Origin of the sequence: Anaeromyxobacter dehalogenans 2CP-1, assembly GCF_000022145.1 — a bacterium.
Lineage (GTDB): Bacteria > Myxococcota > Myxococcia > Myxococcales > Anaeromyxobacteraceae > Anaeromyxobacter > Anaeromyxobacter dehalogenans.
Map to the genome: position 1 here is coordinate 2,447,394 of NC_011891.1, position 57,265 is coordinate 2,504,658.

Consider the following 57,265-nt stretch of genomic DNA (forward strand, 5'->3'; position numbering starts at 1 on the left):
AGATGCGCAGGACGTTCGACGAGCGGCGCAAGCACATCGTCGGCCGCCTGAACGCCATCGACGGCGTCCGCTGCTTCGACCCGGGCGGCTCGTTCTACGCGTTCCCCTACGTCGGCGAGCTGCTGAAGCGGACCGCCCCCGGCGCGAGCGCGCCGCTCGGCACCGACGACAAGCTCATCGACCTGCTCCTCGAGAAGCACCTGGTGGCCGCGGTCCCGGGCTCCGCCTTCGGCGCGCCCGGCTACATGCGCCTGTCGTTCGCGACCTCCATGGAGCAGATCGACAAGGGCTGCGACCGCATCGCGGAGATGGCGAAGAGCCTGAAGTAGCTCCGGACACACAACGGGCGCCCCGCCGGCCTCCGGGCCGTGCGGGGCGTCGCGCTTTCGGGGGGGGATGGCAGGAATCCGGACCCGCCGAACGAGGGGGCGTGTGCTAGCCTGCCGGCCATGGACGCGCCTCGGGAGGTGTGGGGAGACCTCGCGACCACCGCCTTCGTGGAGTCGAGCCTGCTGTTCCGGTCGCTCGACCCGGACGCGCTCCGGGATCTCGTCCAGCTCGCCCGCGCGGTGGACGCCGCGGCAGGCGAGACGGTCTCCGCCGAGGGCGACGACGGCTTCTATCTGATGATGGACGGCCGGGCGGAGGTGCTCGCCGGCGGCGAGGCCCTTGGCCAGCTGGAGCGGGGCGCCTGCTTCGGCGAGGGGCGGGTGCTCGGGGGCGCCCGGCCCGCCGCCCTGGTGGCGCGCACCGCGGTGACGGCGGTCGCGTTCCCGGCGCCCATGGTGGCCGCGATGGCGGAGCGCTTCCCGCGCCTCCGCAAGCTGCTGGAGGCGGCCCGCGCCGCCCGCGAGAAGGCGGCCCACGGGGCCTAGCTGGCCTTCCTGGCGGGCGGCCGGGCGGGTGCGGCGCGGGCGCGCGGCGGGGTCCCATCGGCGGCGCGGTGTGTGCTAGGTTCCGCGTCCCATGGCGCGCCGTACGGACATCAAGAAGATCATGATCGTGGGCTCCGGGCCGATCGTCATCGGCCAGGCCTGCGAGTTCGACTACTCGGGCACCCAGGCGTGCAAGGCCTTGAAGGAGGAGGGGTACGAGGTCGTGCTCCTCAACTCCAACCCGGCCACCATCATGACCGACCCGGGGTTCGCCGACCGCACCTACGTCGAGCCCATCACGCCGGAGACCGCCGAGCTGATCCTGGCGCGCGAGAAGCCGGACGTGCTGCTCCCCACGCTGGGCGGCCAGACGGCGCTCAACCTGGCGGTGGCGCTGGCCCGCAACGGCGCGCTGGCGCGGCACGGGGTCGAGCTCATCGGCGCCTCGCTCGAGGCCATCGAGAAGGCCGAGGACCGGCTCCTGTTCAAGGAGGCGATGGAGCGCGTCGGGGTGGAGCTGCCCAAGAGCGGCTACGCCACGAGCTGGGAGGAGGCGCGGGCCATCGCCCGCGACATCGGCTTCCCCATCATCATCCGCCCGAGCTTCACCATGGGCGGGGAGGGCGGCGGCGTCGCCTACAACCTCGAGGAGTTCGAGCCGCTGGCGCGGCGCGCGCTCACGCTCTCCCCGACGCACACGATCCTGTGCGAGGAGTCGATCATCGGGTGGAAGGAGTACGAGCTCGAGGTGATGCGCGACCGGAAGGACAACGTCGTCATCATCTGCTCGATCGAGAACTTCGACCCGATGGGCGTGCACACCGGCGACTCGATCACGGTCGCGCCGGCCCAGACGCTCACCGACAAGGAGTACCAGCGGATGCGCGAGGCGGGCCTGCGCATCATCCGCGAGATCGGGGTCGAGACCGGCGGGTCGAACATCCAGTTCGGCGTCCACCCGAAGACCGGCCGCATGGTGGTCATCGAGATGAACCCGCGCGTGTCGCGGTCGTCCGCGCTCGCGTCCAAGGCCACCGGCTTCCCCATCGCCAAGATCGCGGCGAAGCTCGCGGTGGGCTACACGCTCGACGAGATCAAGAACGACATCACCCGCTACACGCCGGCCTCCTTCGAGCCGACCATCGACTACGTGGTCACGAAGGTGCCGCGCTTCGCGTTCGAGAAGTTCCGCGGCGCCGACGACACCCTGACCACGCAGATGAAGTCGGTGGGCGAGGTCATGGCCATCGGCCGGACGTTCCAGGAGTCGCTGCAGAAGGCCATCCGCGGCCTGGAGATCGACCGCTGCGGCCTGGAGTCGCCGCTCGGCAAGGTGCCGGGCGACGCCTACGCGCCCGACGAGCTGGAGCGCGTCCGCGCCGAGGCGCGCGTGCCGCGCGCGCACCGGCTGTTCTGGCTGGCGGAGTGCTTCCGCGCCGGGCTGGGCGTGGACGAGGTGCACGCGATCACGCACGTCGATCCGTGGTTCCTGCGCGAGGTGGAGGAGATCGTCGCCACCGAGCGGACGCTGGCCCGGGGCGTCCCCGCCAGCGCCGACGCGTTCCGCGCGGTGAAGCGGATGGGGTTCTCGGACCGGCGCATCGCGCAGCTCGCCGGCCGCAAGGAGGCGGAGGTCCGCGACGCGCGCCACGCGCTCGGCGTCCGCCCGGTGTTCAAGCGGGTGGACACCTGCGCGGCCGAGTTCGAGGCCTACACGCCCTACCTCTACTCCACGTACGAGGAGGAGTGCGAGGCGGCGCCGACCGACCGTCCCAAGGTGATGATCCTGGGCGGCGGGCCGAACCGCATCGGGCAGGGCATCGAGTTCGACTACTGCTGCGTGCACGCGTCGTTCGCGCTGTCGAAGGCCGGGTTCGAGACCATCATGGTCAACTGCAACCCGGAGACGGTCTCCACCGACTACGACACCTCCGATCGCCTCTACTTCGAGCCGCTCACGCTCGAGGACGTGCTCGAGATCGTGCACGTGGAGAAGCCGAAGGGGCTCATCGTCCAGTACGGCGGCCAGACGCCGCTCAAGCTGGCGGTGCCGCTGCACGCGCTCGGCGTGCCCATCTTCGGCACCGCCCCCGACGCCATCGACCGCGCCGAGGACCGCGAGCGCTTCGCCGCGCTCATCGAGAAGCTCGGGCTGCGCCAGCCGCGCAACGGGGTGGCCCGCAGCGCCGACGAGGCGTTCGCGGTGGCGCACCGCATCGGCTACCCGGCCATGGTCCGCCCGTCCTACGTGCTGGGCGGCCGCGCCATGGAGGTCGTCTACGACGACCGCGACCTCGAGACCTACCTGCGCGAGGCGGTGCAGGCCTCCAACGAGCGCCCGGTGCTCATCGACCGCTTCCTCAAGGACGCGGCCGAGGTGGACGTGGACGTGGTCTCGGACGGCCGCGACGTCACCGTGGGCGGGGTGATGGAGCACATCGAGGAGGCCGGCATCCACTCCGGCGACTCGGCCTGCGCGCTCCCGCCGTACAGCCTGCGCCCCGAGCACGTCGCCGAGATCGAGCGCCAGTCGGTGGCCATGGCGCGCGAGCTGGGCGTCATCGGCCTCATGAACGTGCAGTTCGCCATCCAGGGCGACGACATCTACGTCCTCGAGGTGAACCCGCGCGCGAGCCGCACCGTGCCGTTCGTGGGCAAGGCCACCGGCCTGCCGCTCGCGAAGGCGGGCGCGCTCTGCATGGTGGGCAAGACGCTGGCGGAGGCGGGCGTGGCGGGCCCGCGGCGGCCGCGGCACACCTCGGTGAAAGAGGCGGTGTTCCCGTTCGCGCGCTTCCGCGGGGTGGACACGGTCCTCGGCCCGGAGATGAAGTCCACCGGCGAGGTGATGGGCGTCTCCGACGACTTCTACCGCGCGTTCTTCAAGGCGCAGGCGGCCGCGGGCAACGCGCTGCCGGTCGCCGGGGAGGGGCGCCGCGCGTTCGTGTCGGTGCGCGACGCGGACAAGCCCGCGGTGGTGGACATCGTGCGGCGCCTCGCGAAGCTCGGGTTCGAGGTGCTCGCGACCACCGGCACGGCGGCGTTCCTGGCCGGGCACGGCATCGAGACCACCCGCGTGCGCAAGGTGAACGAGGGCCGGCCGTCGATCGTGGACCGCATCATCGACGGCGACGTGCACTTCGTGGTGAACACCACCGCCGGCAAGCAGGAGATCGCGGACAGCTACTCGATCCGCCGCGAGACGCTGATGAAGGGGCTGCCGTACTTCACCACGCTCACCGGCGCGCGCGCGGCGGTCGGCGCGATGGAGGCCGCGCGGGGCGGCGCGCCCTCGGTGCGCACCATCCAGGAGTACCACGGGGGCTGACGGCGAGGCCGGGCCCGGCCGATGGGACGTTGACAGCGCCTCCGAGGCGCTCTAGTGAAGGAAGAGGAACGCGGCCGCTCCGGGCATCCCCGGGGTCGGCCGTCCTCGTTTTTCGGGAAGGTGAAACGATGCAACGCGTCCCCATGACCAAGGGCGGCCTCGTCCGGCTGAAGGATGAGCTGAGGCGGCTCAAGAGCGTCGAGCGTCCCAAGATCGTGAAGGAGATCGCGGAGGCGCGCGCGCACGGGGATCTCTCCGAGAACGCCGAGTACCACGCGGCCAAGGAGAAGCAGAGCCACATCGAGGGCCGGATCGCGCAGGTGGAGCACTGGATCGCCAGCGCCGAGGTCATCGACGTGACCAAGCACGCCGGCGACCGCGTGGTGTTCGGCGCGACCGTCTCGCTCGAGGACGCCGAGTCCGGCGACCAGGTGACGTACCGCATCGTGGGCGAGCTGGAGGCCGACCTGAAGCAGGGCAAGATCTCGGTCACGAGCCCGATCGCGCGCGCGCTCATCGGGCGCAGCGAGGGCGACACGGTGGTGGTGCGCTCGCCCGGCGGCGAGAAGGAGTACGAGATCCAGTCGGTCGCGTTCGTGGAGGAGGAGCTGCCGACGGAGTCCGAGTAGTCGGACCCGGCTGGTAGCCTCGCCGCCGTGGAGCGCAAGCAGGGCGGCCCGGCGGATCCGCGCCAGGAGGGAGACCTCCCCGGCGCCGCCGCCGCGCGCGCGCTCGAGGCGCTGCTGCCGCCGCTCCGCTTCGCGGTGAAGGACGGCTTCGCCGGCGCGCCCCGGCTCACCGGCTTCGGCGAGACGGTGCGCGGCGCGGTCGCGCGCGCCCGCGCGGCCGGGGCCGGCGACTCGCCCGCACTGCGCCGGCTGGAGCTGGAGGCGGAGGGCTTCGACGCGCTCCCGCTCGCCGCGCGGCGCAAGGCGCTGGCGCGCATCGCCGCCGATGTCGCGGCGCTCATCCCGGTTCCCGAGGAGCTGCGCGCGCTGGCGCGGGCCGCGCGCGTCGAGGCCGAGGCGCGCCCCGGCGGCACGCCCCCGCCCGCCGCGCAGGCGGCGTCTCCGGCGCCGCCCCAGCCGCGCGCGGCGCCGCCCCGCCCGCGCGCGGCGCAGGGATCCGTCGCGCGCCCGGGACGGCAAGCCGCGCCGCCGCCCGCCGCGAGCGCCCCGCCGCCGGTGGACGCGCCCGCCCCGCGCGTCCCGCTCGCGCCGGATCCGCCCTGGCACGCGCTCCCCGAGGCGCGCACGCCGGAGGAGCGCGCCGCCCGCCGCCGCCGCCTCGCCACGCGCCTCGCCGACCTGCCGCGGGTCCACCCGGCGCCGCGGGCGCTGCTGGAGGAGCGCGGGCGCGAGACGGTGGAGGCGGCGCTGGAGCTGTGGCCGCGCGCGTACCAGGACCGCACCGCGCTGCGCCGCATCTCCGAGCTGCGGGTGGGGGACGAGGCGGCCGTGCTCGGGACCGTGAGCCACGTGCGCGTCCAGCGCATGCGCAGCGGGAAGCCCCTCCTCAAGGTCGGCGTGCAGGAGGGCGGCTCCGCGCTGGAGCTCGTGTTCTTCAACCCGCCGCCGTGGCGCCTGAAGCAGTTCGCGGCGGGCGAGTCGCTGCTCTGCTCGGGCAAGGTCACCGAGGGCTTCGGCGCGCGGCGCCAGATGAGCCAGCCGGAGGTGGAGAAGGTCCAGGCCGGCGACTCCGCCAACTTCGGGCGCATCGTGCCCGTCTACCCGGGCCCGGCCGACTACCAGCACCCGGCGCTGCGCAAGCTGATGAAGCGCCTGGTGGACGAGCTCGTGCCCGCGGCGGTGGACGACGTGCCCGCGGAGATCCGCGCCCGCCGCGGCCTGGTCGGCCGCGCCGAGGCGCTGCGCGAGGCCCACTTCCCGCCGGCCGGCACCGACCCGCTCCACGCGGCAGAGCGGGTGACGCCGGCCTTCCGGCGGCTCGTGTTCGAGGAGCTGTTCTTCCTGCAGCTCGCGCTCGCCATGCGGCGGCGCGGGGTCCGGGCCGAGGCGGGGATCGCGTTCGACGCCTCGCCGGCGGCGCTGGCCCGCGCGGTCGAGCCGCTGCCCTTCCGGCTCACCGGCGCGCAGGAGCGCGCGCTCGCCGAGATCGCCCGGGACATGGCCGACGCCGAGCCCATGAACCGGCTGCTGCAGGGCGACGTCGGCAGCGGCAAGACCGCGGTCGCGTTCGCCGCGATGATGCTGGCGGTCCAGTCCGGCTGGCAGGCGGCGCTCATGGTGCCGACCGAGATCCTGGCCGAGCAGCACGCGCGCACGCTGTCGCGCTGGCTGGAGGGGCGCGGGGTCGAGGTGGCGCTGGTGGGCGCGAGCGCGCGCGGCAAGGGGCAGCGCGAGGCGCGGGCGGCGGTGGCGGAGGGCAGGGCGCGCATCGCGGTGGGGACGCACGCGCTGCTGGAGCAGGCGGTCGGGTTCGAGCGGCTCGGCCTGGTGGTGGTGGACGAGCAGCACCGCTTCGGCGTGATGCAGCGGGCCTCGCTCATCTCCAAGGGGCGCCGCCCGGACGTGCTGGTCATGACCGCGACGCCCATCCCCCGCACCCTGGCGCTCGCGTTCTACGGCGACCTCGACCAGTCCAAGATCTCCGAGCTGCCGCCGGGCCGCACCCCGGTGACCACGCGGCTGTTCGGCGACTCGCAGCGCAAGGCGGCCTACGCGCTCGCGCGCGGCGAGCTCGAGGCGGGCCGGCAGGTGTACGTGGTGTACCCGCTGGTGGAGGAGTCGGAGAAGACCGACCTCGCCGACGCCACCACCGGCGCGGCCGACCTGGGGAAGGTGTTCCCCGGCCACGAGATCGGGCTGCTGCACGGGCGGATGAAGCCTGAGGAGAAGCAGCGGGTCATGGACCGCTTCCGCGCCGGCGAGGTCCACGTGCTGGTCGCGACCACCGTCATCGAGGTGGGCGTGGACGTGCCCAACGCGAGCGTCATGATCGTCGAGCACGCCGAGCGCTTCGGCCTCTCGCAGCTGCACCAGCTCCGGGGGCGGGTGGGGCGCGGCGCGGCGAAGAGCCACTGCCTGCTGCTCGCGCACTTCCGCCGGGCCGGCGACGACGCGCGCGAGCGGCTGCGGGCCATGGAGGAGACGCAGGACGGGTTCGAGATCGCGCGGGTGGACCTGCGCATCCGCGGCCCCGGCGAGCTGCTCGGGACCCGGCAGTCCGGGCAGAAGCTGCTCGACGTCGCCGACCTCTACCGCGACGAGGCCATCCTGGAGGAGGCGCGGGAGGAGGCGTTCGGCCTGGTGGAGCGCGACGGCGACCTGGCCCGCCCCGAGCACGCCGCGGCGCGCGAGGCGCTCGCCGGCCGCTGGGCCGGGCGGCTCTCGCTGGCGCAGGTGGGCTAGCGCCGCGGCCGCCCCCGGCGGGCTCGCCCCGGCGGACGGCGGCGGCGCGCCACCTCGCGGGCGCGGCGCGGGAGTGCCTAGCATCGGGCGTGAGCACGGAGCTCGCCGCCTGGCTCGGCCACATGGGCATCCGCGACCGGCGCGTCCTCGACGCGATCGCGGCGCTCGACCGCGCGCGCTTCGTGTCCCGCGACCTCTCGGCCGAGGCCTACGCCGATCGGCCGCTCCCCATCGGCTTCGGCCAGACCATCTCGCAGCCGTACGTGGTGGCGTTCATGACCGAGGCGCTCGAGCTCGAGGGCGGCGAGCGCGTGCTGGAGGTCGGCACCGGCTCCGGTTACCAGACCGCGCTGCTGGCGCGGCTCGCCGGCGAGGTGTGGTCGGTCGAGATCGTCCCCGGGCTGGCGGCGCGGGCGCGTGCGCTGCTGCTCGAGGAGCTCGGCCTCGCGAACGTCCACCTGCGCGAGGGCGACGGCGCGCTGGGGTGGCCGGAGGCGGCGCCGTTCGAGCGCATCCTCGTCACCGCCGCCGCGCCGCGCGTCCCGCCGGCGCTCCGGGCGCAGCTCGCGCCGGGCGGACGGATGGTGCTGCCGGTGGGTGAGGCGGAGTCGGAGCAGGTGCTCCGCGTGGTCGAGCGCGGCGCGGACGGGATCGAGGAGAGCGAGGACGTCCTCCCCGTCCGCTTCGTCCCGCTCACGCACCTCCCGCCTGCGGTATGATCCCCGCGCATGATCGTCTGCCCCGTGTGCGACCACCCCCAGGCGCTCGGCTCCGAGTGCGAGGTCTGCGGCAAGCGCCTCGCTCTCCACGGCGTGCCGGGCGACGAGGTGTCCCCGATCGACGGGCTCGAGCCGACGCGGTTCGCGGCCGTGCAGGCGCCGGGCGAGGCCGTGCCCGGGCTGGAGCCGACGCGGGTGGGCGAGGCTGCGTTCGAGCCGGCCCCGCCGGACGGGCTGGCGGAGGCGCTGGAGCCGACGCTCGCCGCGCCGGTCGAGGTGGACGTGGCCCCGACGCCGGACGTGGAGCGGACCGGGGTGGAGCTCCCCGCCACGGAGCGCACGCCGCTGCCGGTGTTCGTGACCTGCCGCTACTGCCGGACGCCGGCGATGCCCGGGGAGCGGCTCTGCGGCCGGTGCGGGATGCGCCTGCCGCTCGCCGGCGCCACGCCCGCCGAGGCCGGTCCCGCGGGCTGGCGCTGCGGCTGCGGCGCGTGGGTGGTCTCCGGGCCATGTCCCGCTTGCGGGGCACGCGCGCCCGTCACGGCGGGGTAGCTCGGCGCTTGCCATTCGGCGCGCGTCCCGGCAAATTGGCGGGTCCCGCCATGAAGACCTTCAACGACCCCGAGGCCTTTGCGCGCGTCAAGCGCCTGCCGCCGTACGTCTTCACCGTCACCGATCGCCTGCGCGACGAGGCCATCGCGCGCGGGGTGGACGTGGTGGACTTCTCCATGGGCAACCCGGACGGCGCCACGCCGGACCGGATCGTGGAGCGGCTGCGCAGCGCCGTGGGGGACCCGAAGCTGCACCGGTACCTGAACCCGCGCGGCCAGCCGGAGCTGCGCGCGGCGGTGTCGCGCTGGTGGAAGCGGCGCCAGGGCGTCGAGGTCGATCCCGAGCGCGAGGTGCTCGTCACCATCGGCTCGAAGGAGGGCATCGGGCACGCCCTCATCGCCATGCTCGCCGAGGGCGACACGGTCCTCGCGCCCGCGCCGACCTATCCCATCCACGCGTTCGGCGCGGTGCTGGCGGGCGCCGAGTCCTTGCCGGTGGCGGTCGGCCCGGGCGTGGACTTCTTCGAGTCGCTGGTGGCCGCGGCGGAGCGCGCCGAGAAGCGGCCGAAGGGCCTGGTGGTGAACTTCCCCGCGAACCCGACCGCGGCGGTGGCCACCCAGGAGCTGTTCGAGAAGATCGTCCGGTTCGCCGAGGCGCGGGACATGTTCATCGTGTCCGACCTGGCCTACTGCGACATCGTCTTCGACGGCCCGAAGGCGCCGTCGATGCTGGCCGTGCCGGGCGCGCGCGACCGCACCCTCGAGTTCATGTCGCTGTCGAAGAGCTACAACATGCCGGGCTGGCGCGTGGGCTTCTGCGCGGGCAACCCGGCGCTGGTGGCCGCGGCGGCGCGGGTGAAGAGCTACCTCGACTACGGCCTGTTCGGCGCCGTGCAGGCCGCCGCGATCACCGCGCTCGACGAGTGCGACGACGAGGTGGTGAAGATCCGCGAGAAGTACCGGGTCCGCCGCGACGCGCTCGTCCGCCACTTCGGCGCGGCCGGGTGGCAGGTGCCGGCGCCGGCCGCCTCGATGTTCGCGTGGGCGCCCATCCCCGAGCCGTTCCGCCAGCTCGGCTCGCTGGAGTTCTGCAAGCGGCTCATCGACGAGGCCGGCGTCGCGGTCGCCCCGGGCATCGGCTTCGGGCCGACCGGCGAGGGCAGCGTCCGCATCGCGCTCATCGTGGACGAGCCGCGCGTGCAGCTCGCCGCCGAGCGGATCGAGAAGTTCCTCAAGAAGGGCCCGGGCGGGCGGTAGCGATGGCCGCGCCCGCGTTCTCGTCCTGGTTCCGCTGCGCGGACGGTTGCGACTTCCGCGCCGAGCTCACCGAGGTGGTCTACGAGTGCCCGCGCTGCGGCGGGCTGCTCGAGGTCGAGCACGACCGCGCCGCGCTCGCGACCCGGAGCGCCGCCGAGTGGAAGGCGCTGTTCGACGGGCGCTTCAAGCTGGGCGCCTGGCCGTACGGCTCGGGGGTATGGGGCAAGAAGGAGTGGGTCTACCCCGGCATCGCCGACGCCAACGTCGTCTCGATGTTCGAGGGCGGCAGCCCGCTGCTCCGCATCGATCGCTACGCCCGCGAACTCGGCCTCGACGACGTGTGGCTGAAGGAGTGCGGGGTCACGCACACCGGGTCGTTCAAGGACCTGGGCATGACCGTGCTCGTCTCCGCGGTGAAGGAGATGCGGGCCCGCGGCGCCGCCGTGCGCGCGGTCGCCTGCGCCTCCACCGGCGACACCTCGGCCGCGCTCTCCGCCTACTGCGCCGCCGCCGGCATCCCCAGCGTGGTGCTGCTGCCGCGCGGCAAGATCTCCACCGCGCAGCTCGTCCAGCCCATCTCGAACGGCGCGCTGGTGCTCGAGCTCGACACCGACTTCGACGGCTGCATGCAGGTGGTGAAGCAGCTCAGCCGCACCAAGGACATCTACCTCGCGAACTCGATGAACTCGCTGCGCATCGAGGGGCAGAAGACCGCCTCCATCGAGATCGCGCAGCAGCTCGGCTGGACCTCGCCGGACTGGATCGTGATCCCGGGCGGCAACCTGGGGAACGCGAGCGCGGTCGGGAAGGGCTTCCTGCTCATGAAGGAGCTGGGCGTGGTGGACCGGCTCCCGCGCCTGGTGGTCGCGCAGGCGGAGCACGCGAACCCGCTCTGGCGGGCCACCACCGGCGCCGGGGTGAAGCCCACCGCCGCGGTCGAGGTCGCGCCGCTCGCCGCCCGGAAGACGCTCGCCTCCGCCATCCAGATCGGCGCCCCGGTGTCGGCGCGCCGCGCGCTGCGCGCGCTGGAGGCGCTCGACGGCGTGGTCGAGCAGGCCAGCGAGCAGGAGCTCGCCGACGCGGCCGCGCGCGCGGACCGGGCCGGCATGTTCACCTGTCCGCACACCGGCGTGGCGCTCGCCGCGCTCGAGAAGCTCGCCGCGCGCGGGGTGGTGAAGCGGGGCGAGCGGGTGGTGGTGATCTCCACCGCGCACGGCCTCAAGTTCTCGGACTTCAAGGTCGGCTACCACGACCAGACCTTGCCCGGGATCCGCGCCGGGCTGCGCAATCCGGCCGTCCAGCTCCCCGCCACGCTCGGCGCGGTCCAGGACGCGATTGCCGGCCGCTTCGGGCGAGGGTAGAACGCGGCCCATGAGCACCCCCACGCCCACCCATCCCGGCGCCGAGACCGGCGCGCTCCGCGCCGAGCACGACGCGCTCGCGAAGCGACTCGAGGTGCGCCGCTCCATCGACGTGGCCCGGCGCGGGGCCTACGAGATCTTCGCCGGGCTCATCGGCGTGGGCGCGTCCATCGCGCTCGCCTGGGATCGCTGGGGCAAGCTCAAGCCCGGCATGGTCCGCAAGGTGGCGAAGGGCCCGCCGGTGTTCCTGTACCTCGCGGTCGCGGCGGCGGTGGTGCTGCTCGTGCTCGCCGTCCGCTCCTTCCTGCGCGCTCGCCGCCTCATGCGCGAGGAGGACGCGCTGTACGCGCGGTTCCGCGCGCTGCGCGAGACGCTGAGGCTGGATCCGTGAGCGCGGCGGGGGGCGGCGGACGCGGACGTCCGGCCGCTCGCGGCCGCTTCGTCGTCCTCGAGGGGCTCGACGGCGCCGGGACCACCACGCAGGCGCGGCTGCTCGGCGAGCGGCTCCGCGCGGACGGCCGCACCGCCCACGTCACCGCCGAGCCGTCCGGGGGGCCGGTGGGCGCGCTCGTTCGCCAGGTGCTGACGCGCCGCGTGACCGGCGTCGCGGGCGCGGACTTCGACCCGCACGCGCTCGCGCTGCTGTTCGCGGCGGATCGCCGCGATCACCGGGCCGTCGAGATCGACCCGAAGCTGGCCGCGGGGATCGACGTCGTCTCCGACCGCTACACGCTGTCGTCGCTCGCCTACCAGGGCGCGGCGCTCGGGGAGATGGAGTGGGTCCGCCAGGTGAACGGGGCGGCGGGCCCGCCGGACGCGACGCTGTTCCTCCGGGTGCGGCCCGAGGTCGCGCTGCGGCGCCGGCGCGCCGCGTCGCTCGACCGCGAGATCTACGAGGTGGGCGCGTTCCAGCGGAAGGTGGCCGCCGAGTACGATCGCGCCATCGCGCTGTTGCGCCAGGCGGGCGAGAGCGTGATCGAGATCGACGGTGAGCGCCCGGTGGAGGCCGTGGCCGCCGCGGTGTGGGCGGCCGTCTCGACCCTGTAGCCGGCTGGCGTCCGCGCGCGGGACGGGTTACGGGAGGGGGCGATGCCCCGCACGCCCACCGCCGCCCTCGTCGTCGTCGGCAACGAGGTCCTCTCCGCCAAGGTCCAGGACGAGAACGGGCCGTTCACCGCGCGCCGGCTCCGGGAGCTGGGCGTGGAGCTGGTCACCATCCGGACCGTGCGCGACCGGGTGGACGAGGTCTCCGCCGCGGTCCTGGCCCTGTGCCGGCAGGTGGACTGGGTGTTCACCTCGGGTGGGGTGGGGCCGACGCACGACGACATCACCGTCCGCGCGGTGGCGGAGGCGCTCGGCAGGCCCATGCACCGCTCGCCGGCGCTGGTCGAGACCATCCGCGCGCTGCACCGGCGCGGCCACCCGGGCGCCGAGCCGCCCGAGGCGGCGCTGCGCATGGCCGACGTGCCCGAGGGGACGCGGCTGCTCGGGGACGAGGGCTACCCGACGCTCGCGCTCGAGAACGTGGTGATGCTGCCGGGCGTGCCGCAGTTCTACCGGCACCAGTTCGAGCGCATCGCGCACCTGCTCCAGGCGCCGCCGTTCCGCCTCGCCTGCGTGTACCTGTCGGCGGGCGAGGGCGAGATCGCGCCCGCGCTCGACGCGGTGGCGGCGGCGCACCCGGCGGTCGAGATCGGCAGCTACCCGCGCTTCGACGCCGGGGCCGACCACCGGGTGAAGGTCACGCTGGAGGCGAAGGACGCGGCCCGGGTGGAGGCGGCCCTGCGCGCGCTGCTGGCGGCGCTGCCGGCGGGCTCCGTCCTGCGGACCGAGGGCCCGTGAAGGCCCCGGCCTACAGCTCGTACTTGTCGATCTTGCCGGCGCCCTGGAGGATCTCCAGCGCGCCCTTGGTGGCCTTCTCCTTGTCCGTGCCCTGGAGCTTCACCACCAGTGGGGCGGCCGGACCGGCCTGCGTCGGGGGCGGGTAGACCGTCACCGCCCAGGTGTCGCCGAGATCCTTGTCCACGTGTACCCGGCATTCCGTGCTTCCGATGAACGCGCGTGCCATGCTGAGTCGCTCCGAGAGGTCGTCGGGAGCCGGGAACATAGCCCAAACGAGCCCCATGAGAAAGCCGACCGTTCTGCTCCTCGTCCTCGCCGCATGCTCGTCCGGACCTCGCCTCCCGCACGTCACGCCGAGTGAGACCGAGGTCGAGGTGCGCGGCGCCGTGAAGGGCGGCCCGTACCCGCTCGGCCGAGCCGAGCTGGCGGCGCTGCCGCAGCGGACGGTGCACGGCCTCGACCCGGAGTCGGGCCGGGCGGCGACCTGGGAGGGCACCGCGCTCGCGGCGCTGGTGAGCGACCGCGTGGAGCGGACCCGGGGCGCGGACGTGGTGATCGTTCGGACCCGGGACCGCCGCGCCATCCCCATCCCGCTCACGCTGATCCGGCAGCTCCAGCCGGTGCTGGCGGATCGCGCCGACGGCCAGCCGCTCCCGGAGCGCGTCATCGCCTGGCCCACGTTCGACCAGCGCGGCCTCGAGACCGACCCGCGCGCCCGGCTGTGGTGGGCGCGGGGCGTGGTGGCGCTCGAGCTCGCGAACTCGTTCACCACCTACGGCCGCGCCCTGGCGGTCCCGGACGGCGCCCCGGACGGCGCGCGCCTCGGCGCGGATCGCTTCGGCGCGCGCTGCATCGGCTGCCACCGCGTGCGCAAGGCGGGCGGCGAGGCGGGGCCGAACCTCTCGCGGCTCACCGATCGGATGACCGCGGACGCGCTCTATGCGCGGATGCGGACGGGCCACCCGGGCTGGTCGGACGGGCCCGAGGATCCCGGCCCGTCGGCGGCGCGGCAGGTGTGGAGCTTCCTGCGGGCGGTGGCCGCGTTCGAGGGCGCCAGCGACGAGCCCGCGGCGGCCGAGAAGGATCCGGTGGAGGAGGAGCGCCGGCGGGCCCGATCGTCCCGGCCCTAGACCGCCCAGATGTAGCCGATGCGGACGCCGACCAGCTCGGCGATCTGCTTCGCGACCTGGCGCCCATCGCGCCCCGCGACCCACCGCGGCAGCACCACGTGGAACTCGCCGCCGGCCAGCTCGGCGGCGGAGGAGAAGAGCTGCCAGCGGCTCGCCACCTCCTCGAGCGCCACCGGGCCGGGCGAGAGGACGTCGAGGAACACCGGCTTCGGCGCCTCGCAGAACAGGCTCGGGCGGTGATCGCGCATGGCGCCGTGGATCACGTCGGGCGTGTCCCAGCCCGGCAGATCGGCGCGGACGCCGGCGTAGCCCGCGAGCGGGAGCGTCTCCGCCATCAGCCGGATGAACGCCTCCTTCTGCACATCGACCACCGGCTCGACGGTCTGCTCCAGCATGGCGGATCCCCCGTCCGGACGGCCGGCCGCCGGAGACGCGCGACCACCGCCCGGATCACACTCTGGGGCCGCGCGTCGCGGGGGGCATCCCCCGCCGCCGGGCGAGCGCACGAACCGCGGTGACGCACCCGTGACAGCGGCCCGCCAAGCTCCGGGGCTCATGCCGCGCGACCCCGACCGCATCGACTGGCTGCCCTCGCTCCCGTTCTTCGCCGCGCACCTCGTGGCGCTGGCCACCCCGTGGCTGGCGCCGCTCGAGTGGCGCTGGGGCGCGCTCGCGGCCGGGCTGTACGCGCTGCGCATGTTCGCGGTGACGGCCGGGTATCACCGGTACTTCTCGCACCGCAGCTACCGGACCTCGCGCGCGTTCCAGCTCCTGCTCGCGGTGCTCGGCGCGAGCGCGGCGCAGAAGGGCCCGCTCTGGTGGGCCGCCCACCACCGCGACCACCACCGCCACTCCGACGGGCCGGAGGACGTCCACTCGCCGCTGGAGCGGGGGTTCTGGTGGAGCCACGTGGGCTGGATCCTCTCCCGCCGCCACCACGAGACGAAGCTCGACCGCGTGCGCGACCTCGCGCGCTTCCCGGAGCTGCGGTGGATCGACCGCCACCACCTGGTGCCGCCGGCGGCGCTCGCCATCGGGCTGTTCCTGGCGGGCGGGCTGCCGGCGCTGCTGTGGGGGTTCTTCGTCTCCACCGTCGCGCTCTGGCACGGCACGTTCGTCATCAACTCGCTCGCGCACGTGTTCGGCCGCCGCCGCTACGCCACCGACGACGGCTCGCGCAACAGCCTGGTCCTCGCGCTCGTGACGCTGGGCGAGGGGTGGCACAACAACCACCACTTCTACGCGGCCAGCGCGCGGCAGGGCTTCTTCTGGTGGGAGATCGATCTGTCCTGGTACGCGCTGCGCGCGCTCGCGGCGGTGCGCCTGGTCCAGGACCTGAAGGTCCCGCCGCCGCAGGTCCGCCTGGCGCACCTCCGCACGGCCATCCCGCCCGCCGCGGCGCGCGCCGAGGCGCTCTGACTCTGCCCGCCGCACCGCGCTAGAGGAACACCGAGCCGCGCGCGGACACGTCCTCGTCCAGCATGCCCTGCAGCGTCGCGCGGACCGTCTCCGCCAGCTCGCCCACCCGCGCCGGGTCCTCCGCGTCGGCCGGCGAGCGGCCGGCCAGCGGGATGGGCGGGCCGAAGCGGAGCGACCAGCGCGAGGGCAGGGGCAGCAGCGCCGCGGGCGCCAGCCGGAGCAGCGGGCTCGCCGTGAGCAGCGGCAGCCCCAGCCGGTCCGCCAGCCAGCCGGTGCGCGAGATGCCGGGCGCCGCCTCCTCGCTGCCGACGATGGCGCAGGGGACGAGCGTCGCGCCGGCACGCAGCGCCACCTTGACGAAGCCGCCGCGGCCGAACCGCTGCAGGCGGTAGCGCTCGCCCCAGGGCTTGCGGGCGCCGGCGCTGCCCTCCGGGAACACGCCCAGCGCGCCGCCCTCCTGCAGGATGCGCCCCGCCGCCTCGGGCGTGGCGCGCACGGCGCCCAGCCGCACCGCCAGGCCGCCCATCACCGGCAGGTCGCACTCACGGTCATCGAGCAGCGGGCGGAGCTCCCGCCGCGCGGGGTGATCGCGGCGGAGCGCGTGCCGCAGGACCAGCGCGTCCCACGGGACGACGCCGGCGTGGTTCGCGACCACCATGACCGGCCCGGTCGCCGGGACGTGCTCCGCGTCGCGCACGGTGGTGCGCCACCAGGTGGCGTACAGCAGCTCGACCAGCGGCTCGGCCCGCTCCACCAGCCGCGGGTCCATCCCGTGGCGGTCGAGCCGCTCGGGCGGCTCGAGCAGCCGCGCCAGGTCCAGCGCCGCGCCCAGCTTCGCCGCCACCACGGGGGCGAGCCGCGCCACCGCCTCGGTCACCTCGCGGCGCGCCCCGGCCAGCCCGGCGCGTGCGGCGAGATCGCCCACGCGCGCCTCCAGGCCGTCGAGCGCCGAGTCGAGCCGCCGCTCCACGTCGGCGAGCCGCGCCTGCGCGCCGGTGCGGTCGGCCGGGAGCGTCCGGGTGCGGTCCGGCGCGCGGGCCGGCGCCTCGGGCGCCGGGGGCGAGGCGGCGGCGGCCGCGGACCACGGGGGGGCCGGCGAGGGCGCCGGCGCGACCGCGGCGACGGCGGGCGCGGGCGGCGGCCCGGACGAAGGAGCCGGGGAGGGCGGCGAAGCGGGCGGCGCGGCGGGCGGGCGCGGCGCCGCACCCCGGGTGAACGGGTCGTTGCCGAGCACCGGTCGCGGAGCCGGCCGCGCGGCGCCGGGCAGGCGCGCGGCCCCGCGCCGACCCGCGGCCTTCTTCTTGCCGGTCCCTCCCGCCATCGCGTCCACATAGACGCACGCGGCGGCAGGCGTCAAACGTTCGCTGGGGGGAGCCGCCGCGTCGGATCGCCGTGGTACGAACGGGCGCCATGCCGCGCATCCACGTCCTCCCGCCCGGGCTCGTCAACCAGATCGCCGCGGGCGAGGTGGTCGAGCGGCCGGCCTCGATCGTCAAGGAGCTGGTCGAGAACGCGCTCGACGCCGGCGCCACCTCCGTCGGCGTGGACGTGGAGGAGGGCGGGCTCGCGCTGGTCCGGGTGGCGGACGACGGGTCGGGCATGGACCGCGACGATGCGCTGCTCGCGCTCGAGCGCCACGCGACCAGCAAGCTGCGCGACGCCGAGGGGCTCGCCGCCATCGGGACCATGGGCTTCCGGGGCGAGGCGGTGCCGGCCATCGCGTCGGTCTCGCGCTTCCGCCTCGACACCTCGGCCGGCGAGGACGGCGCCGGCACGCGGGTGGAGATCGAGGGGGGCGTGCTGGGCGAGGTGGCGCCGGTGGCCCGGCCGCGCGGCACCACCGTCGAGGTCCGGGACCTGTTCTTCAACACGCCGGCCCGCCGCAAGTTCATGCGCGCGGCCTCCACCGAGGCGGGGCACGTCTCCGAGGCGGTGATCCGGCTGGCGCTGGCGCGGCCGGACGTGGGGTTCACGCTCCGCTCCGCCGGACGGCTGGTGCTGGGCGCGCGCGCGGGCGGCGGCCTGGCCGACCGGGCCGGGCAGGCGCTGGGGCGGGAGGCGCACCGGCACCTGCTCCCGGTGGACGCCCGCCGCGGCGAGGTGCGCGTCCACGGGCTCATCTGCTCGCCGGACCACTCCGAGGCCACCGGGCGGGCGCTCTACCTGTTCGTGAACGGGCGCTACGTGCGCGATCGCGCCGCCGCCCACGCCGTGCTGCGCGCGTTCGCCGGCACGCTGCCGCCCGGGCGGCATCCCGCCGGCGTCCTGTTCGTGGAGCTGCCGCTCCACCGCGTGGACGTGAACGTGCACCCGCAGAAGCTCGAGGTCCGGTTCGCGGAGGGGCGCGAGGTGTTCGACGCGCTGTTCCACACCGTGGCCGGCGCCCTCCGCACCGCGCCCTGGCTGCGCGCGCGCCCGCAGCCGGGCGACGGCGTTCCGGCGGGGAACGGCGGCGGGCCGGCCCCGGTGCCGGTGGCCGGCGAGGAGGCCGCCGAGGTGCTGGCCTGGGCGCGCGCGGCGCGGCCGCCGGAGGGGAGCGGGGCGACGCTCGTCCAGCCCGCCCCGGGCGCCTGGGCGACCGGCCGGCTCGCGTTCCCGGTCGCGCCCGCGCCCGGCGCCGGGCCGGAGGCGGGCCCGCGGCCGGAGGGATACTTCGCCGCGCTGCGCTACGTCGGGCAGCATGCGCGGACGTACCTGCTCTGCGAGGCGCCCGGCGGGACGTTGGTGGTGATCGACCAGCACGCCAGCCACGAGCGGATGCTGTTCCACCGGCTTCGGGAGGCGTTCCGGGCGCGCCGCATCCCGGTGCAGCCGTTCCTGCTGCCGCAGGTGGTGACGCTCCCGCCCGCCGCGGCGCGCGCCCTGGAGGCCGGGCTCGCGGAGCTGGGCCGGCTCGGGTTCGACGCGGAGCCGTTCGGCGGCGAGGCGTTCGCCGTGAAGGGCGCGCCGGCAGCGCTCGCCGGGGTGGACCTCACCGCGCTGCTCACCGATCTCGGCAGCCAGCTCGCGGAGGTGGAGCGCGGCAGCGCGGTGGACGATGCGTTCCACGACCTGCTCGCCACCATGGCTTGCCACGCGGCGGTGCGCGCCAACCAGGACGTCTCGCCGGAGGAGGCGCGCGCGCTCCTCGACGGGCTCGACGCCATCGACTTCAAGGCGCGCTGCCCGCACGGCCGGCCGGTGGTCTTCGAGCTCTCGCTCGCGGACCTCGAGCGTCGCGTCGGCCGCCGCTAGGCGCCGCAGGATCCGGAGGGTCGAGGAAGAGGGCTGCTCTCGGCGCGGCTGAAGTCGGATCCGAGGTGAACGAGCGAACCGCGCCGAGAGCGTCCCAGCGGTGAACCGCGCGATCGGAACCTGGAAAGGGGGGGGTATCCAGGCACCGCCGCAGCGTTACCGCGCGCTCCTTACGCAATCGCCGTGCCCCGGAACGGGTATCCAGAAGTCGATGAATTCAGGCGACTTTACCGGGCTGGCGCCGTCCCTGCGGGCGGACGGACCTTTCAAATGTGCAGTACGAATTGCACGAATGAAATGGATGGGGTCCGGATCGGGTGCGGCAGCATCCCTTGCGCTCGAGGGCTGAAGAAAGCTCCGTCTCGCGCGAGGTGTGCGCCGACGCGCATGTGCGATCGCCTGTAACGGCGGGACAATCCGCGCGCGCGGTCTCGGCACTGCGGATGCAAACATCGGCGGGCGTGCAGGGCACCATCACAGGCAAGGACGTGATCCGTCACTCCTTCACCATCCTCCGGCTCTGGGGGCCGACGGTGTACCTGCGGTGCCTCCGTGCCATGGTGAGCGGGCGCCAGTGCACGTTCCTCGGCGTGGTCGCCGGTGAGCCGCCGCACGCGCCGCCGGCCGCCTAGCGGACCCTCGCGCCCTCGCGCTGCACCACGGGGCGCGCGCTGGCGCGAAGGTTCTCGGGCTGCGCGGGGTCCCGCGCTCGCGCGGAAGAACCGGGTGGACGCCCCCCCGTCCCTTTGGCAGAGTCCGGCGCGTGCCGCCCCCGCGTGATCCGCGCTACCGCCCGTTCCGGCTGGCCCTCTGGGCGCTCTACTTCACCGTCATCGCGGTCGCGCTGGCGGTGGTCCTCACCAGCATCGTGCGGAACCTGCGCGGGCCGCACCGCCCCGCCGCCACCGGCGCGCTCCCCACCCGCGCGGCCCTGCGCGTGTGCGTGACCGAGCTCGAGGCGCTGCACGCCGAGCAGAACCACCGGGCCTGGCGCCTCGCGGACGAGGTGGGCGAGGGCGACGCGATCGCGCGCTGGGAGATCTGGGCGCGCGAGTGGGAGCAGCGGGTGGACGACCTCGCGGATCGCTGCCGGCTGGACGCCCGCGACCCCGACCCGCAGGGCTTCGGCGGGCGCGAGGAGCTGGCGCAGGCCCGCGAGGCGGTCCTGCAGGTGCACCGGGCCTACCGGGCCCAGGTGAACCGGTTCGCGCAGGAGGAGGCGGACCTGGCCCGGCGCGCCGCGCAGGCGCTGCGCCAGGCGCAGGAGGCGGTCTCGAGGCCGCCGGAGCGCGGCTAGCTCGCGGGGCAGCCGTCCGTCCCCGGCACCAGCAGGAACGTCCAGCGGTACACCTGCGTCTCGAAGCCCGACGCGGCGCTCCGGTTCGGCAGCGCGGCCTCGTCGGCCGGCGCGAAGAAGTTGTTCGACACCACCAGCTCCACCACGTGGACCGCGCCGGCGGTCCGCGGCGCGTGCTGGTAGGGCAGGAACGTGAACGGCGACGGATCGCGGGTGAGGACGGTCTGGTCCGCGCTCGCCGGCACCGACTCCTGCCGCACCCACGAGGCGCCGCCCTGCGTCGGCTGGTAGTCCACGAACCAGCGGACCTCGACCTGCTCGAGCGTGTTCGAGTCGAGGAGCTGCGCGGCGAGCTCGTAGCGCGGCTCGGCGCCGGCGCAGTCCGCGGGCACGGTCACGAGCGGCACGCCCGCCGCGGCCACGCCGTTCACGGTGATGCCGTCGGCCAGGATGCGGGGCGGCGTGATGGTGCCGCCCTTGGGGTAGTCGGGGAGCGGCTGCGGGAGCGGGCAGCCGGCCAGCGCGAGCGCGAGCGCGCCCAGGGCCGCGGGCAGGAGGGGACGGTTCACGCCTCGGTCTCCTCGTCGTCGGGCGGCAGGACCTGGCCGCGCCGCTCGGCCTCGAGCTTCTCGAGGTGGCGGAACACGGTGCGCGGGTCCACGCCCAGGTCCTTCGCGGTCTTGGTGCGGTTCCCGGCGTTCCGCTCCAGCACCTCGTTGATGTACCGCTTCTGGAACTCCTCCTTCGCCTGGGCGAGCGGGAGGATGGGCTCGAGGATCTCCGGGCGGAGATCGAGGTCCTCCGCCGAGACCAGCGCGCGGTCGGCCAGCACCACCGCCTTCTTCACCCGGTTCTCGAGCTCGCGGATGTTGCCCGGCCACGCGTACTTGCGCATGGCCACGAGCGCGCCGGGGGTGAACCCGCGCACGCGCGCGCCGAACTCCTTCGCGTACTTCTGCAGGAAGTACTTGCCGATGACCACCACGTCCTCGCCGCGATCGCGGAGCGGGGGCAGGTGGATGGCGACCACGTTCAGCCGGTAGTACAGGTCCTCGCGGAACGTGCCCTTGCGGATCTCGTCCTCGAGCACGCGGTTCGTGGCGGCCACCACCCGCAGGTCCACCGCCTCCGGGCGGTTGTCGCCCACCTTGGTGACGGCGCGATCCTGCAGCGCCCGCAGGATCTTCACCTGCAGCGCGAGCGGCATGTCGCCGATCTCGTCGAGGAACAGCGTGCCGCCGTGGGCCGCCTGGAACTTGCCGATGCGGGTGGCCACCGCCCCGGTGAACGCGCCCTTCACGTGGCCGAACAGCTCGGACTCGAGCAGCGCCTCCGGGATGGCGCCGCAGTTCACCGCCACGAACGGCCCGGTGGCGCGCGTGGAGCGCCGGTGGATCTCGCGGGCCACCACCTCCTTGCCGGTGCCGGTCTCGCCGGACACCAGCACCGAGATGTCGGTCCCGGCCACCTTGTCGATGCGCCGGTAGACCTCGCGCATCGAGGCGCCGGCGCCGATGAGGTCGCCGTACTGCCGCGACGCCACCGCCTCCTTGAGGGAGAGGTTCTCGCGGCGCAGCGAGTCGAGCAGCATGGCGTTCTGCACCAGCAGCGACGCCTGCGCGGCGAACGGCGCGAGCAGCTCGAGGGCGCGCTCGTCGAACAGCGAGACCACGTTGTCGTTGCCGAGGTAGATGACGCCGAAGACCTCGCCCTTCTGCATGAGCGGGGCGCACATCACCGAGCAGAGCTTCAGGTTCACCACCGACGTCGAGCCCGACCACTCCGAGTCGTGCAGCGCGTCGGCCACCACCAGCGCGCGGCGGGTCTCCACCACGCGCCGGATGATCGAGTCGGAGACCCGCTCGACCGCGCCCTCGATGGTCTCGCGGGCCACGTTGCGCGCGGCGCGGACGCTCATCTCCCCGTCCTCGAGCAGGATCAGGAACCCCTTGTCGGCGTGGGTGACCTCGAGCAGCGCGTCCATCAGTTCGTCGAGCAGCCGGTTCAGGTCGGTCGCCCCGAGGAGCCGCTCGGAGAAGCGCACCAGCGTCTCGAGCGCCTGCAGCCGCTGGCCGGCGATGGGCCGGGCCGACGGCAGCGGCGTGCGCGCCACGGCCTCGAAGGTGAGCTCGGTGCCCGCCACCCGGATCCGGTCGCCCGGCCCCAGGCGCCAGGCGCCCCGCCGCTTCCCGTTCACCGTCATGTCGGAGCGGTCGTGGGCGGCGGCGTTGTAGTCCTTCCCGTCGAAGTGGATGTGCAGCGCGGTGGCGGGCAGCGCCGGGTCCTCCACCGGCACGTCGTTCTCCGGATCACGGCCCACGCTGGTGATGCGCTTCACCAGCGCGACCTCGCGCTCGGAGCCGTCCGGTCCTCTCACGATGAGCGTGGCCACGGGTCCCCTAGTACCTCCACTCGAGCTTCAGCGACGCGCCGGCCGGCTCGCCGCCCGGCCCCATCTCCGTCTCGACGATGGGGACGAAGTGGCGATGGGCGTCCCACACGCCGTAGCCGTAGAGCGCCCAGAACATGGCGGCCGAGACGTACTTCACCACCTCGACGTTCCGGAGCACCCGGCGGTCGGAGTCGCTGTAGGGCGGGTTGGAGCAGCCGGGCTGGCCGGAGGTGCAGGTGCGGGTCCGGTCGTCGGCGAGCTGGTTGTGGATGACGATGGCCGCGATGTTCACCGCGCCGAGCGCGATCTGGCCGGCCGCGATGGCGGTGCCCTTGGCCCGGTCGCCGTTCTGGAACTGCCCGGCGCCGAACGGCATCCAGTTGAACAGGTAGAGCCGCTCCTGCACCCGCACCACCTTCGTCGGCGGCCCGGTGCGCGCCTGCTCCTCGGTGAGCAGCCGCCGCTTGGCCTCGTCGGCCAGCCGCTGCTGCTCGCGGAGCGCCCGGCGCCGCTCGCGCAGTGGCGCCAGCGCCGGCTCGTGCTCCTTCTTGACGCGGTCGAAGAACTCCACGATGGCGGGCGGCACCAGGAACGGGTCGAGCGCGTAGTCCGGATCGTGCGAGAGCAGGTTCACGAACGCGGCCCGCGCCGCGGGGAGGTCGCCCAGGTTGAACTCGGAGATGCCGAGCATCCGGTACGCCTCGACGGCCTCGTCGTCGGTGAGCGCCGGGTCGCCCGCCAGCATCTGGCGGAGCGCCCCGGCGGCGTCGCCGTACGCACCGAACTCGAAGCGGTCCTTGGCCCGCTTCAGCTCCGGGGGCGCGAGCAGCGAGAGCGCCAGCAGCAGGGGGATCGCGTTCACGGGGACTCCTGGGCCTGGGTCGCCGCCACGGTCACCTCGCCGCCGGCGCGCAGCTTCACGTCGAGCGTGCGGGCGGGCGCGCCCGCCAGGTCGAGCAGGATGCGGGCGGGCGCCTCGTAGGGGCTCTCGCCGCCGGCCGGGACCGCGACCAGGAACGGGGCCCGCTGCGACTCGCCGGCGGTGCCCACCAGCCGGCCGTCCAGGTAGACGCGGGTGGCGGGATCGCCTTCGACCCGGAGCCTGGCCGGGCGCGGCTCGAGCGGCACGCGCAGCTCGCCCTGGCGCGCGGCCTCCTCGGCGGAGATGCGCCGCACGAACGGCGAGCAGCAGGCGTGCTCGACCTGGATGACGTGCGGGCCGGGCGGAAGCTCGAAGCGGACGAGCTGCTGGTCGTGCGCGACCTCGACGCCGTCGAGGAGCGCGCGCTGCGCGTAGGGGCGGACGTGGACCGTGAACGGGACGGCGGCGGCCGCCGGGTGCGGCGCAGCGACGGCCGGGGTGGGGGCGCCGGTCGCGGGGGAGCCCTGGGGGCCGGCGGGCGCGCGTGCCGGGGCGGCGGGGGCCTCGCGGGCGGGCGCCGGGGCGGGCGCGGGATCCGGCGAGGCGCGGACCACGGCCGGGGGCGGGCGCGGGGGTGGGGGCGCGAGGGCGGCCCGCAGCCGCGGTCCGACGGTGAGCGCGAGGGCGCCCGCCGCGGCCAGCACCGCCAGCACCCCGCCGGCCACCGCGGCGGCCCGGCGGAGGCGGCGGCGCCGCGCCAGGCGCGCCAGCTTGGCCGGGACCTCGGCGTTGCCCGGGTCGATGGCGAGCACGCGGTCGTAGTAGGCCAGCGCGCGCGCGGCCGCGCCCTCCGCGGCGGCGGCGTCGCCGAGCGCGACGAGCGCGGCGGCGGCGCGGGCCGGGAAGGCGGCCTTCGCCGCGGCGGGGTCGCGCAGGAACGCGAGGAGCGCCTCGTCGGGCCGGTCGATCCCGACCTCGGCGAGGAGCCGGTCCAGCGCGTCGCGCACCTCGACCATGGTGGCCGGGCGCTTCGCCGGGTCGACCTGCAGGCAGCGCCGGATCAGCGCGGCGAGCGCGCCGGGCACGCGCGGGTCGGCCTGGCGCGGGTCCTCGAAGTCGCCCTCCAGGACGCGGCGCAGGATGGCGGTCGGGTTCGAGGCGGCGAACGGCAGCTTGCCGGTGGCGAGCCAGTACAGGATGGTGCCGAGCGAGAAGACGTCGCTGCGCGCGTCGGCGTCGTGCCCCTCCACGATCTCCGGCGCCATGTGGTGCGGCGAGCCCACCAGCGCGCCGGTCATGGTCATGCGCTCGTCGGACGCGAGGATCCGGGCGATGCCGAAGTCGGCGAGCTTCACCGAGGGCGGCTCGTCCTCGTGGACCAGCACGTTCTCGGGCTTGAGGTCGCGGTGGATGACCCCGGCCGCGTGCGCGTGCGCGAGCGCGTCGGCGAGCGTGCGCCCCACCAGCATGCCGAGCTCGGGGAAGCCGAAGCCGACGCCGGCCGCCCAGGCGCGCAGCGTGCGGCCGCGCACGAACTCGGTGACGAGGTAGCTCTCGACCGCCGCGTCGCCGGCGTAGTCGTAGATCTCGACGATGGCGGGGTGCGACAGGCGCGCGACCGCGCGCGCCTCGCGCGAGAAGCGGGCGCGCGAGTCCGGCGCCGACGCCAGGTGCGGGTGGAGCAGCTTCACCGCCACCTCGCGGTCGAGCGCGGTGTCGCGGCCGCGGTACACCACGGCCATCCCGCCGCTCCCCACCTGCTCGAGGAGCTCGTACCGGCCCAGCATCCGGATCACCGCGGCGCCCCCCCGACGGTGGGGGAGCGCCGGTCCGGGCGGAGCGGGAGCGCGTTGCCTGCGACCACGTGCATCTGAGAGGGTTCCTGGGCGCCCGCCGCGAGCGCCGGATCACGACATCCGTGGCGGGGTGAGGGGCGCCACTATGACACGGCCGCCCGGGCCCGGCCACAAGTCGTCCACCGCGGTCAGGGGCGGGTGGGACGTGCCCCCCTACCAGGCGGGCAGGGCACCCGCCCCTGAGCCGGGGAGCAGGTGATCCGACACCAGCGCGCGCACGGTCTCCGGCATGGCCGCGGTCGAGATCGGGTGGCGCGGGCGCCAGCCGAGGGCCTCGATGCGCGAGGTGTCGTAGTAGTGGTCCGCGCTCATCCAGTGGAGCGCCTCGCGCTCGATGCGCGGGACGAGCGCCGGCCCCACGCCGGTGCGGGACGAGAGCCGCCCCCATCCGCGCGCCAGCCGCCCGTTGACGCGGGCGAGCAGCGCGCGATCCGGCACGTGGCGCACCAGCCAGAGCAGCGCCGAGGTGAGCCGCGGGGCGGTCGGCAGGATGCGGCCCGGCTCGTAGCCGAGGGCGGTGAGCGCGGCGGCGAGGTGCTCGGCGAGCGGCAGCGGCGCCTCGTCGGCCACGTTGAAGGCGCGGCCCCGCACCGCCTCCGCGTCCGGGTGGTCGAGCACGTGGACCACCGCTCGCGCGAGGTCGTCGAGGTGGAGCAGGTGCGCCACCGGCCCGCGGCGGATGATGGGCACGCGCCGCCGCCGCTGGTTGAAGAGCGCCACCAGCGCGAGCACGCGCAGCGGGCCGCCGCGCAGCGACGGACCGTAGAGCACCGTGGGGCGGAGCACCGTGAGCGGTGCCCCCTTGCGGAAGGCGGCCCAGCTCGCCTGCTCCGCCGCCCAGCGGACCCGCTCGTGCGCGGTGCGCGGCGCCTTCAGCTCGCCCTCGCGGCAGGGCAGGTTGCGGGGGCGTCCGTACACGCCGGCGGTGGAGACGTGGACCAGCCGCCCGGCGCCGGCACGGCGCGCCAGCTCGGCGGCGGCGCGCGCGGCGCCGGCCTCCACCGCGATGCGGGCGGGCTCGGGCAGGTCGCGGGGGGTCCGCACGCCGAGGTGCACCACCGCGCGGGCCGGCGCCTCGCCCGCGGCGCCGAAGCCCTCGGCGGAGAGCGCCACGGGGCGCGGGCTCCAGCCGGCGCGCGCGAGCTCGGCCGCGACCGCGTCGGCCACGGCGCCGCCGGAGCCCGTGATGAGCGCCACCCCCGCCATGCCGCGAGTGTAGCAGGCGCCCGGGGCGGACCGCGCCGCCCCGAGCGCCGTGGCCCCGTCGAAGCATGCCCGGGGGCCTGCCGGCGGGGACCTGGACCTAGACCCGGATCTCGTCCGGCTTCTTGGCGGGAGGCGTCGGCGTCGCCCCGGGCTTCTTCTCGCCCTCGGGCTCGGGCGCCGCCGGCGGCTTGCGGCCGACCGGGTTCTCCTCCAGCGCCGCCGCCAGCACCTCGTCCATGTGCGCCGCGAAGACGAACTCGACCTCCTTGCGCGCCTGCTCGGGCACGTCCAGCAGGTCCTTCTCGTTGCGGGCCGGGATGATGATCCGCTTGATGCCGGCCCGGTGCGCGGCGAGCACCTTCTCCTTGATGCCGCCCACCGGGAGCACCAGGCCGCGCAGCGTGACCTCGCCGGTCATGGCGACGTCGGAGCGCACCCGGATGCCGGTGAGCAACGACACGAGCGCGGTGAGGATGGTCACGCCGGCGCTGGGACCGTCCTTCGGGATCGCGCCCGCCGGGAAGTGGATGTGCAGGTCGGTCTTCTCGAGGAAGTTGACCGGGATGCCGAGCGAGTCGGACTTCGAGCGCAGGTACGAGAGCGCGGCCTGCGCCGACTCCTTCATCACGTCGCCGAGCTGGCCGGTGAGGGTCAGCGCCCCCTTGCCCGGCATCTTGGTGGCCTCGATGAACAGGATGTCGCCGCCCGCGGCGGTCCAGGCGAGGCCGGTCGCGACGCCCGCGATCTCGGTCCGCTCGGCGGTCTCGTTGTAGAACTTCTCCGGCCCGAGGATCTCGAGGACGTCGGCCTCCTCGATGGCGCGCTTGGCGGCGGCGCCGATCTTGCCGCTCGCCACCTCCACCGCGATGGCGCGGCACACGTCGGCGATGCGCCGCTCGAGGTTCCGGACGCCGGCCTCGCGCGTGTACGCCATGATGATCTTGATGAGCGCCTTCTCGGTGATGGCGATGGCGTCGGCGCTGAGCCCGTGCTCCCTGAGCTGCTTCGGGATCAGGTGGTTCTGCGCGATGTGCACCTTCTCCTCGAACGTGTACCCCGGCAGCTCCAGGATCTCCATGCGGTCCTTGAGCGGGCCGGGGATGGGATCGAGCAGGTTCGCGGTGCCGATGAACATCACCTTCGACAGATCGTAGGACAGGTCGAGGTAGTGGTCGGAGAACGCGTGGTTCTGCTCGGGGTCGAGCACCTCGAGCAGGGCCGCCGAGGGATCGCCCCGGAAGTCCGCCCCGAGCTTGTCGATCTCGTCGAGCATCATCACCGGGTTCACCGTCCCGGCCTTCTTCATCGACTGGATGATGCGGCCGGGGAGGGCGCCCACGTAGGTGCGCCGGTGCCCGCGGATCTCGGCCTCGTCGCGGACGCCGCCCAGCGAGAGCCGCACGAACTTGCGGCCGGTGGCGCGCGCGATCGACTGGCCGAGGGAGGTCTTGCCGACGCCCGGCGGGCCCACGAAGCACAGGATCGGCCCGCGCATGTCGTTCTTCAGCTTGCGGACCGCCAGGTACTCGAGGATGCGCTTCTTGATCTTCTCCAGCGCGTAGTGGTCGGAGTCGAGGATCTGCCGCGCGTTCTCGATGTCGAGGTTGTCGTCGGTGCGCTTGGCCCAGGGCAGGTCGGCGATCCAGTCGAGGTAGGTGCGGGCGACCGTGTACTCGGAGCTGGCGGTCGGGATCGACTTCAGCCGGTTCAGCTCCTTCTGCGCGACCTTCTCGACCTCGGGCGGGAGCCCGGCCTTCTTCAGGCGCTCCTGCAGCTCGTCGAGCTCCTCCTCCTCCTCGCCCAGCTCGCCCAGCTCCTCCTTGATGGCCTTGAGCTGCTGGCGCAGGTAGTACTCGCGCTGCGTCTTCGACATCTCGCCCTTCACGGCGGAGTCGATCTTGTTCGAGAGCTTGAGGATCTCGCGCTTGCGGTTGAGCAGCTCGAGCACGAGCTTCATGCGCGCCTTGAGCTCGACGGTCTCGAGGACCTGCTGCTTCTCCTCGATGGGCACGTCCACGTTCGCCGCGATGAGATCGGCGAGGTGGCCCGGGTGCGTGATGGACTCGACCAGCTCGGTCGCGGCCGCCGGGAGCTCGGGCATGAGCTCGATGACCTCGCGCGCCAGCTTCTTCAGGTTGATGGCGAGCGCCTCGACCTCGACGTCGTCCACCACCGAGCGATCCTCGACCGGCTCGATGCGCGCCTTGAGGTAGGGGCTCTCCTGCACGAGCTCGAGCACCTTGAACCGGGCGAGCCCCTGCACGACGAGCGAGTAGTTGTCCTCGCCCATCTTCAGGAGCTTCACCACCCGCGCCACCGTCCCGACCGTGTACAGGTCGGCCGCGCCCGGGTCCTCCTCCTCGGCCCGGCGCTGCGTGACCACGCCGATCACCTGCTCGTCGCGGACCGCGTCCTTGATGAGCGCGATGGTCTTCTGGCGGCCCACCGCCAGGGGCAGCACGCCCCCGGGGAAGAACACCGAGTTCCGCAGCGGGAGGATCGGCAGCACCGCCGGGATGTCCTCCTTGTTGATGAGGACCGGAGGTCCCATGGCCGGGGCGACCTGCGCCCCTGCCCCCGCGCCCTTCTTTTCCTTGTCGGACATCGCCGTCTCCTTCCGCTGCTCGCGCACCGATCAGGGATACCCGTCGCCTGCGCCGTTATCAACAAGAAGCAAGTGGTCTTCCGAGCGCTTGCGCCCGTTTCCCGCGCGCGCGATCCGCCGCGCGCGGCGACCCGTCCAGCCGCAGGGGCCGCGCGCCCCTCAGCGCTCGTTCAGGGCCGTCCGTCCGGGGCGAGAGAGGGCCTTCCCGTCGGGCTCGCCGCCGGGGCCCCCGGGATCCCGTCGGACCGGGCCCTCGCCGGGCGCCCACAGGCCGGTGCGGCGCTCGTCGTCGCCCGAGCCCGACACGGACCGGCTCCGGGCGGGCAGCTGCTCGGGTGCCACCCCGGGCCCATCGGCGGGCGACCACGCGCGCTTGGCAGTCATGCCCTCTGGATAAGACCGACTTCCCGAAGGGCAAGCGCGTGGGCATTTTCGCACCCGTGCAGCCGGGTCAGACCGCGCTCGCGATCGGCGCGGGAACGCTCGCCGCCCTGGCGGTGGCGCTGCTCGTCCTGCTGCTCCGGGCGCGCCGGCCGGGGGTGCCCGCCGAGGCGCGGGCGCTCCTCGCCCAGGTCCCGGGGGCGCTCGGCGACGCGGCGCTGCTGCTCGACCCGGAGGGCTTCGTGGTGGCCGGGAACGCGGAGGCGGCGGCGCTGGCCGGGCTCGCCCCGGACCGGCTGCGCGGCGCCCGGGCCTCCGTGATCCTGGGGGAGGACCTGGCGGTGCTTCAGCGGGGCGCAGCGCGCGGCCCGAGCGCGGCGCGCGTCCACCTGCGCACGCCCGGCGGCGCGGCGCCGGCGCGCGCGGTGGTGGTGCGGGTGTCCTCGCGGCCGCCGCGCGACCTCGCGGTGCTGCGCCCCGAGCCGATGGTCCCGCGGCCCACGCCGCCGCCGCTCCCGCTGGCGCCGGCGCGCCCGGGCGCGGGGCCGTGCTCGGCGGACCTGGGCGCGATCGCCGCGGCGCTCCGCGAGCCGCTGGCGCGGGCCTCCACCGCGGCCTCCATGCTGCGGCTCCTCGCGCCCAGGCTGGCGCTCGGCGCCGGGGAGCTGGCGCGGCTGGAGGGCGCCCTCGGCGACCTGGAGCGGCGCCTCGGCGCGCTGGCGGCGACGTCCGGCGCGGGCGCGGTCCGGCCGGTCGATCTCGCCGCCGCCTTCGGCGAGATCGCCGCCCAGCTCCCGCCCGGCGTGCGGGTGCGCGCGGCGCTCGAGCCCGCGCCGGTGCTGGCCGACGAGGCGCGGCTCCGGGCGATGCTGCGCGAGCTGCTGCGCGCCGTGTGCGAGGCGCTGCCGGCCGGCGGCGAGCTCACCGCCACCGTGGCCGTGCGGCGGGGCGCGGCGGTGCTGGAGCTCGGGCGCGCCGGCGGGCGGGGCGCGGGCGAGGCGGGCGCGGCGGCGCTGGCACGTGCGGCGCTCGGCCCCGAGGGTGCGAGGGTGGAGGAGGAGACCGCACCCGGGCGTGGACGCGTGCTTCGCCTCGTGCTTCCGCTCGCTGCGCCGCCGGCGGCCCCCGCGCACGCTCCCACCGCGGGTGCGACCGGCCCGCGCTTCGTTTGACGCACGGGGGAGGGGTCGATAGCATCCACCGCGCGTTTCCGTCCGGTTCCGCACCCCTCCCAGGAGCCCGCATCCTCCGCCTCGGTCACATCAGCGACCTGCACGTGGCCGACCGCAGCCGCTACCCGCGGAACGGCTTCACCGCGCGCGACTGCGAGCGCCACTCGACGCGGCTGGCGAAGGGCCTGCTCGACGCCCTGCGGGAGATCGGGGTGGACCACCTGGTGGTCACCGGGGACCTCACGTTCTCCGGCGAGCCGCGCGAGTTCGAGCGCGCGGCCGAGCTGCTCCGGCCGTTCGCCGAGGCGGGCAAGCTCACGGTGGTGCCCGGCAATCACGACGTGTGGACCGAGGAGTCGGTGGAGACCGGCCGGTTCCTGCGCGCGCTCGGCCCCGACGGCAAGGGCATGAAGAAGGCGGCGCCGTCCTATCCGCACGTGGTGCCGCTCGGCGACGAGGCGGTGCTCGTCGCGCTCGACAGCGCACGCTACGGCGACGATCCCTGGACCACCCCCGGCCGCCTGGGCGGCGAGCAGCTCCGCGCCGCGCGCGAGCTGGCCCGCGAGCACGCGCGGCTGGGGCGGGCGGTGCTGCTCGCGTTCCACCACCACGTGGTGCTCCCGCCCGAGCGCGTGCCGTCCGACGCGCACGTGTGCCGCATGCCGCTCGCCGACGCGGACCAGGTGGTCCGGCTGGTGGCCGAGGTCCCGGTGGCGGCGGTCCTGCACGGGCACCGCCACACCGCGTTCCGGGTGGACCTCCCCGGCGCGGCCGGGCCGACGCCCGTCCTGTGCGCGGGATCGGCGTCGCGGACCGCCGACGAGCCGGTCCGCAGAGCCCGCGCCTACCTGTACGAGGTCGATCGCACCGGGGTCCGCAGCGTCGAGGCCCTGGTCGCCGGCACGGAGTGAACCCATGAAGAAGCTGCTCATCGTCGCGCTGCCGCTCGGGCTCGCGATCCTCGGGGGCGCCTCGGTCCTGTCCGGCCAGCGCGCCGCGCAGTCCGCGGCCGAGTCGCGCCTGGAGCGCGCCCGCCTGAAGCGCGAGTTCGCCGAGCGGGCCGCGCTGGCGCGCGCGCTGCCGCCGGAGCGCGCCGGGCAGTGGTCCGACGAGGCCACCTCGCTGCTGGGCTGGTACTTCGAGGGCCTGAAGGAGATCCGGGCCCGCTTCCCGGGCGTGGAGCCCGCGCCGACGGCGCTCGCCTCGGCCGAGGCGGAGCGCAAGGGCAAGGTCGCCGACAAGGACCGCGCCGCGATCGAGGACTTCCAGAAGTACGCCGACGGGCGCGCCGCGCTGCTGAAGGCCCGCTGGGCGCCGGTGCAGTCGGTGCAGGCGAACGGCCTGCGCCTCGACCTCGTCACGATCGAGCCGGGCGCGTCGCCCGGCGGCGGCCCCGGGCTGCGCATCGACTTCGCGCTCTGGGGCGCGCCGCGGCTGGTGGACCGGGAGAAGACCGGCGACCGCACCGTCACGCGGGTCATCTCGCCGGTGTCGTTCGACAAGATCGGCTTCCGGTTCCTCGACGCCGCCGGCAAGCCGTACGGCGAGATGAGCGGCCCCGGCGAGCCGTACCAGAAGCTGGTGGACGCCGAGCGCTTCGTGGAGGACTTCCCGCCGGGCGTGATGTTCGGCACCTGGTGGGTGGAGCTGCTCCCGCGCGAGGCGGCCAGCGTGGAGCTCGATCTCGGCGTGAACGTGCGCGGCGCGGGCGGCTCGTCGGTCCCGGCCGCCTTCCACGTGTCCATGCCGGTCGCCGAGGCCTGGAGGATCCCGCCCGGCGCGGTGTACCAGGCCGAGGTCCGCGAGGCGGCGCAGTAGCCCGTGGCCGACCCCACGGCGAAGCCGTCGAAGCCCGCCGCGGCCAAGGCCGCGAAGCCGAAGAAGCCCGGCAAGCCGAGGACCGCGACGAAGGCGGCCGCGCCCGCGAAGGCCGCCGCGGGTGCCGTGAAGGCGAAGGCGAACGCGCCCCGGCGCGCCCCGCGTCCGCCCGCGGCGGCGCCGCCTGCTCCGCCGCTCCCGGATCCGTCCGGGGACGCGCCGCTGCACGAGCTCTCGCGCGACGGCCTGTCGGTGCTGCTCTACGTGGCGCTCCTCCCGGACGAGACGCGGGCGCTCGTGAAGGACCTCGGCCTGACCGTGCCCGGGTTCCGCACCGACGCGCTCTCCGACGTGGAGCGCTGCGACGTGCTCGCGGACGAGATCCGCGCCGCGCCCGCCACCCGCGCGCGCGCGCTCGACGTGCTCCGGAAGGAGTTCGGCGGGATGCCGCTGCCGGAGACGCACCTCGAGCCGCGCGACGCGGACGACCTGCTCGCGGTGGGCAGCTCGGACCACGGCCTGCCGCTCGCGCTCTGGCGCGTGCTGGCCGACCCGGTCCCGGGGGTGCGGGAGCGCGCCCTGCCCGTGCTGGAGCAGCTCGCGAAGGAGTACTACGGACCGGCGCCGGAGGGCGCCGCGCCGCGCGACCCGGGGCCGAAGGCGCCCTCGCCGGAGCAGGAGGCCGCCGCCGCGGCCGCGCGCGTGCAGGCCCTGGAGAAGGCGCTCGAGCGCGCCGAGCAGCAGGTCGAGTCGGTCCGGCGCAAGGGCGAGGAGCAGCGCGAGAAGCTCCAGGAGTGGCTGAAGGAGGCGCGCGCTCGCGCGGCGCAGGCGGTGGACGAGGCGGCGCGCGCGCGCGAGGCGGCGGACGCGGCCGCCCGGGCGCGCGAGCGGGCCGAGGCGGCGCTCTCGGCGGCGCAGGCCACCGACGCGGCCGCCGAGGCGGCCCGGCAGCGCGCCGCGGCGCGCGAGCTGGAGGGCAGGGTGGCCGCGCTCGACGCGAAGGTGGCGCGACAGGCGGCGCGCGAGGCGGAGCTGGAGACGGCGCTGCGCGACGCGCGCGCGGCGGCGCAGGCGGCGCCGGCCGGCGCGCCGGCGGCGGCGGGCGTCGAGGCGGACGAGCCGGAGGACGCGCCGTCCTCGTGGCTGATGCCGGTCTACACCCGCGAGTTCTACGACTCGCTCGCGGGGTGGGACCGCCGGATCCAGCGCGCCGCGTTCAAGCAGGCGGCGCTGCTCGCGCAGGACCACCGCCACCCGAGCCTCCGCGCGCTCCCGCTGGAGGGGCTGCCCGGCTACTACCGCGTGCGGGTCGCGACCGACGTGCGGCTGCTGTACCGGCGCGGCGAGCGACAGAACGAGATCGAGATCCTCTCGCTCATCGACCGGGAGGACCTCGACCGCTACGTGCGCCAGGCCAAGACGCGGCAGTGACCCTGGCCCGGCACGACGCGCCGGTGACCGGACGTGCGACCCCCTCGACCGCACGTCCGGCCAGCGGCGCCGCCGCTACTCGATGCCCTCGATGTGATCCGCCACCTCGGCCCCGCCCTCCGGTGCCGCTCGCGGCTCGGGCCTGCGCCCGCGCCTGCTGCGGGACCGCGGGTCCTCCGCCGCCGAGAGCTCCTTCCCGGCCGCGAGCAGCCGGGCCCACGCCTCCGGCGTGGGCTGCGCGCGTGCCGCCTCCAGCGCCTCCCGGTACGCCTTGCGCGCGGCGTCCAGCCTGCCACTCGACCTCGCCATGCCGCCTCCCCTCCGCAGGGTCCGTAGGACCTGTGCGCAAGATAGGCGTGCAGGGAGGGCAAGGTAAGCCGAGGGCGGGCTCGCCCTGGTGGGCAGGACCCGTCGCAGGTGGCGGACGTACGAGCGTCGCCCGGCGGCTCGGCCGCCGCGCGGTCAGGTGAGCTTGCGGTACACGCCCACCACCACGCCCAGGATCATGGTGCTGCGGAAGTCGGAGTGGCGGACGTAGATGGGCGCCATGCGCGGGTTCGAGGGCTGGAAGCGCACGCGGTCGCCCTCGAAGTAGACGCGCTTCACGGTGGCCTCGTCGTCGATCATCGCGACCACGATCTCGCCGTCGTCCGCGTTGAGCTGCTTCTTCACGAACACGTAGTCGCCGGGCAGGATCCCGTCGCCGATCATCGAGTCGCCCTGGACGCGCAGCCCGTAGACCTTCTTGTTCGTGCCGAGCAGGAACGCGTCCACCTGCACCGTGTCCTCGACGCGCTCCTGCGCGAGGATCGGCATGCCGGCGGCCACGCGGCCGACGATGGGGATCTCGATCATCCGGCTGCCGGGCCGGGCCGGCCCGCGCACCAGCGGGACCACGTTGGAGCCGGTCTCGCCGCCGCCGAGCGCCTCGCGCGCCGCCGACGTCGGGATGAGCGCGCGCGACTTCACCGGATCGCGCGAGAGGTAGCCCTTGCGCTCGAGCGCCTTGAGGTGGTCGTTGACGCCGTTCGTGGAGCGGATGTCCAGCGCCTCGCCGATCTCGCGGATCGTGGGCGGGTAGCCGTGGTCCTCGATCTGCGAGGCGATGAAGCGGAGCACCTCGAGCTGGCGGTCGGTGAGGCCTTCCATGGGGGCACCTCCTGAACATCGGTATACTGGCTCGGCGTTCAGAAGACAAGCAAACGCCCGGCCGCCGGCCCGGTTGCCCGGGGCGCGGGGCGGGGATACGGTCCCGCCGTGCCGCCCACCCTCGGATCCGCCCTCTCGCTCGGCGTGCGCGCGCTCTTCCGCGAGGCGTGGCTCGTCGCGCCGGGCCTCGCCGTCGCCGGGCTGCGCCGTGCGCTCGGCTGGCCCGCGCTCGCCTTCGCCTGGGCGATCCTCGCCGAGGCCGCGTTCCAGGCCGCCCGCGCCGCGCCGCTCGATCCGTTCGCGCCGGTGCGCGGCATGGCGGCGGTCGCCGGGGCGCCGCGCGCGCTCGGGATCGCGGGCGGGCTGTGGCTGGCCGGGCGGGTGGCGGGCGCGCTGCTGCGGGTGGCCTGGCTCGCCGGCGCGCTGCCGGCGCTGGGGTCCGCGATGGGCGGGGAGCGAGGGGGCCCGGACCGGTTCGCGGCCGGGGTGGCGTACCGGCTGCCGCGGGTGCTCGCGACCGCGCTCCTGGGCCTGGTGGCGGAGGTCTCGGGCGGCCTGTTCGCCGCGGCGCTGGCGCTCGGCACGCTCCGGCTGGCCGGCGCCGGCGGCGGTCCCGGCGCGGCGCCGCTCGCGGCCGCGGCCGCGCTCGCCCTGACGCTCGCGGTGGCGGTGCCCGTCGCGCTCTCGGTGGCGGTGGACGCGGCGGTCGCCCGCGCCGCGGTCCTCGACGAGCCGGCCGGCGCGGCGTTCGCGGGCGCGGCGCGGCGGCTGCTCGCGCGCCCGGGCACGTTCGTGCTCGCCGCGCTCGCGTTCGGCGTCGCCGGCGCGCTCGCGCCCGCGCTGGTCGAGGGGCTCGGGGGCGCGCTGCCCGGCGCCGTCGCCGCGGGCCCGGGCCTGGCGGTGGCCGGCGCGACGGTGATGCTGGTGGCGGCCGCCGGGGTCTCGGCGGCGGTGGACCTCGCCTGGCTCGGGACGGTCGCCGCGCTCGCCTGCGCGGAGGAGCGCGGCTGACCCGGCCCCGTCCGGCTCAGCGCTTCAGCCAGCGGCGCAGCGAGATCTTGCGCATCCGCAGCGTGGCGAGGTGGTACGCCGCCGCGAACGCGCACAGCACCGCCGCAGCGCCCAGCGCGAGCCCGCCCAGCAGGCCCTCGCCGCTCGCCAGCACCACCAGCCCCCCCACGGTGAGGCCGGCCGCGAGCAGCCCGAGGAACACCAGCACCGCGAGCGCGCGCACGTGGCCGCCGATCCGGTCGATGGCGTCGGAGGCGACGTTCACGCGGAACTTGCCGCCCTCGAGGTCCACCAGGATCTGCGAGAGCTGGGTGGGCACGTCCTCGGCGAGGCCCTGGAGCTTGAGCAGCGAGCGCATCACCAGGCCGGAGGCGTCGGACGGGTTGAAGCGCGAGAGCAGCAGCTCCTTTGCGTAGGGCAGCCCGACCTCGAGGATGTCGAGCTTCGGGTACAGCCGGCGGATGATGCCCTCGATGGTGACCGACGCCTTCGCGAGGACCGCGTACTCCTTCGGGATGCGGATGCGGTGGCGGATGGCGAGGTCGAGGAGGTCCCGCAGCAGCGTGGCGCTGCGGATCTCGTCCAGCCGCAGGCCCAGGTAGCGGTCGAGGATGACGCGGATGTCCTCGCGGAACTCGGTGATGGGCGCGCGCGCGTCCGGCACGCCGATCCGGTTCAGCACCCGCGCCACCGTCTCCGGGTCGCGCAGCGCCACCGCCACGATGAGCGTGACGAGCGCCTCCTGCTGCACGCGCGACAGGCGGCCCACCAAGCCGAAGTCGAGCAGGGCGATGCGGTTCCCCGGCAGCACCAGGATGTTCCCGGGGTGCGGGTCGCCGTGGAAGAGCCCGTCCTCGAACAGCTGCCGGAACGACGCCTCGATGACGTTGCGGGCCACCTGCTCGAGGTCGAACCCGGCCTCGGCGGTGACGTCGGAGACCTTCACGCCCTCCACGTAGTCGAGCGTGAGCACGGTGTCGCACGAGAGCGCCTTGTGCACGCGCGGGATCACCAGGAACTCGCGGCCGGCCGACGTCTCGTACATGGCGGTCGCGTTGCGGGCCTCGTTCGAGAAGTCGAGCTCCTCGTGGATGGTCCGGTCGAACTCCTCCATCACGCCGGTGGGCGTGTAGATGCCGGTCTCCTCGATCACCGCCTCGAGCAGGCCGGCCAGGTCGTGGAGCAGCGCCAGGTCCGACTCGATCTGCTCCCGGATGCGCGGGCGCTGGACCTTCACCACCACCTGCACGCCCTCGTGCGTGGTGGCGCGGTGCACCTGCGCGATCGAGGCGCTGGCGAGCGGGACCGGATCCAGCGCGGCGAACAGCGTCTCCACGGGGCGGCCCAGGCCGCGCTCGATCTCGTCGCGGATCTCGGCGACGCCCACCGGCGGGCAGGCGTCCTGCAGCTTCTCGAGCTCGTCGACCCAGTGCGAGGGCAGCACGTCGGGCCGGGAGGAGAGGAGCTGCCCCAGCTTGATGAACGTGGGCCCGAGCTCCCCGAGCATGGTGCGGAAGCGCGCCGCGGTGCTGCGATCCGGGGGCGGGAGGGGCTCTCCCGGCGGCGGCGCGTCGCGGCCCAGCACGTCCCGCAGCCGCATCCGCTCGAGGTACGCGCCGAAGCCGTGGCGGGCCATGGCGGCCGAGATCTGCCGCAGCCGGTTGAGATCCTGGAACGCCCGCCCGAGCATGGCCCGCGACTGTAACACCGGGATCCGGGGGTGGCCACGAGCGCGATGGGCGAAGGCGCGGGTGAGGAATCGAACGGCGCCGCCGGGGGTTCCCGTCGCGAGCCCGGGCGCGCCGCGGTGTGGGATGGACGTCGCGTGCGCCGCTGACTCGCCCTCGACCGCGCGCCTCGCGCTCCCCCCCCGTCCACGGAGGTCGCTCCCGATGTCCAGCCTGCTCCGCACCGTCTGCGCCCCCTGCCTCGCCGCGCTGCTCGCGAGCGCCTGCAGCGGCGCAGGGCCGGCCGATCCGCCCGTCGCGCCGCCGGCGGATCCCGGAGCGCCCGGAATGCCCACCGGTCCCGGCACGCCCGGCGACCCCGGAGCGCCGGGCAACCCGACCGATCCCGGCACGCCGGGCACCCCGGGGACGCCCACCGGCCCGGCGTCGCCGCCGCGGATCTGGGGCGTGACCGTGGACAATCCCTGGAACCTCCAGCCCACCGTGGACGCGCTGGCGGGGCTGCCGGTCCGGCCGATGGCGCGCGTGGTGTTCGACCTGGGTCAGGCTGCGGGCGACTACGCGCCGCTCCTCCCCGCCATCCACGCGGTGAGCGACGTGATGGGCGAGCTGGTGGACTCCTTCGAGGTGAGGAACCTCTCGGTGGACGCCTACCTGGCGCGGCAGCGCGAGTACCTCGACGCCCTCGACGGCTCGGTCGACGTCTGGGAGGTCGGGAACGAGATCAACGGCGAGTGGCTCGGCGAGACCGCCGACGTGGTGGCGAAGGTCGCGGGCGCCTTCGACCTCGTGAAGGCGCGCGGGAGGCCGGCCGCCGTGACGCTCTACCAGAACGCGGGGTGCTGGGCGTCGGCCGACCACGAGATGCTGGCGTGGGCGGAGGCGAACCTGCCGGCGTCGCTGCGCGAGGGCCTCGACTACGTGTGGGTGAGCTATTACGAGGACGACTGCCTCGGCCTGCAGCCCGACTGGCCCGCGGTGTTCGCGCGGCTGGGGGAGCTCTTCCCGAACGCGCGGCTCGGCATCGGCGAGTGCGGCACCGCCGACGCGGCCTCGAAGCCGTCGTACCTGAGCCGGTACTACGGCATGGAGCTCGATCACCCGCGGTTCGTGGGCGGGTACTTCTGGTGGTACTTCAGCCAGGACATGGTCCCGAGCTCGTCGCCGCTGTGGCAGGACCTGCGCGATCTGATCCTCGCCGGCTGAGCGCCGCCCCTGCCGGCGCGGGGGCGCGGCCGGTCAGCTCCGGCGCGCCTCGCGCACGAGCGGGATCACCCGCTGCCCGTCGCTGCGGGCGGGCCGGCCGCGATCGTCGGCGCCGGCGGCCTGGGCGTCACCGGCGGCGAGCGCCTCCGCGCTCGGGAACGCGTGCGAGGTCTTCACCCAGCGAAGCGGCTCGCCGGTCACCAGGTGGCGCACGTAGGTGACCACCGCGCGCGCCGTGGCCGCCAGGCTGATGACGTTCGCGACCAGCAGGCGCGGCAGGCAGAGCGTCGCCAGCCGTGCGCCGTAGAGTCGCCCCACGAAGCCCATCTTCACGCCGACGCGCAGCAGGAAGCCGGCGAGGTTGACGAGCAGCAGCGCCTGGATCAGCCCGCCGGCGGGGACGATGCGGGCCGGCGACCAGGACGCGCCGGTCATCCCCGCCGTCCAGACGCGCACCACCACGTACGCGAGCAGCGCGTACGACAGGGCGAGCAGGGCGTTCGTGAGGACCGCCTTCCGGTCGCGCCAGAGGCAGTAGCGGACCGCCGCCGGGCCCTGCCAGCCGGCGCTCTCCCAGGTCTGGAGGGAGATGCCGAGGATCCAGCGGGAGCGCTGCCGGACGGACGCCTGGAAGCGATCGGGGAAGTACTCCCGGGTGGCGATGGGGTCGTCGTGGGCCGGCGCCTCGGGGTCGTCCGGGTCGGCGGCGATCCGGTAGCACGCGAAGTGCGTGCGCCTGCGGGCGAGCCGGAAGCGGAGCCCGATCTCGTAGTCCTCGGTGAGGCTGGCCGGGTCGAACGGCTGCTGCGCGTGGGCGAGCGCGATCTGCTCGAACGCGCGCCGCTCGAACGCGCTCCCCACGCCCGCGGACGGGATGAGCCCGCCGATGGCCTGGCGCACCGGGAGCTCCTTCAGGTGGTGCTCGGCGAACTCGTCGATGTAGGTCCCCGCCACGACCTGCGAGGCGTCGAGCGGCAGCGAGAACACCGGCGTCTGCACGAACTCGTGCTTCGGGACGAGCAGGCTGTAGAGCCGCAGCGCGAGCGGGTGGATCACGTCCTCGGCGTCGTGCATGAGCAGGATGTCGAAGCGCGTCCCGCGCTCCCGCTCGTGCAGCACCACGCCCTGGTAGATCCAGTTCAGGCAGTCGGCCTTGGAGGTCGGGCCGGCGTGGGGCACCACCACCTTGCGCACCGGCCAGCCGCGCGCGGCCGCCCGGTCCACGCGCGCCTGCGTGGCAGGGTCGTTCTGGTAGGTCCCGCAGAAGAAGACGTACCGATCCCGCGGGAAGTCGATGCGGGAGACGTTCAGCTCGAGCATGCGCTCGATGACGTCCTCCTCGCGCCACGCCGGGAGGAGGATGGCGGTGCGCTTCGGCTCGACCCGCCGGAGGAGCGCGGCGGACACCGCCGTCGCCGAGCGCCGGTGGAGGCGCCGCGCCAGGTAGTTCACGTCGATGAAGAGCTCGTCCAGCTGGTTCAGCAGGATGGCGCCGCCGAGCGGTCCGGCCATGACGCGGGCGATGGTGTCGGGATCGATCACGGCGAGCGCTCGTACGAGGTGACGAGGAGCAGGCGCAGGTCGGTGTAGGTCGCCGGATCGGGGGTGGGCTTCGCCACGCCGAGGATGCGCCCGCGGTTCACCGTCGCGACCACGTCCACGTGGATGGGGGCGAGCAGGCGGGCCCGGAGGCCCGCGCCGGCGTCCACGAACTGGCCGTATATCTCGCCGTGGACGTCGAGGCCGGAGCGCCCCTCCGCCACCAGGCCCCACGCCACCGGGCCGGTGAACAGGACCGAGGCCCCGAGCCGGCCGCGCAGGAACGTCCCGCCGTCGTCGTGGTCGCGGTGGAGCACGCTCGCCTCCCACCAGGCGTCGGCGCACGGGCGCCACCCCAGCTCGACGCCGTGCGCGGGGCGGGGCCAGCACCCGTCGGTCTCGAGGCCGAGCGTCGCGCCGGCGCGCAGGTCGAGCCGGGTCGCGCCCTGCCGCAGGTCGCCGGCGGTGGGCGACAGGCGCGTCGCAGACCCGGCCTGCGCGAACAGGTCCAGCCGCTCCTGCCAGGCGCGGTAGAGCACGCCCACCGCCGCGACCATCCCGTCCGCGTAGCTGGGTGGCACCCCGCCCACGGGCGCGCCGCCGCCGAAGTCGCGCGCCAGGTCGAGCCGGGCGTACAGGCTCACGTCGCGGGCGAGGTCGGGCCGCCACCGGAGCGTCAGCTGCGCGAAGGGGACGAGGTAGCGTCCGGTGGCGGCGCCCTGCGTGCGGCGCCAGCCGAACGCCTCGAGGTACACCTCGCTCGTCAGGTGGCGGGGGAGCGCGGCCAGGGCCTCGTCGGCGTCGCCGGCGAGCGTCCGGTCCGGTCCCGTGGCGGCCGTTCGCAGGTGGCGCGCTGCCTCCGAGGGCCGACCCCGCTGCACCGCGAGGTAGCCGAGCTCCGACTCCACGGTCTGAGGGTCCGCGCCGGCCGCGGCGGCGGCCGCGAACGCCTCCGATGCGCCGTGCAGGTCTCCGCGCGCCTTCCGCCGGTAGGCCTCATCGAGCCAGGACGCGTTCAGCTCCCGCAGCGCCTGGCGGGCGAGCTCGGGCCGCGCGCCGCGCGCCGCCTCGGCGAACGCTCGCCGCGCGGCGCCGTCGTCGCCCCGCTCCGCGGCCGCGTAGCCCGCGTCGAGGCGCGCGCGCTGCGCCGCCTCGAGCGGATCGACCACGGCATCCGCGGCCTCGCCATCCGGTTCCCGGTCACCGGCGGCTGCGGCGCCCGGCGCGTCCGCGGGCTCCGCGCCGGGACCGCCGCCGGCGCCGACCGCGGGTGCGCCACCTGGGTCCACGTCCCCCGGCCGCCAGGCGGCCAGCACGATCGCCGGCCCGACCCGTCGCGGCGCCCGTCGCGGCGAGAGGGAGGGCGCCGGCGGCGGCGTCCGCCGCTCGCGCGCGGCGCCCGCGGGGGCGGGCGCGGGGACCTCTCCTGCCCGCCCGCGCTGGCGGAGGTCCCGCCACGGCGTGGCGCCGGTGCAGAGCATCACCTGGGAGCCCACCACCAGCAGCGTGGTCGCGACCGCCGCCGAAAGCGCCCCCCAGCGTCGTCGCCGGCGCGCCGGGGGTGGGTCGGCCTCCCGCGGACCTTCACCGTCAGGCGAGGTGGGGCCGGCTGGAGCGGTGCGGGGCGGCGCGCCCATTTGACGATCCGTGGAATTCGGTCCGTGCGACGGGTGAAACGTGGGGACGCGGTGGCGGCTTGGGGAGGGCGGGCCGGCCCGGCCTCGGATCCACACGCTCGCCCCCTCGTCGAGCCCTGCGGGCCCCCGCCCGCGCGACGCGTGGCGGGCTTCTCAGCGGGCCCGCCGCGCGCCGGGCAGGGCGCGGGCCTCCGCGTCGCCGGGCACGAGGCTGGCCAGCGACCGCCACAGCGGCCTCGACGCCGGGACCATGTCCTCGCTGAAGTGCCACCAGAAGTACCCGCCCACGAACCGCGGGTGCGGCGCCCGGATCCGGTAGCACCGCGCGAGCGCGCCCGGCCGGCGGCGGGCGTCCTCCGCGCCGCACTCGCCGATGCCGAGGGCAGCGCGCGGGAACAGCGTCCCCAGGCGGCCGAACACCGCGCGCCAGTCCGGCCTGGTCCCCGGGCACTCGTCCTCGTAGTAGCTCAGCCAGACGTAGTCGACCTCGCGGCGGAGCCCGGGCGAGAGGTGGCGGGCCGCCCAGCGGAAGGCCCCGCGGTCCGGGGGGGTGGCGGAGCAGCCGCCGTCGTAGTGGAGCGTGATCGCGGTGCGGCCCCCGCGCGCCTTCACCGCCGCGTGCGCGAGCGCCACCTTCGCCGCGACGGTCCGGCTGTCGCCCGTCCACTGACCGTTGACCTCGTTCCCGACCTCCCAGACGTCCACCAGGGGCCAGAGCGCGTCCAGGTACTCGTGGAGACGGGCGGCGTAAGCGTCCGGGGGGAGGCTCGCCAGGTCCGAGGAATCCACCAGCAGTCCCATGACGTCGGCGGCGCGACGGATGGCGGCGACCGGCGCGGCGTAGTCGGTGGCCCGCGGCCGCAGGTCGAACACGATCCGCGCGGTCGGTCGGCGCGGGAGGCGGGCCAGCGCCTGGACCGTCGGCGCGGTGTTCCAGGGATCGTCCACGGTGACGCCCCACACGCGCCGGCTCGCGGCCGGCGGAGCGCGCGACGCGGCGCTCGCGACGCCCCACGTCGCCAGGGCGGCGGCGAGGCAGGCGCGGGCCGACCAGGTGCGGAGCGTGGACGTGGCAGCCTCCCGGTCCAGCCGATGCGGCGAACGGACGCACGCAAATGTGCACCCGGCGCCGCCCGGCGGTCGCCACCCGCCGCGGGTTGAAAGCGCCCCGGCGGCGTTCCTAGCGTGGTCGGTGCCCTCCCGCGTGACGACGCGCCGCCCGACCTCGCTGGTGGCGGTCGCATGCCTGGCGTGGCTGCTGGCGGGCGCTGCCCGCCGCGCGGACGCGGCGTCGACGATGAGCGCTGCGGCCGGCGCGGGCCTCGCCACGCTGGTCCTGTACGACGACGGCGATCCCGCGCTGGCCCGGGCGTCCGCGATCTCGGCGGCGAACCTGGCCTCGCACTTCGGCCCGTGGCGGACGCTCGCGGTCCGCGATTACCAGCCCGGCGACGCCTCCCGCGCGCGCGCCGTCATCTACGTCGGGACGGCCGGGGCCGCGCCGCCTCCGCCCGCGCTCGTGGACGAGGTGCTCCAGGGAACGCCGCCGGTCCTGTGGCTGGACGAGGGGCTCGAGCGTCCCGGGTCGCGGGCGCGCCTGCTCGACCGATACGGCTTCGCGCCGGGCGCCCCGGAGGCGCAGCGCGTCGATCGCGTGCGGTACAAGGGCGTCGAGCTGTCCCGGGACGCCGACGCGGCGGGGCCGCTCCACACCGTCACGGTCCGCGGCGGGGCCGCGCGGGTGATCGCGTCCGCGGTGACCGCGGACGGCGCGGAGGTGCCGTGGGCGGTCAGGTCGGGGAGCCTCACCTACGTCGCCGAGAACCCGCTGGTGGCGACCGCCGAGGGCGATCGCTACCTGGCGTTCTGCGACCTGCTGTTCGATCTCCTCGCGCCCGCCACGCCCGAGCGCCACCGCGCGCTGGTCCGGATCGAGGACGTCCTGCCCACCGACGACCCGGCGCGGCTGCGGAGGCTGGCCGACACGCTCGCGGCGGCCGGCGTGCCCTTCGGCGTCGCGATCGTCCCGCTGTACGTGGACGACCGGCGCCCCGATCGGCGCCGGGTGGTGCGGTGGACGGACGCGCCGGCCGCGCTCGCCGCGCTCCGCTACATGCTGGCCAGGGGCGGGGTCCCGGTGATGCACGGGTACACGCACCAGCGCGACGCCACGCCCTCCGCGTTCGGCGGCGTCTCCGGCCTGGACTTCGAGTTCTGGACCGGCCGGGTGGACGCCGCCGGCACGGTCCGGCTCGAGGGGCCGGTGCCCGGGGACGGCGCCGAGCGCGCCCGACGCCGGGCGCTGCGCGGGCTGCGGGAGCTGGAGCGCGCCGAGATCGACCGGCCCGAGATCTTCGAGTACCCGCACTACGCCGGGTCGGCCGAGGCGTCCGCCGCGCTCGCGCGGCTGTTCCCGGCGGCGTACCACCGCGGCCTCTACTTCTCGGGACGGCTCGGCGGTCCCGCCGCGGACGGCGGCGGTGAGCCGGTGGCGCAGCTGTTCCCGTTCGAGGTGACCGACGTCTACGGGTGGCGGGTGCTGCCGGAGAACCTCGGGCGCTACGCGCCGTACGGCGGGAGCGGGGTGCGCGCGCGGCGGGTGGAGGACCTCGTGCGCACCGCGCGGGCGAGCCGGGTGGTGCGCGACGGCTTCGCGAGCTTCTTCTTCGACGCGAGGGACGACCCGCGGGCGCTCGCCGAGATCGTCCGCGGCATCCAGGCGGCGGGCTACGCGTTCGTGAGCCCCCGCGCGCTCGTCCCGCGCCCGCACGGCAGGTAGGACCACATGGGAAGGGCCACATGACGACGCGACGGTGGAAGCGGTGGGGAGGGTGGGTGGCTGCGCTGGCGCTGGCGTCGATGGCCGGCTGGGCCGCGGCGGCCGGCCAGGACGCGACGAGCGCGCCGCGCGACGACGCTCGCCACGACGGGGCAGCCTCGACGCTGGTGCTCTACGACGAGGGCGGTCCTTGGGGGTGGATGGGCGAGCTCTACGCGGCGTCGGTCGGCAACCTCGTCTCCCACTTCGGTCGCTGGCGCGCCATGCCGGTCGGGCGCTACCGGGCCGGCGACCTGGCCCGCCACGACGCCGCCGTATACGTGGGCTCCACCTACGACGAGCCGCTCCCGGCGGCGTTCCTGACCGACGTCCTCGAGCAGCGGACGCCGGTGCTGTGGGTCGGCGACAACCTGTGGGCGCTCGCCCGGCACGCCGGGAGCGAGCGCTTCCAGCAGCGGTTCGGGTTCCTCCCCGGCGAGTACGATCCGCGCCGCGTCGAGGCGGTCCGGTACAAGGGGGTCGAGCTCACCCGCGACGCGGTCCACAACGACGCGAAGCTGGTGGGCGTGACCCTGCCGCCCGCCGGCGGCGCGCGCGTGCTCGCCACCGGCGTCGCCCGGGGCGGGGGCACGCTCCCGTGGGCGGTGCGGGGCGGCCACCTCACGTTCGTCGCCGAGAACCCGCTCACCTACGCGACCGAGCGCGATCGCTACCTCGCGTTCTGCGACCTGCTGTTCGACCTGCTCGCGCCGGGAACGCCCGAGCGCCACCGCGCGCTGGTCCGGATCGAGGACGTGCTGCCGACCGACGACCCCGCGCGCCTGCGCGCGCTGGCGGACGCGCTCGCCGCCGAGGGCGTCCCGTTCGCCGTGGCCGTGATCCCCGTCTACGTGGACCCGCGCGCGGCCTACAGCGACGACGGCCGGCCGCAGCGCGTGACCTGGAGCGACGTGCCCGAGGCGGCGGCCGCGCTCCGGTACATGGTCGCGAAGGGCGGCACGCTGGTCATGCACGGCTACACCCACCAGCTCGGGACGCGGCCGGCGCCCTACACCGGCGTCTCCGGCGACGACTTCGAGTTCTGGACCGCGCACGTGGACGCGAACGACCGGGTGGTCCTCGACGGGCCGGCCCCGGGCGACTCCGAGGCGTGGGCGCTCGACCGCGCCCGACGCGGCCTCCGCGAGCTGGAGCGGGCGGGGCTGGGCAGGCCGGCGATCTTCGAGTACCCGCACTACGCCGGGTCGGCGGCCGACTCGCGCGCGCTCGCGGGCGTGTTCCCGAACGCGTACCACCGCGGGCTCTACTTCGCGGGCGTCCTCGGCGGCGAGAAGGGCCCGCCCGCACGGTCCATGGGCCAGTTCTTCCCGTACGAGGTGAACGACGCGTACGGCTGGCACGTGCTTCCGGAGAACCTGGGGAACTACTCCCCCAAGGCGTTCAACGGGCATCCACCGCGGCTCCCGGACGAGCTCGTCGCGAACGCCCGCGCGAACCGCGTGGTGCGCGACGGGTTCGCGAGCTTCTTCTTCCACGGCTACTACGACCCGGCCGTCCTGGTCGAGATCGTCCGCGGGATCCGCGAGGCCGGCTTCACGTTCGTCGGCGCCGCCTCGCTCGCGGCCGGCTCGCCCGAGCCGGTCCGGGCGGCCGCGCGCGAGCCTCGAGGGGCTCGGCAATGACGGCCGCCTGCGGTAGAAACGCGGTCGCCCATGCCGGAGATCGCCCAGGCCCACACGCCGATGATGCGGCAGTACCTCGAGACCAAGGCGAGGTACCCCGACGCCATCCTGTTCTTCCGCCTCGGCGACTTCTACGAGATGTTCTTCGAGGACGCGCTCACCGCGTCCGAGGCGCTGCAGATCACGCTGACGGCGCGCTCCAAGGGCGACGACAAGGTCCCGATGTGCGGCGTGCCCTACCACGCGGCGCGGGGCTACGTGGCGCGCCTGCTGGAGAAGGGCTTCAAGGTCGCCATCTGCGACCAGGTCGAGGAGCCGGGCAAGTCGCAGCTCGTGAAGCGCGAGGTCACCCGGGTGGTGACGCCGGGCATGGTCCTCGACGACCAGGTGCTCGATCCGCGCGAGGCGAGCTGGCTGGGCGCGGTGGCGCTGGAGGACGGGCGCGCCGGGCTGGCGCTGCTCGACGCCTCGACCGGGCAGCTCCAGTGCGGAGAGGTGGACGGCGACGAGCGGCTGGTGGACGAGCTGCGCCGGGCCGGCGTGCGCGAGCTGGTGTTCTCGAGCGCGGCGGACGGCGCGCGGACCGACGCGATCGCGCGCGCGGCGGGGGCACCGGCGGCCCGCCGCGACGCGGCCGAGTTCGACCGCGCCGAGGACCGGCTGCGCAAGCACCTGGGCGTGCCGAGCCTGGACGGCTTCGGGGTCTCCGGGCTGCCGCTCGGGCTCGCCGCGGCCGCGGCCGCGCTCGCCTACCTCGCCGACACGCAGCGCGCGACGCCGCGCCACGTGGACCGGATCTCGCGGCTCTCCACCGACGACGTCCTCCTGCTCGACGAGGCCACCCGCACGAACCTCGAGCTGGAGCGGACGCTGTCCGGCGGCCGCAAGAAGGGGACGCTGCTCGCGCTCCTGGATCGCACCGTGACCGCGCCCGGCGGGCGGCGCCTGGCGGAGTGGCTGCGCTACCCGCTCACCGACCTCGCGCGCATCGGGGCGCGGCTCGACGCGGTGGAGGAGCTCACCGGCGCCGCGGTGGCGCGCGAGGAGCTGGCGCTGGCGCTCCGGCCGGTCGCAGACCTGGAGCGGCTGCTCTCGCGGCTGGTGCTGGGGCAGGGGAACGCGCGGGACCTGCGGGCGCTGGCGGGCGCGCTCCTGGCGCTGCCGGCGCTCGCGGGCGTGCTCGAGGCGCGCGGCGCCGCGCGGCTGCGCGAGGCGGGCGCGCGGCTGCGCGGGCTGGAGGCGCTGGCGGCGCACCTCGACGCGGCCGTCGCCGAGGAGCCGCCGGCCACCCTGCGCGAGGGCGGGTTCATCCGCCGGGGCCACTCCGCCGAGCTGGACGAGATCGTCGCCATCGCCGAGGACGGCAAGGGGTGGATCGCCGCCATGGAGGCGAAGGAGCGGGAGCGCACCGGGATCGGCTCGCTCAAGGTCCGCTTCAACAAGGTCTTCGGCTACTACCTCGAGGTCACCAAGCCCAACCTGCACCTCGTCCCCAAGGACTGGGAGCGGCGGCAGACCACGGTCGGCGGCGAGCGCTTCGTCACCCCCGAGCTGAAGACGTTCGAGGAGAAGGTCCTCACCGCCGAGGAGCGGCGGGCGGCGCTGGAGGAGCGGCTGTTCGAGGCGCTGCGGCAGGCGGTCGCCGCCGAGGCGCCGCGGGTGCGCACCGCGGCGGACGCGGTCGCCACCGCGGACGCGCTCCTGTCGCTCTCGCGCGTCGCGGCGGAGCGCGGCTACGTGCGGCCCGAGGTGGACGCGTCCGAGGCGCTCGAGATCGTGGACGGGCGCCACCCGGTGGTGGAGGCGGTGCTGCCGGACGGGCCGGCCGCCTACGTGCCGAACGACGTCCTGGTGGCCTCGCGCGGCGCGCCGGAGTGCGGCGAGCACGGCGCGCTGCTGGTCATCACCGGGCCGAACATGGCCGGCAAGAGCACGGTGATGCGCCAGGCGGCGCTGGTGGTGCTGCTCGCGCAGATGGGCGCGTTCGTGCCGGCGCGGCGCGCGCGCATCGGGCTGGTGGACCGGATCTTCACGCGGGTGGGCGCCTCCGACGACCTGGCGCGGGGCCGCTCCACGTTCATGGTGGAGATGACCGAGACCGCGGCCATCCTCCACAACGCCACCCGCCGGTCGCTGGTGGTGCTCGACGAGATCGGCCGCGGCACCTCCACGTTCGACGGCGTGTCCATCGCCTGGGCGGTCGCGGAGCACCTCCACGACGTGACCGGCTGCCGCACGCTGTTCGCGACGCACTACCACGAGCTGCAGGACCTCGCGCGTGAGCGGCCGGCGGTGCGCAACCTCACGGTGGCGGTGCGCGAGGTGGGCGACCGGGTGGTGTTCCTGCGCAAGCTGGTGCAGGGCGGCGCGTCGCGCAGCTACGGCATCGAGGTCGCGAAGCTGGCGGGCCTGCCGGCCGAGGTGCTGGCGCGGGCCCGCGAGATCCTGAAGAACCTGGAGGCGATGGAGGTGGACGAGGGCGGCCACCCCGCGCTGGCCCGCGGCCGGCGGCGCCGCGCCGGCCCCTCCGCCGCGCAGCTCGGCCTGTTCGGCGGCGGGGCGCCGGCGGACCCGGCCGCGGAGGACGTCGCGAAGGCCATCCGCGCGATCGACCTCGACGCGCTCCGCCCGCTCGACGCGCTCAACCTGCTGGCCGGCTGGAAGAAGTCGCTGGAGTAGGAAAAAGGAAGGGGCCGGTCGCCCGGCCCCTCGCGCTGCGGTCGTGACCGGGAAGACCCGGCCGACGGGTTCGCTACGCCTTCTTGTGGCACTCGGCGCACTTCGCCGGGCCCTTCGCTTCCTTCTTGTGGCACTCGATGCAGCTCGCGTGCGCCTTCTCCTTGCCGAACCCCTCGATCTTGCCGCCGGCGGCGGTCGCGTGGCAGGTCTCGCACTTCACCGCCGCGTGGGTCTTGTGGTTGAAGGTCACGTCGCCGTTCTTTGCCTTGAGCACGGTCGGCGCGGCGGGCGCGGCGGCCATGGCGGAGCCGGTGAGCACGAAGGCGGCCACGATCGAAGCGAGGAGCTTCATTGGGATGTACCCCTGGTGAGAGCGGACGGGTCCATTCCCGTCGCGAATTGGACGGGCACTCTAGCCCGCGCATTCTCCGGGGGGCCTGCGGCAAGTGCGCGCATGCGCGCGCGAGCGCAGGCGTGGATTGAGCACATGCACCCGCACCCTGGGTCAAAGCGGAGCAAATGAAAAGGGGCCGCGCGCGGCGGCCCCCTCGGTGCGGCGGCGAAGCGGTGCGGGCTACGCCTTCTTGTGGCACTCCGCGCACTTCGTCGGGCCCTTGGCCTCCTTCTTGTGGCACTCGATGCAGAGGCCGTGGGCCTTGTCCTTGCCGAAGCCCTCGATCTTCCCGCCCGCCGCGGTGGCGTGGCAGGTCTCGCACTTGCCGAGCTTGTCGGCGTGCGCCTTGTGCGGGAACGTCACGTTGCCCGGCTTGGCCTGGAGGGTGAGGGTGGCGGGCGGCTCGGCGGCGACGGCGACGACGGAGATGGTCAGTGCGGCGAACAGCGCAGCGAGGTACTTGGTCACGTGAGGCTCCTCGGAATCGGGGCGGACCAGCCCGCCCGGCTATCGGACGCGCGACATTACTCGATATTCAGGGGGGTCCGGAAGAATTGTCGCAGAGGGGCCCTGACCGGCATCCCCGGTTGACGTGCATCAATTCAGGGCCTTTCCTCCCGCCGGGAGGGGGCTGTCAGGCCATCTCCAGCACCGCCGAGACCAGCTTGTCGATCCCGGTCGCCACCGGGGCGATCCAGGGGCCGAGCATGTAGGCGGGCGTGCTGGCGATCTTCAGCCGCTCGTCCACCACCGCGTCCTCCACCTTGCAGTCCACGTGGCGCGCGCCCCAGGACTCGATCGCGGCGGCGGTGTCGCGGTCGTTCCCGATCGTGACCTTGACCCCCTCGGGCCCGAGCAGGCGCGCCGCGATCACCGGGGCGATGCAGATGAAGCCCATCGGCCTGCCGGCGCCGCGCACCTCGCGCACGATCCGCTCCACCTCCGGGAGGACGCGCATGGCCCGGCCCTCCACCGCGAAGCTGCAGAGGTTCTTGGCCGCGCCGAAGCCGCCCGGGAACACCAGCGCGTCGAGGTCCCGCCCCGACACCGCGGAGAGCGGCGTGATCTGCCCGCGCACGATGCGGGCCGCCTCCACCAGCACGCGGCGCCGCTCGCCGTCGGCCGGCGCCCCCTTCACGTGATCGACGACGTGCAGCTGCTCGACGTCCGGCGCGGTCGCGACGAGCTTCACGCCGCGGCGGTCGAGGGACAGCAGCGTGCACACCGCCTCGTGGATCTCGGCGCCGTCCAGGAACCCGCAGCCGGACAGGACGACGCCCACGCGCTTCTGGCTCGCCATCGGAGGCCTCCGAGGAGTGTGGGACGGGCCAGGATACCGCCGCCGCGCGCACCCGGGCAGTGTCCCGGGCCGGTCGGGAATGGCCCCGCGCATGGGATGCGCGCCGGCGGCCGGAAATTGGACGGAGATATCGAGCGGGGGGACATTCGCCCTCCCATGCGCCGCGCCGCCGTCCTGCTCACCGTGCTGATGCTCGCTGCCCCGGTGGAGGCAGCGCCGGCGGCGCGCTACCGCGGCAGGACGCCCGCCGCCGCGAAGCACGACGCGCCGCGGCGAACGGCGGCCCGCGCGCGCCCGGCCCCGGCGCCGAAGAAGCCCGCGGCCCGGGCGAAGGTGAGCCGGCTGGTGGACGCCAAGGCCGCGATGTCCGCGCTGATGCGCGACCGGAACCGGCGCCGCTACCGCCACAACTGGGAGAAGGCGATCCGCGGGCTCGAGCAGGCGGCGCGCGGGAAGGACGCGCCGGCCGCGCTGCTCGAGGCGTCCCGCGCGCGGTACGCGCTGTACCGCTGGTCCGCGGTGGAGGCGGATCGCGACGAGGCGCTTCGGCTCGCGGCGCGCGCGACGCGCCTCGGCTCGCGCGACGCGCCCGCGCTCGCCGCCGCGATCCGCCGCGAGGCCGGCGACGATCGCCCGGCGCGCGCCGCCGCGCCGCCCCGGGCCGCGCCGAAGCGGGCGCCGACGCCCGCGCCCGCGGCCCCTGCGGCGCCCGAGCCGGAGCCCGCCGACGCCGACGAGGAGCCCGCCCCGGAGCCCGCGCTCGACGCGGCCCTGGCCGACCTGCGCGGCGAGCCCGCCCGGCCCATGCCGCTCGGCGAGTCCGGCGGGGAGGGCACGGCCACCGTCTCCGAGGTCCGGGCCTGGTCGAGCGGCGACTACACCCGCGTCGCGATCTACTTGTCGCACTGGGTGGGCTGGCACAAGCTGGAGCTCGCCCCGGAGGGCGACCGCCCTCGCCGGCTCGCGCTCGACCTGCGCCCGGCGCACCTCGACGGCAAGGCGGTCGAGCGCGCCGTGGCCGGCGACCAGGTGGACCGGGTGCGCGCGGCGCAGAACGGCCCGGACACCGTGCGCGTGGTGCTGGACCTGCCCGGCGACGACAAGGTGCAGCTCTTCACGCTCGACGACCCGCCGCGCCTGATCGTGGACGTCGGGACGCACGCCGCCATCCACCAGGCGATCGCCGGGGCGACCCGCGCGCCGGAGCCGCCGCCGGCGCCCGGCCCGGCCGCGCCCGCGGGCAAGGCCGGCCCGTCCGCCGGCGAGGGCGAGCTCGGGCCCATCCGTCGCATCGTGGTGGACGCCGGGCACGGCGGCCACGATCCCGGCGCCATCGGCCCGACGCGCGTGCGCGAGAAGGACGTGACGCTCGCGATCGCGCGGCGGCTGGCGCGCAAGCTGGAGGCCGAGGGCTTCCAGGTGGTGCTGACGCGCCGCGACGACCGGTTCCTGGCGCTCGAGGAGCGCACCGCGCTCGCGAACACCGCCCGCGGCGACCTGTTCGTCTCGGTGCACGCGAACGCCCACCCGCGCCGCGTCCGCGCCGGCGTGGAGACCTACTTCCTGAACGTGGCCGACGACCGCTACGCGGCCCGGCTCGCCGCCCGCGAGAACGGGCTCGACGCCGAGGACGCGCCGTCGGAGGTGGCGCGCATCCTGAGCGACCTCGACGCGAAGGCCAGCGCCGACAGCTCGCGCCGGCTCGCGCAGCTCGTCCAGCGCGAGGTGTGCGCGGGCGTGCGCTCGAGGGTGGGGGACGTGAAGGATCTCGGCGTGAAGAGCGCGCTGTTCTACGTGCTGCTGGGCGCGCGCATGCCGGCGGTGCTGGTCGAGACCGGGTTCATCTCCAACCGCGCCGAGGAGCAGCGCCTCGGCTCGGCGCGCTACCAGGACGAGGTCGCGTCCGGGATCACCCGCGCGGTCGCGCAGTTCGCCCGGGGCGACGCGCGGGTCGCGGCGGCGCGCTGAGCGCCTCGGGGAGCGGGCGGCGCCCCGCGCGGTGCCCGGTCGCGGAAGCCCTCGACACGGCGGCCGGCCTCCGCTATGCGTGAACGCTCTCTCCGGGAGCGTGCATGCTGGGAGCCGCAGTCGCCGTGGGCCTCGCCGCGCTGGGCGCCGCGGCCGCGCCGATCGACCTCGAGGTGGACCTCCGCGACGCGCCGTCGGGCGTGATCCACGCGCGGCTGGTGATCCCGGCGCGGCCCGGCCCGCTCACCCTGGTCGCGCCGAAGTGGCTGCCCGGAGATCACCGGCCCAGCAACGCGGTGGCGGAGCTGGCCTCGCTGGCCGTGACCGCGGGCGGGCGGCCGCTCGCGTGGGCGCGCGATCCGGTCGATCCGTACGCGTTCCACCTGCAGGTGCCCCGCGGCGCGGAGCGCGTCGAGGTGGCGCTCGACCAGCTCGCGCCGCCGGCCGGGCAGGGGAGCTCCGCCGCCGGCTCCTCCTTCACCTCGCAGCTCGGGATCCTGGGCTGGGGGACGGTGGTCCTGGTACCGGCCGGCGTCCCTGCCGCCGATCAGCCGGTCCGCGCGCGCGTGACGCTGCCGCGGGGCTGGAAGGCGAGCACCGCGCTGCCGGTGGCCGCGCGCGAGGGCGACGCGATGCGGTTCGCGCCGGCCAGCCTGGAGCTGCTGGTGGACTCGCCGGTCCTCTCCGGCCGTCACCTGATGGAGCTGCCGGTGCACGCGCCCGGCGCCCCGCCGCACCTGCTGGTGGTGGCGGCGGAGTCGGAGGACGCGCTGGCGGTGCCCGCCGAGCTGCGCGCGGACGTGGAGCGGCTGGTCGCGGAGGCCGGCGCGCTGTTCGGCGGCTACCCGTTCGCCGGGTACCGGTTCCTCGTCACGCTCTCCGACGAGATCGTCTTCTCCGGGCTGGAGCACCACCAGTGCGCCGACATGCGCATGCCGGAGCGGGCCCTGGCCGACCCGATCGCGCGGCGGACGCGGGCGGGCCTGCTGTCGCACGAGTACGTCCACGCCTGGAACGGCAAGTCGCGGCGGCCGCAGGGGATGGCGGCTGCGGACTTCCAGGCGCCGCCGGACGCGCGGCTGCTCTGGGTCTACGAGGGCCTGACGCACTACCTCGGCTGGGTCCTCGCCGCGCGCAGCGGCCTCGGCGGCGCGCGCCTGCCGGACTCGATCGCGGTGGCCGCACAGGGCATGGCGAGCACCACCGGCCGGGCCTGGCGATCGCTCGAGGACACCGCCGCGGCGGCGCAGGTGGGGTACTCGGCGCGCTCCGAGGGCGCGTACGCGCGCCGCAGCGTGGACTTCTACTGGGAGGGCGCCCTGGTCTGGCTGGAGGTGGACGCCCGCATCCGCCGCGAGTCGCGCGGCGCCCGCTCCCTCGACGACTTCGTGCGGGCGTTCCTGGGCGGGCGGTCCGGCGGGCCCACCGTGTCGGCGTACCGGCTCGACGAGGTGATCGCCGCGCTGGGCAAGGTGGCGCCGCTCGACTGGGCCGGCCTCCTCGACGCGCGCGTGGCCCGCCCGCGCCCGGAGGCGCCCACCGCCGGGATCGAGGCGGCGGGGTGGCGGCTCGCCACCAGCGACACGCCCACCTCGCTCCAGGTGGCGCAGGAGCGGGTGCTCGGGTCGTTCAACCTGGAGGCGTCCATCGGCCTCTACCTCTCCGAGGATCGCGTGGTGGACGTCGTCCCCGGCTCGCCGGCCGCGCGGGCGGGGATCCCGCCGGGCGCGAGGCTCGTGGCGGTGAACGGCCGCAAGCACACCCGCCAGCGCCTGGAGGACGCGCTGCGCGCCACCGAGCGCGGCGGACCGCTGGAGCTGCTGGTCGAGGCGGGCGACCGCTTCCGGACGCACGCGATCGCCTGGCGCGGCGGGCTGCGCTACCCGGTGCTCGTCCGGGAGGCAGGTGTGCCCGATCTCCTGGCAACGATCGCCGCCCCGCGGGCGTTCGCCGCCATCCACGCGCCGGCGCCGTGATCCGCCGCGGGAGCGCGGGGCCGGCGGACGCTATACTCCGCCGCGATGACGCCCCCCGCGCTCGACGCCCTGATCAACCTCCCCGTGGCCGCGCCCTTCGAGTTCGAGGCGAAGCTCGCCGAGCTGCCGCAGGTGACGGGGGATCCCAAGGCCGCGTTCGCCGAGCTGCGCCGCTACGTCGAGGACGTCCACCGCGCCGGGGCGAGCGGGCACACGGTGGTCCGGCTGCAGAGCGCGGCCATGGACCGGGTGGTGGGCGCGCTGTGGGACCGCGCGCTGGCCGAGGCGGGTCAGGCGCACGCGCCCTCGCCGGTCTCGCTGGTGGCGCTGGGGGGCTACGGCCGGCGCGAGCTGGCGCCGTTCAGCGACGTGGACCTGCTCGTGCTCCACGCGCCGGGGAAGCCGGACGCGTTCGTGAAGACCGCCGCGGAGCGGCTGGTCTACGCGCTCTGGGACCTGCGGCTCGAGGTCGGCTACGCGGTCCGCGACCTGAAGACCTGCGACCAGCTCGCCTCCGAGGACCACACCGCGCGCACCGCGCTGCTCGACCTCCGGTGGCTGGGCGGCGATCGCGACCTCTACCGCGAGCTGGAGCGCGAGGAGCTGCACGGGCTCTCCACCGCCAAGGTCGAGAAGTTCCTGCAGGACAAGCTCGACGAGATGCGCGGCCGCCGCGAGCGGTTCGGCGACTCGCTCTACCTGCTCGAGCCGAACGTGAAGGAGTCGGAGGGCGGGCTGCGGGATCTCCAGTCGGCGCTGTGGCTGGCGCGGGTGCGCTTCAAGGTCGCCGGGATCACCGAGCTGCTCTCCCGGGCGCTGCTGCCGGAGCGCGACATCCGCGAGATGCGCCGCGCGCGCGACTTCCTCTGGCGGGTGCGCAACGAGATGCACTACCTCGCCGGCCGCAAGTGGGACCAGCTCACCTTCGACGTGCAGCCGCAGGTCGCGCAGGCGATGGGGTACCGCGACCGCGAGGGCGCGAGCGGGGTCGAGGAGTTCATGCGCCACTACTACCTGGCCGCGAAGGCGGTGCTGGTGGCGTGCGACGCGATCGTGGACCGGTGCCTGGAGACGCAGACCGCCACCGGCTGGCGCATGGTGCCGCCGCCGGCCGCCACCATCGGCGCCGAGCGGCCGGTGCCGGTGCTGCAGGGGCAGCCCACCCGCGCCGCGGACCGGTTCCTGCCCGGCGGCGAGCTGAAGGTGTTCCGCGGCCGGCTCACCGTGTCCGACAAGGACGTGCTGCGCCGCTCGCCCGCGGCGCTGGTGCGCCTGTTCGCGGCGGCGGACCGGGAGCAGCTCGACCTGTACCCGTACGCGCGGGACCTCGCCGCGCAGGTGGCCGAGGAGCTGCCGCCGGAGGGCGCGGCCGACCCGGAGCTGAACCAGGAGCTGCTGGCGTGCTTCACGCGGGCCGGCACGCGCGGCCGCTTCCTCACGCAGATGCACGAGCTGGGCGTGCTGCCCAAGGTGCTGCCGGAGTTCGCGCGGATCACCGCCCGCCGGCAGATCGACGTCTACCACGTGTACACGGTGGACGTTCACACGCTGTTCGCGGTGCGCCGGCTGTTCGCGCTCCGCTGCGGCGACGTGAAGGAGCCGGTGCTGGGCGAGCTCATGCAGGCGCAGGCGCGCCCGCTGGCGCTCTACCTCGGCACCCTCTTCCACGACATCGGCAAGGGCGCGGGCAAGGACCACTCGGTGCGCGGCGCGGAGATCGCCGCCGAGGCCTGCGTGCGCATGGGCGTGGACCCGGACGACGCCGGCGACATCGAGTGGCTGGTGCTGAAGCACCTGCGGATGTCGGCCATCGCGCAGCGGCGCGATCTCTCGGATCCCGATCTCATCCACGCGTTCGCGGAGGAGGTCGGCACCCTAGACCGGCTGGAGAAGCTGTACCTCCTCACCTACGCGGACATGGCCACGGTCGGCCCGCGCACCTGGACCGAGTGGAAGGCGCGGCTGCTGCTCGAGCTGTACGGGAAGACGCGCGAGGTGCTGCAGCGGGGCGAGCGCCGTCCGGAGCCCGGGACCGCGGAGGCGGCCGGCAGGACGCGGGTGGTCGCCGCGCTCGCCGCCAGCCCGCGCCACGGGTCGGAGGCCGAGCAGCGACGCTTCGTCGCGGCCATGCCGGCGCGGTACTTCCTGACCGC

At 75.4% G+C, this 57,265-nt stretch carries 47 protein-coding genes (2 of these 47 only partly in view); 29 read left to right on the top strand and 18 right to left on the bottom strand.

What is annotated here, in order from left to right:
- From A2CP1_RS11090 to A2CP1_RS11145, 12 genes are all read left to right on the top strand, one after another.
- A protein-coding gene (locus tag A2CP1_RS11090; RefSeq protein ID WP_012633389.1) for a pyridoxal phosphate-dependent aminotransferase crosses the window boundary here: on the top strand, positions 1-329 show its final stretch. It extends 874 nt beyond the left edge of the window; only the last 329 of its 1,203 coding nucleotides appear in the window; its start codon lies beyond the left edge, outside the window; its stop codon occupies positions 327-329.
- A 120-nt stretch (positions 330-449) separates the two neighbouring features.
- The gene (locus A2CP1_RS11095; protein WP_012526145.1) at positions 450-875 is read left to right on the top strand and encodes a cyclic nucleotide-binding domain-containing protein; all 426 of its coding nucleotides are present in this window, start codon (positions 450-452) and stop codon (positions 873-875) included.
- A 91-nt stretch (positions 876-966) separates the two neighbouring features.
- Positions 967-4,200 (top strand): carbamoyl-phosphate synthase large subunit, encoded by a 3,234-nt coding sequence (carB, locus tag A2CP1_RS11100; protein WP_012633390.1) that lies wholly within the window; start codon positions 967-969, stop codon positions 4,198-4,200.
- Positions 4,201-4,328: 128 nt separating this feature from the next.
- Entirely contained in the window at positions 4,329-4,829 is a 501-nt protein-coding gene (gene greA / locus A2CP1_RS11105) for a transcription elongation factor GreA (RefSeq protein WP_012526147.1), read from the top strand.
- A 27-nt stretch (positions 4,830-4,856) separates the two neighbouring features.
- Complete coding sequence (gene recG, locus A2CP1_RS11110) at positions 4,857-7,571, top strand: ATP-dependent DNA helicase RecG (RefSeq protein ID WP_012633391.1); 2,715 nt, start codon at positions 4,857-4,859, stop codon at positions 7,569-7,571.
- Positions 7,572-7,693: 122 nt separating this feature from the next.
- On the top strand, positions 7,694-8,290 hold the full coding sequence (locus A2CP1_RS11115) for a protein-L-isoaspartate(D-aspartate) O-methyltransferase (RefSeq protein ID WP_049771387.1): 597 nt from the start codon (positions 7,694-7,696) through the stop codon (positions 8,288-8,290).
- A 9-nt stretch (positions 8,291-8,299) separates the two neighbouring features.
- The gene (locus tag A2CP1_RS11120) at positions 8,300-8,842 is read left to right on the top strand and encodes a hypothetical protein (protein ID WP_012633393.1); all 543 of its coding nucleotides are present in this window, start codon (positions 8,300-8,302) and stop codon (positions 8,840-8,842) included.
- Positions 8,843-8,892: 50 nt separating this feature from the next.
- Positions 8,893-10,098, top strand: coding sequence for an aminotransferase class I/II-fold pyridoxal phosphate-dependent enzyme (locus A2CP1_RS11125; protein WP_012633394.1), 1,206 nt, complete (start codon positions 8,893-8,895; stop codon positions 10,096-10,098).
- A 2-nt stretch (positions 10,099-10,100) separates the two neighbouring features.
- The gene (thrC, locus tag A2CP1_RS11130) at positions 10,101-11,459 is read left to right on the top strand and encodes a threonine synthase (RefSeq protein ID WP_012633395.1); all 1,359 of its coding nucleotides are present in this window, start codon (positions 10,101-10,103) and stop codon (positions 11,457-11,459) included.
- Positions 11,460-11,469: 10 nt separating this feature from the next.
- The gene (locus A2CP1_RS11135) at positions 11,470-11,850 is read left to right on the top strand and encodes a hypothetical protein (RefSeq protein ID WP_012633396.1); all 381 of its coding nucleotides are present in this window, start codon (positions 11,470-11,472) and stop codon (positions 11,848-11,850) included.
- A complete protein-coding gene (gene tmk / locus A2CP1_RS11140) occupies positions 11,847-12,506 on the top strand; it encodes a dTMP kinase (RefSeq protein ID WP_012633397.1) in 660 nt (219 codons plus the stop codon). Before A2CP1_RS11135 ends, tmk begins: the two co-directional genes overlap by 4 nt.
- A gap of 42 nt (positions 12,507-12,548) precedes the next feature.
- On the top strand, positions 12,549-13,301 hold the full coding sequence (locus tag A2CP1_RS11145; protein ID WP_012633398.1) for a competence/damage-inducible protein A: 753 nt from the start codon (positions 12,549-12,551) through the stop codon (positions 13,299-13,301).
- A 10-nt stretch (positions 13,302-13,311) separates the two neighbouring features.
- On the opposite strand, the gene A2CP1_RS11150 is transcribed toward A2CP1_RS11145, so the two are convergent.
- On the bottom strand, positions 13,312-13,485 hold the full coding sequence (locus A2CP1_RS11150; RefSeq protein WP_232288427.1) for a hypothetical protein: 174 nt from the start codon (positions 13,483-13,485) through the stop codon (positions 13,312-13,314).
- 97 nt (positions 13,486-13,582) lie between these two features.
- On the opposite strand from A2CP1_RS11150, the gene A2CP1_RS11155 reads away from it, so the two are divergent.
- Positions 13,583-14,431 (top strand): c-type cytochrome, encoded by an 849-nt coding sequence (locus A2CP1_RS11155; RefSeq protein ID WP_041450504.1) that lies wholly within the window; start codon positions 13,583-13,585, stop codon positions 14,429-14,431.
- Here A2CP1_RS11155 and A2CP1_RS11160 read toward each other — a convergent pair.
- On the bottom strand, positions 14,428-14,826 hold the full coding sequence (locus tag A2CP1_RS11160; RefSeq protein WP_012526158.1) for a hypothetical protein: 399 nt from the start codon (positions 14,824-14,826) through the stop codon (positions 14,428-14,430). The genes A2CP1_RS11155 and A2CP1_RS11160 overlap by 4 nt on opposite strands.
- 160 nt (positions 14,827-14,986) lie before the next feature.
- On the opposite strand from A2CP1_RS11160, the gene A2CP1_RS23940 reads away from it, so the two are divergent.
- Positions 14,987-15,850, top strand: coding sequence for an acyl-CoA desaturase (locus A2CP1_RS23940; RefSeq protein ID WP_012633400.1), 864 nt, complete (start codon positions 14,987-14,989; stop codon positions 15,848-15,850).
- A gap of 19 nt (positions 15,851-15,869) precedes the next feature.
- On the opposite strand, the gene A2CP1_RS11170 is transcribed toward A2CP1_RS23940, so the two are convergent.
- Entirely contained in the window at positions 15,870-17,171 is a 1,302-nt protein-coding gene (locus A2CP1_RS11170) for a lysophospholipid acyltransferase family protein (RefSeq protein WP_012633401.1), read from the bottom strand.
- 89 nt (positions 17,172-17,260) lie between these two features.
- Between A2CP1_RS11170 and mutL the strand changes: the two genes are divergently transcribed.
- The 3 genes from mutL to A2CP1_RS11185 all read left to right on the top strand — a co-directional run bounded on the left by mutL (position 17,261) and on the right by A2CP1_RS11185 (position 20,381).
- On the top strand, positions 17,261-19,084 hold the full coding sequence (gene mutL / locus A2CP1_RS11175; protein WP_012633402.1) for a DNA mismatch repair endonuclease MutL: 1,824 nt from the start codon (positions 17,261-17,263) through the stop codon (positions 19,082-19,084).
- 461 nt (positions 19,085-19,545) lie between these two features.
- On the top strand, positions 19,546-19,716 hold the full coding sequence (locus tag A2CP1_RS23475) for a hypothetical protein (RefSeq protein ID WP_012526162.1): 171 nt from the start codon (positions 19,546-19,548) through the stop codon (positions 19,714-19,716).
- A 131-nt stretch (positions 19,717-19,847) separates the two neighbouring features.
- A complete protein-coding gene (locus tag A2CP1_RS11185) occupies positions 19,848-20,381 on the top strand; it encodes a hypothetical protein (RefSeq protein WP_012633404.1) in 534 nt (177 codons plus the stop codon).
- Here A2CP1_RS11185 and A2CP1_RS11190 read toward each other — a convergent pair.
- The 6 genes from A2CP1_RS11190 to lon all read right to left on the bottom strand — a co-directional run bounded on the left by A2CP1_RS11190 (position 20,378) and on the right by lon (position 29,302).
- Positions 20,378-20,950 (bottom strand): hypothetical protein, encoded by a 573-nt coding sequence (locus A2CP1_RS11190; RefSeq protein WP_012633405.1) that lies wholly within the window; start codon positions 20,948-20,950, stop codon positions 20,378-20,380. The genes A2CP1_RS11185 and A2CP1_RS11190 overlap by 4 nt on opposite strands.
- The gene (locus tag A2CP1_RS11195; RefSeq protein ID WP_012526165.1) at positions 20,947-22,773 is read right to left on the bottom strand and encodes a sigma-54-dependent Fis family transcriptional regulator; all 1,827 of its coding nucleotides are present in this window, start codon (positions 22,771-22,773) and stop codon (positions 20,947-20,949) included. The genes A2CP1_RS11190 and A2CP1_RS11195 overlap by 4 nt, the downstream gene beginning before the upstream one ends.
- A gap of 7 nt (positions 22,774-22,780) precedes the next feature.
- Entirely contained in the window at positions 22,781-23,635 is an 855-nt protein-coding gene (locus tag A2CP1_RS11200; RefSeq protein WP_012526166.1) for a tetratricopeptide repeat protein, read from the bottom strand.
- Positions 23,632-25,422 carry a serine/threonine-protein kinase gene (locus tag A2CP1_RS11205; protein ID WP_012633406.1) on the bottom strand — a complete coding sequence of 597 codons (1,791 nt, stop codon included), beginning with the start codon at positions 25,420-25,422 and terminating at the stop codon, positions 23,632-23,634. The genes A2CP1_RS11200 and A2CP1_RS11205 overlap by 4 nt, the downstream gene beginning before the upstream one ends.
- 222 nt (positions 25,423-25,644) lie before the next feature.
- Positions 25,645-26,697 carry an NAD-dependent epimerase/dehydratase family protein gene (locus A2CP1_RS11210; RefSeq protein WP_012633407.1) on the bottom strand — a complete coding sequence of 351 codons (1,053 nt, stop codon included), beginning with the start codon at positions 26,695-26,697 and terminating at the stop codon, positions 25,645-25,647.
- Between the two features lie 97 nt (positions 26,698-26,794).
- On the bottom strand, positions 26,795-29,302 hold the full coding sequence (lon, locus tag A2CP1_RS11215; RefSeq protein ID WP_012633408.1) for an endopeptidase La: 2,508 nt from the start codon (positions 29,300-29,302) through the stop codon (positions 26,795-26,797).
- 422 nt (positions 29,303-29,724) lie between these two features.
- On the opposite strand from lon, the gene A2CP1_RS11225 reads away from it, so the two are divergent.
- From A2CP1_RS11225 to A2CP1_RS11240, 4 genes are read left to right on the top strand one after another with little or no spacing between them, the layout of a single operon-like run.
- Positions 29,725-30,855 carry a hypothetical protein gene (locus A2CP1_RS11225; RefSeq protein WP_012633410.1) on the top strand — a complete coding sequence of 377 codons (1,131 nt, stop codon included), beginning with the start codon at positions 29,725-29,727 and terminating at the stop codon, positions 30,853-30,855.
- Positions 30,852-31,766: a metallophosphoesterase family protein gene (locus A2CP1_RS11230; protein ID WP_012633411.1), complete on the top strand. Its 915-nt coding sequence runs from the start codon at positions 30,852-30,854 to the stop codon at positions 31,764-31,766. Before A2CP1_RS11225 ends, A2CP1_RS11230 begins: the two co-directional genes overlap by 4 nt.
- A 4-nt stretch (positions 31,767-31,770) precedes the next feature.
- Positions 31,771-32,673 (top strand): hypothetical protein, encoded by a 903-nt coding sequence (locus A2CP1_RS11235; RefSeq protein ID WP_012633412.1) that lies wholly within the window; start codon positions 31,771-31,773, stop codon positions 32,671-32,673.
- Between the two features lie 3 nt (positions 32,674-32,676).
- On the top strand, positions 32,677-34,104 hold the full coding sequence (locus A2CP1_RS11240; protein WP_012633413.1) for a type II toxin-antitoxin system RelE family toxin: 1,428 nt from the start codon (positions 32,677-32,679) through the stop codon (positions 34,102-34,104).
- A gap of 75 nt (positions 34,105-34,179) precedes the next feature.
- Here A2CP1_RS11240 and A2CP1_RS11245 read toward each other — a convergent pair whose 3' ends face one another.
- Positions 34,180-34,413, bottom strand: a complete 234-nt coding sequence (locus tag A2CP1_RS11245; protein ID WP_012526175.1) for a hypothetical protein — start codon at positions 34,411-34,413, stop codon at positions 34,180-34,182.
- Between the two features lie 153 nt (positions 34,414-34,566).
- Entirely contained in the window at positions 34,567-35,253 is a 687-nt protein-coding gene (gene lexA / locus A2CP1_RS11250; RefSeq protein WP_012633414.1) for a transcriptional repressor LexA, read from the bottom strand.
- Between the two features lie 108 nt (positions 35,254-35,361).
- Here lexA and A2CP1_RS11255 point away from each other — a divergent pair, with 108 nt between their 5' ends.
- Positions 35,362-36,264 carry a hypothetical protein gene (locus A2CP1_RS11255; protein WP_012633415.1) on the top strand — a complete coding sequence of 301 codons (903 nt, stop codon included), beginning with the start codon at positions 35,362-35,364 and terminating at the stop codon, positions 36,262-36,264.
- Positions 36,265-36,280: 16 nt separating this feature from the next.
- Here the strand turns inward: A2CP1_RS11255 and A2CP1_RS11260 are convergent, their stop codons facing one another.
- Entirely contained in the window at positions 36,281-37,954 is a 1,674-nt protein-coding gene (locus A2CP1_RS11260) for an ABC1 kinase family protein (protein ID WP_012633416.1), read from the bottom strand.
- 202 nt (positions 37,955-38,156) lie between these two features.
- Between A2CP1_RS11260 and A2CP1_RS11265 the strand changes: the two genes are divergently transcribed.
- A complete protein-coding gene (locus A2CP1_RS11265) occupies positions 38,157-39,158 on the top strand; it encodes a hypothetical protein (protein WP_012633417.1) in 1,002 nt (333 codons plus the stop codon).
- Positions 39,159-39,191: 33 nt separating this feature from the next.
- Here the strand turns inward: A2CP1_RS11265 and A2CP1_RS11270 are convergent, their stop codons facing one another.
- From A2CP1_RS11270 to A2CP1_RS11280, 3 genes are all read right to left on the bottom strand, one after another.
- Entirely contained in the window at positions 39,192-40,700 is a 1,509-nt protein-coding gene (locus A2CP1_RS11270; protein WP_012633418.1) for a glycosyl transferase family protein, read from the bottom strand.
- Positions 40,697-41,866 carry a hypothetical protein gene (locus tag A2CP1_RS11275; protein WP_012633419.1) on the bottom strand — a complete coding sequence of 390 codons (1,170 nt, stop codon included), beginning with the start codon at positions 41,864-41,866 and terminating at the stop codon, positions 40,697-40,699. The genes A2CP1_RS11270 and A2CP1_RS11275 overlap by 4 nt, the downstream gene beginning before the upstream one ends.
- A 621-nt stretch (positions 41,867-42,487) precedes the next feature.
- A complete protein-coding gene (locus A2CP1_RS11280; protein ID WP_245530039.1) occupies positions 42,488-43,282 on the bottom strand; it encodes a hypothetical protein in 795 nt (264 codons plus the stop codon).
- Positions 43,283-43,538: 256 nt separating this feature from the next.
- On the opposite strand from A2CP1_RS11280, the gene A2CP1_RS11285 reads away from it, so the two are divergent.
- From A2CP1_RS11285 to mutS, 3 genes are read left to right on the top strand one after another with little or no spacing between them, the layout of a single operon-like run.
- Positions 43,539-45,113 carry a DUF2334 domain-containing protein gene (locus A2CP1_RS11285; protein ID WP_245530040.1) on the top strand — a complete coding sequence of 525 codons (1,575 nt, stop codon included), beginning with the start codon at positions 43,539-43,541 and terminating at the stop codon, positions 45,111-45,113.
- Positions 45,114-45,133: 20 nt separating this feature from the next.
- Positions 45,134-46,795 carry a DUF2334 domain-containing protein gene (locus tag A2CP1_RS11290; protein ID WP_245530041.1) on the top strand — a complete coding sequence of 554 codons (1,662 nt, stop codon included), beginning with the start codon at positions 45,134-45,136 and terminating at the stop codon, positions 46,793-46,795.
- Between the two features lie 30 nt (positions 46,796-46,825).
- Complete coding sequence (gene mutS / locus A2CP1_RS11295) at positions 46,826-49,474, top strand: DNA mismatch repair protein MutS (protein WP_012633423.1); 2,649 nt, start codon at positions 46,826-46,828, stop codon at positions 49,472-49,474.
- A gap of 73 nt (positions 49,475-49,547) precedes the next feature.
- Here the strand turns inward: mutS and A2CP1_RS11300 are convergent, their stop codons facing one another.
- The 3 genes from A2CP1_RS11300 to elbB all read right to left on the bottom strand — a co-directional run bounded on the left by A2CP1_RS11300 (position 49,548) and on the right by elbB (position 51,168).
- Positions 49,548-49,826 (bottom strand): cytochrome c3 family protein, encoded by a 279-nt coding sequence (locus A2CP1_RS11300; RefSeq protein WP_012633424.1) that lies wholly within the window; start codon positions 49,824-49,826, stop codon positions 49,548-49,550.
- Between the two features lie 222 nt (positions 49,827-50,048).
- Positions 50,049-50,336: a cytochrome c3 family protein gene (locus tag A2CP1_RS11305; protein ID WP_012526187.1), complete on the bottom strand. Its 288-nt coding sequence runs from the start codon at positions 50,334-50,336 to the stop codon at positions 50,049-50,051.
- A gap of 166 nt (positions 50,337-50,502) precedes the next feature.
- Entirely contained in the window at positions 50,503-51,168 is a 666-nt protein-coding gene (elbB, locus tag A2CP1_RS11310) for an isoprenoid biosynthesis glyoxalase ElbB (RefSeq protein WP_012633425.1), read from the bottom strand.
- Between the two features lie 156 nt (positions 51,169-51,324).
- On the opposite strand from elbB, the gene A2CP1_RS11315 reads away from it, so the two are divergent.
- The 3 genes from A2CP1_RS11315 to glnD form a co-directional block, all read left to right on the top strand.
- Entirely contained in the window at positions 51,325-53,136 is a 1,812-nt protein-coding gene (locus A2CP1_RS11315; protein ID WP_012633426.1) for an N-acetylmuramoyl-L-alanine amidase, read from the top strand.
- A 104-nt stretch (positions 53,137-53,240) separates the two neighbouring features.
- Positions 53,241-55,112 carry a M61 family metallopeptidase gene (locus A2CP1_RS11320; protein ID WP_012633427.1) on the top strand — a complete coding sequence of 624 codons (1,872 nt, stop codon included), beginning with the start codon at positions 53,241-53,243 and terminating at the stop codon, positions 55,110-55,112.
- A gap of 45 nt (positions 55,113-55,157) precedes the next feature.
- Positions 55,158-57,265 carry the 5' portion of a [protein-PII] uridylyltransferase gene (glnD, locus tag A2CP1_RS11325; protein WP_012633428.1) on the top strand. 685 nt of this gene lie beyond the right edge of the window, so the window shows 2,108 of its 2,793 coding nt (coding positions 1-2,108); the start codon lies at positions 55,158-55,160; its stop codon lies beyond the right edge, outside the window.

Excerpts from the sequence above, each read along its gene's own strand:
- A2CP1_RS11095 (WP_012526145.1), top strand. The coding sequence starts at position 450 with ATGGACGCGCCTCGGGAGGTGTGGGGAGACCTCGCGACCACCGCCTTC.
- carB (WP_012633390.1), top strand. The coding sequence starts at position 967 with ATGGCGCGCCGTACGGACATCAAGAAGATCATGATCGTGGGCTCCGGG.
- greA (WP_012526147.1), top strand. The coding sequence starts at position 4,329 with ATGCAACGCGTCCCCATGACCAAGGGCGGCCTCGTCCGGCTGAAGGAT.
- A2CP1_RS11115 (WP_049771387.1), top strand. The coding sequence starts at position 7,694 with ATGGGCATCCGCGACCGGCGCGTCCTCGACGCGATCGCGGCGCTCGAC.
- A2CP1_RS11120 (WP_012633393.1), top strand. The coding sequence starts at position 8,300 with ATGATCGTCTGCCCCGTGTGCGACCACCCCCAGGCGCTCGGCTCCGAG.
- A2CP1_RS11125 (WP_012633394.1), top strand. The coding sequence starts at position 8,893 with ATGAAGACCTTCAACGACCCCGAGGCCTTTGCGCGCGTCAAGCGCCTG.
- thrC (WP_012633395.1), top strand. The coding sequence starts at position 10,101 with ATGGCCGCGCCCGCGTTCTCGTCCTGGTTCCGCTGCGCGGACGGTTGC.
- A2CP1_RS11135 (WP_012633396.1), top strand. The coding sequence starts at position 11,470 with ATGAGCACCCCCACGCCCACCCATCCCGGCGCCGAGACCGGCGCGCTC.
- A2CP1_RS11145 (WP_012633398.1), top strand. The coding sequence starts at position 12,549 with ATGCCCCGCACGCCCACCGCCGCCCTCGTCGTCGTCGGCAACGAGGTC.
- A2CP1_RS11155 (WP_041450504.1), top strand. The coding sequence starts at position 13,583 with ATGAGAAAGCCGACCGTTCTGCTCCTCGTCCTCGCCGCATGCTCGTCC.
- A2CP1_RS11160 (WP_012526158.1), bottom strand. The coding sequence starts at position 14,826 with ATGCTGGAGCAGACCGTCGAGCCGGTGGTCGATGTGCAGAAGGAGGCG.
- A2CP1_RS23940 (WP_012633400.1), top strand. The coding sequence starts at position 14,987 with ATGCCGCGCGACCCCGACCGCATCGACTGGCTGCCCTCGCTCCCGTTC.
- A2CP1_RS11170 (WP_012633401.1), bottom strand. The coding sequence starts at position 17,171 with ATGGCGGGAGGGACCGGCAAGAAGAAGGCCGCGGGTCGGCGCGGGGCC.
- mutL (WP_012633402.1), top strand. The coding sequence starts at position 17,261 with ATGCCGCGCATCCACGTCCTCCCGCCCGGGCTCGTCAACCAGATCGCC.
- A2CP1_RS11205 (WP_012633406.1), bottom strand. The coding sequence starts at position 25,422 with ATGCTGGGCCGGTACGAGCTCCTCGAGCAGGTGGGGAGCGGCGGGATG.
- A2CP1_RS11210 (WP_012633407.1), bottom strand. The coding sequence starts at position 26,697 with ATGGCGGGGGTGGCGCTCATCACGGGCTCCGGCGGCGCCGTGGCCGAC.
- lon (WP_012633408.1), bottom strand. The coding sequence starts at position 29,302 with ATGTCCGACAAGGAAAAGAAGGGCGCGGGGGCAGGGGCGCAGGTCGCC.
- A2CP1_RS11235 (WP_012633412.1), top strand. The coding sequence starts at position 31,771 with ATGAAGAAGCTGCTCATCGTCGCGCTGCCGCTCGGGCTCGCGATCCTC.
- A2CP1_RS11245 (WP_012526175.1), bottom strand. The coding sequence starts at position 34,413 with ATGGCGAGGTCGAGTGGCAGGCTGGACGCCGCGCGCAAGGCGTACCGG.
- lexA (WP_012633414.1), bottom strand. The coding sequence starts at position 35,253 with ATGGAAGGCCTCACCGACCGCCAGCTCGAGGTGCTCCGCTTCATCGCC.
- A2CP1_RS11260 (WP_012633416.1), bottom strand. The coding sequence starts at position 37,954 with ATGCTCGGGCGGGCGTTCCAGGATCTCAACCGGCTGCGGCAGATCTCG.
- A2CP1_RS11265 (WP_012633417.1), top strand. The coding sequence starts at position 38,157 with ATGTCCAGCCTGCTCCGCACCGTCTGCGCCCCCTGCCTCGCCGCGCTG.
- A2CP1_RS11290 (WP_245530041.1), top strand. The coding sequence starts at position 45,134 with ATGACGACGCGACGGTGGAAGCGGTGGGGAGGGTGGGTGGCTGCGCTG.
- mutS (WP_012633423.1), top strand. The coding sequence starts at position 46,826 with ATGCCGGAGATCGCCCAGGCCCACACGCCGATGATGCGGCAGTACCTC.
- A2CP1_RS11300 (WP_012633424.1), bottom strand. The coding sequence starts at position 49,826 with ATGAAGCTCCTCGCTTCGATCGTGGCCGCCTTCGTGCTCACCGGCTCC.
- elbB (WP_012633425.1), bottom strand. The coding sequence starts at position 51,168 with ATGGCGAGCCAGAAGCGCGTGGGCGTCGTCCTGTCCGGCTGCGGGTTC.
- A2CP1_RS11315 (WP_012633426.1), top strand. The coding sequence starts at position 51,325 with ATGCGCCGCGCCGCCGTCCTGCTCACCGTGCTGATGCTCGCTGCCCCG.
- A2CP1_RS11320 (WP_012633427.1), top strand. The coding sequence starts at position 53,241 with ATGCTGGGAGCCGCAGTCGCCGTGGGCCTCGCCGCGCTGGGCGCCGCG.